The 54755-nt window shown below is 60.8% G+C and carries 59 protein-coding genes, 2 tRNA genes and 1 pseudogene (1 of these 62 running past the window's edge); 36 read left to right on the top strand and 26 right to left on the bottom strand.

Annotated features, from left to right (window positions below):
- On the bottom strand, nucleotides 1-1059 hold the 5' portion of the coding sequence (locus AC1DON_RS19715) for a Ppx/GppA phosphatase family protein (protein WP_476936527.1). Its footprint begins 177 nt before the window's first position; the window shows 1059 of its 1236 coding nt (coding positions 1-1059); the start codon lies at nucleotides 1057-1059; its stop codon lies beyond the left edge, outside the window.
- A 280-nt stretch (nucleotides 1060-1339) separates the two neighbouring features.
- Between AC1DON_RS19715 and hspQ the strand changes: the two genes are divergently transcribed.
- On the top strand, nucleotides 1340-1672 hold the full coding sequence (gene hspQ, locus AC1DON_RS19710) for a heat shock protein HspQ (RefSeq protein WP_192621681.1): 333 nt from the start codon (nucleotides 1340-1342) through the stop codon (nucleotides 1670-1672).
- Between the two features lie 95 nt (nucleotides 1673-1767).
- Here the strand turns inward: hspQ and AC1DON_RS19705 are convergent.
- Nucleotides 1768-1844: transfer RNA gene (locus AC1DON_RS19705), tRNA-Lys, on the bottom strand.
- A 268-nt stretch (nucleotides 1845-2112) separates the two neighbouring features.
- Between AC1DON_RS19705 and AC1DON_RS19700 the strand changes: the two genes are divergently transcribed.
- Nucleotides 2113-2751, top strand: a complete 639-nt coding sequence (locus tag AC1DON_RS19700) for a hypothetical protein (RefSeq protein ID WP_476936526.1) — start codon at nucleotides 2113-2115, stop codon at nucleotides 2749-2751.
- A 33-nt stretch (nucleotides 2752-2784) separates the two neighbouring features.
- Here AC1DON_RS19700 and tgt read toward each other — a convergent pair whose 3' ends face one another.
- Nucleotides 2785-3900, bottom strand: coding sequence for a tRNA guanosine(34) transglycosylase Tgt (gene tgt / locus AC1DON_RS19695; protein ID WP_476936525.1), 1116 nt, complete (start codon nucleotides 3898-3900; stop codon nucleotides 2785-2787).
- A gap of 93 nt (nucleotides 3901-3993) precedes the next feature.
- Between tgt and AC1DON_RS19690 the strand changes: the two genes are divergently transcribed.
- The 4 genes from AC1DON_RS19690 (at nucleotide 3994) to AC1DON_RS19675 (ending at nucleotide 6417) form a co-directional block, all read left to right on the top strand.
- Entirely contained in the window at nucleotides 3994-4314 is a 321-nt protein-coding gene (locus AC1DON_RS19690) for an ArsR/SmtB family transcription factor (protein WP_476936524.1), read from the top strand.
- Between the two features lie 4 nt (nucleotides 4315-4318).
- Nucleotides 4319-4813, top strand: a complete 495-nt coding sequence (locus tag AC1DON_RS19685; protein ID WP_476936523.1) for an SRPBCC family protein — start codon at nucleotides 4319-4321, stop codon at nucleotides 4811-4813.
- Entirely contained in the window at nucleotides 4813-5166 is a 354-nt protein-coding gene (locus tag AC1DON_RS19680) for an iron chaperone (RefSeq protein WP_476936522.1), read from the top strand. The genes AC1DON_RS19685 and AC1DON_RS19680 overlap by 1 nt, the downstream gene beginning before the upstream one ends.
- Nucleotides 5167-5292: 126 nt before the next feature.
- Nucleotides 5293-6417 (top strand): pyridoxal phosphate-dependent aminotransferase, encoded by a 1125-nt coding sequence (locus AC1DON_RS19675; RefSeq protein ID WP_476936521.1) that lies wholly within the window; start codon nucleotides 5293-5295, stop codon nucleotides 6415-6417.
- A 259-nt stretch (nucleotides 6418-6676) separates the two neighbouring features.
- On the opposite strand, the gene queA is transcribed toward AC1DON_RS19675, so the two are convergent.
- From queA to AC1DON_RS19650, 5 genes are all read right to left on the bottom strand, one after another.
- Nucleotides 6677-7747 carry a tRNA preQ1(34) S-adenosylmethionine ribosyltransferase-isomerase QueA gene (gene queA / locus AC1DON_RS19670; protein WP_476936520.1) on the bottom strand — a complete coding sequence of 357 codons (1071 nt, stop codon included), beginning with the start codon at nucleotides 7745-7747 and terminating at the stop codon, nucleotides 6677-6679.
- A gap of 44 nt (nucleotides 7748-7791) precedes the next feature.
- A complete protein-coding gene (locus tag AC1DON_RS19665) occupies nucleotides 7792-8178 on the bottom strand; it encodes a hypothetical protein (RefSeq protein ID WP_476936519.1) in 387 nt (128 codons plus the stop codon).
- A gap of 6 nt (nucleotides 8179-8184) precedes the next feature.
- Nucleotides 8185-8607 carry a hypothetical protein gene (locus AC1DON_RS19660; protein ID WP_476936518.1) on the bottom strand — a complete coding sequence of 141 codons (423 nt, stop codon included), beginning with the start codon at nucleotides 8605-8607 and terminating at the stop codon, nucleotides 8185-8187.
- Between the two features lie 184 nt (nucleotides 8608-8791).
- The gene (locus tag AC1DON_RS19655; RefSeq protein ID WP_476936517.1) at nucleotides 8792-9262 is read right to left on the bottom strand and encodes a peptidylprolyl isomerase; all 471 of its coding nucleotides are present in this window, start codon (nucleotides 9260-9262) and stop codon (nucleotides 8792-8794) included.
- Between the two features lie 73 nt (nucleotides 9263-9335).
- On the bottom strand, nucleotides 9336-9725 hold the full coding sequence (locus tag AC1DON_RS19650) for a hypothetical protein (RefSeq protein ID WP_476936516.1): 390 nt from the start codon (nucleotides 9723-9725) through the stop codon (nucleotides 9336-9338).
- 107 nt (nucleotides 9726-9832) lie between these two features.
- On the opposite strand from AC1DON_RS19650, the gene AC1DON_RS19645 reads away from it, so the two are divergent.
- The 7 genes from AC1DON_RS19645 to AC1DON_RS19615 all read left to right on the top strand — a co-directional run bounded on the left by AC1DON_RS19645 (nucleotide 9833) and on the right by AC1DON_RS19615 (nucleotide 18463).
- Complete coding sequence (locus tag AC1DON_RS19645; RefSeq protein ID WP_476936515.1) at nucleotides 9833-10549, top strand: RlmE family RNA methyltransferase; 717 nt, start codon at nucleotides 9833-9835, stop codon at nucleotides 10547-10549.
- Nucleotides 10550-10582: 33 nt separating this feature from the next.
- Nucleotides 10583-11743 carry a 2OG-Fe(II) oxygenase family protein gene (locus AC1DON_RS19640; protein ID WP_476936514.1) on the top strand — a complete coding sequence of 387 codons (1161 nt, stop codon included), beginning with the start codon at nucleotides 10583-10585 and terminating at the stop codon, nucleotides 11741-11743.
- A gap of 106 nt (nucleotides 11744-11849) precedes the next feature.
- Nucleotides 11850-13307, top strand: a complete 1458-nt coding sequence (gene guaB / locus AC1DON_RS19635) for an IMP dehydrogenase (RefSeq protein WP_476936513.1) — start codon at nucleotides 11850-11852, stop codon at nucleotides 13305-13307.
- A 2-nt stretch (nucleotides 13308-13309) separates the two neighbouring features.
- Nucleotides 13310-13708, top strand: coding sequence for an MAPEG family protein (locus AC1DON_RS19630; RefSeq protein ID WP_476936512.1), 399 nt, complete (start codon nucleotides 13310-13312; stop codon nucleotides 13706-13708).
- A 1-nt stretch (nucleotide 13709) separates the two neighbouring features.
- Nucleotides 13710-15053 carry an RsmB/NOP family class I SAM-dependent RNA methyltransferase gene (locus AC1DON_RS19625; RefSeq protein WP_476936511.1) on the top strand — a complete coding sequence of 448 codons (1344 nt, stop codon included), beginning with the start codon at nucleotides 13710-13712 and terminating at the stop codon, nucleotides 15051-15053.
- On the top strand, nucleotides 15050-16597 hold the full coding sequence (gene guaA / locus AC1DON_RS19620; RefSeq protein ID WP_476936510.1) for a glutamine-hydrolyzing GMP synthase: 1548 nt from the start codon (nucleotides 15050-15052) through the stop codon (nucleotides 16595-16597). Before AC1DON_RS19625 ends, guaA begins: the two co-directional genes overlap by 4 nt.
- Before the next feature lie 240 nt (nucleotides 16598-16837).
- A complete protein-coding gene (locus AC1DON_RS19615; protein ID WP_476936509.1) occupies nucleotides 16838-18463 on the top strand; it encodes an ABC-F family ATP-binding cassette domain-containing protein in 1626 nt (541 codons plus the stop codon).
- 18 nt (nucleotides 18464-18481) lie between these two features.
- Here the strand turns inward: AC1DON_RS19615 and AC1DON_RS19610 are convergent, their stop codons facing one another.
- Both AC1DON_RS19610 and AC1DON_RS19605 read right to left on the bottom strand, forming a co-directional pair.
- Nucleotides 18482-19453, bottom strand: a complete 972-nt coding sequence (locus AC1DON_RS19610; RefSeq protein ID WP_476936508.1) for a TIR domain-containing protein — start codon at nucleotides 19451-19453, stop codon at nucleotides 18482-18484.
- 57 nt (nucleotides 19454-19510) lie between these two features.
- Nucleotides 19511-20065, bottom strand: a complete 555-nt coding sequence (locus AC1DON_RS19605; RefSeq protein WP_476936507.1) for a methylated-DNA--[protein]-cysteine S-methyltransferase — start codon at nucleotides 20063-20065, stop codon at nucleotides 19511-19513.
- Between the two features lie 66 nt (nucleotides 20066-20131).
- Here AC1DON_RS19605 and AC1DON_RS19600 point away from each other — a divergent pair, with 66 nt between their 5' ends.
- The gene (locus tag AC1DON_RS19600) at nucleotides 20132-20599 is read left to right on the top strand and encodes a group II truncated hemoglobin (RefSeq protein ID WP_476936506.1); all 468 of its coding nucleotides are present in this window, start codon (nucleotides 20132-20134) and stop codon (nucleotides 20597-20599) included.
- On the opposite strand, the gene AC1DON_RS19595 is transcribed toward AC1DON_RS19600, so the two are convergent.
- Entirely contained in the window at nucleotides 20596-21651 is a 1056-nt protein-coding gene (locus AC1DON_RS19595; RefSeq protein WP_476936505.1) for a serine hydrolase domain-containing protein, read from the bottom strand. The genes AC1DON_RS19600 and AC1DON_RS19595 overlap by 4 nt on opposite strands.
- A gap of 75 nt (nucleotides 21652-21726) precedes the next feature.
- Here AC1DON_RS19595 and AC1DON_RS19590 point away from each other — a divergent pair, with 75 nt between their 5' ends.
- The 4 genes from AC1DON_RS19590 (at nucleotide 21727) to AC1DON_RS19575 (ending at nucleotide 24147) form a co-directional block, all read left to right on the top strand.
- The gene (locus AC1DON_RS19590) at nucleotides 21727-22440 is read left to right on the top strand and encodes a LytTR family DNA-binding domain-containing protein (RefSeq protein WP_476936504.1); all 714 of its coding nucleotides are present in this window, start codon (nucleotides 21727-21729) and stop codon (nucleotides 22438-22440) included.
- A 67-nt stretch (nucleotides 22441-22507) separates the two neighbouring features.
- A complete protein-coding gene (locus tag AC1DON_RS19585) occupies nucleotides 22508-22957 on the top strand; it encodes a GFA family protein (protein ID WP_476936503.1) in 450 nt (149 codons plus the stop codon).
- A 6-nt stretch (nucleotides 22958-22963) separates the two neighbouring features.
- Nucleotides 22964-23251, top strand: coding sequence for a hypothetical protein (locus AC1DON_RS19580; RefSeq protein WP_476936502.1), 288 nt, complete (start codon nucleotides 22964-22966; stop codon nucleotides 23249-23251).
- Nucleotides 23248-24147, top strand: coding sequence for a CE1 family esterase (locus AC1DON_RS19575; protein ID WP_476936501.1), 900 nt, complete (start codon nucleotides 23248-23250; stop codon nucleotides 24145-24147). Before AC1DON_RS19580 ends, AC1DON_RS19575 begins: the two co-directional genes overlap by 4 nt.
- 2 nt (nucleotides 24148-24149) lie before the next feature.
- Here the strand turns inward: AC1DON_RS19575 and AC1DON_RS19570 are convergent, their stop codons facing one another.
- The gene (locus AC1DON_RS19570) at nucleotides 24150-24740 is read right to left on the bottom strand and encodes a DNA-3-methyladenine glycosylase I (RefSeq protein WP_476936500.1); all 591 of its coding nucleotides are present in this window, start codon (nucleotides 24738-24740) and stop codon (nucleotides 24150-24152) included.
- 169 nt (nucleotides 24741-24909) lie between these two features.
- Between AC1DON_RS19570 and AC1DON_RS19565 the strand changes: the two genes are divergently transcribed.
- From AC1DON_RS19565 to AC1DON_RS19555, 3 genes are all read left to right on the top strand, one after another.
- Nucleotides 24910-25329 carry a VOC family protein gene (locus AC1DON_RS19565; RefSeq protein WP_476936499.1) on the top strand — a complete coding sequence of 140 codons (420 nt, stop codon included), beginning with the start codon at nucleotides 24910-24912 and terminating at the stop codon, nucleotides 25327-25329.
- A 139-nt stretch (nucleotides 25330-25468) separates the two neighbouring features.
- Nucleotides 25469-26800, top strand: a complete 1332-nt coding sequence (locus AC1DON_RS19560) for a M20 metallopeptidase family protein (RefSeq protein ID WP_476936498.1) — start codon at nucleotides 25469-25471, stop codon at nucleotides 26798-26800.
- 237 nt (nucleotides 26801-27037) lie between these two features.
- Complete coding sequence (locus AC1DON_RS19555) at nucleotides 27038-27829, top strand: alpha/beta fold hydrolase (protein ID WP_476936497.1); 792 nt, start codon at nucleotides 27038-27040, stop codon at nucleotides 27827-27829.
- Between the two features lie 77 nt (nucleotides 27830-27906).
- Here AC1DON_RS19555 and AC1DON_RS19550 read toward each other — a convergent pair whose 3' ends face one another.
- Nucleotides 27907-28068 carry a DUF6496 domain-containing protein gene (locus tag AC1DON_RS19550; RefSeq protein WP_476936496.1) on the bottom strand — a complete coding sequence of 54 codons (162 nt, stop codon included), beginning with the start codon at nucleotides 28066-28068 and terminating at the stop codon, nucleotides 27907-27909.
- A gap of 108 nt (nucleotides 28069-28176) precedes the next feature.
- On the opposite strand from AC1DON_RS19550, the gene AC1DON_RS19545 reads away from it, so the two are divergent.
- Complete coding sequence (locus AC1DON_RS19545; RefSeq protein ID WP_476936495.1) at nucleotides 28177-28548, top strand: arsenate reductase; 372 nt, start codon at nucleotides 28177-28179, stop codon at nucleotides 28546-28548.
- Here AC1DON_RS19545 and AC1DON_RS19540 read toward each other — a convergent pair.
- Entirely contained in the window at nucleotides 28535-28906 is a 372-nt protein-coding gene (locus AC1DON_RS19540) for a siderophore-interacting protein (RefSeq protein WP_476936494.1), read from the bottom strand. The two genes, AC1DON_RS19545 and AC1DON_RS19540, sit on opposite strands and share 14 nt — an antisense overlap.
- Nucleotides 28907-28920: 14 nt before the next feature.
- Nucleotides 28921-29520: a PadR family transcriptional regulator gene (locus AC1DON_RS19535; RefSeq protein ID WP_476936493.1), complete on the bottom strand. Its 600-nt coding sequence runs from the start codon at nucleotides 29518-29520 to the stop codon at nucleotides 28921-28923.
- A 230-nt stretch (nucleotides 29521-29750) separates the two neighbouring features.
- Between AC1DON_RS19535 and AC1DON_RS19530 the strand changes: the two genes are divergently transcribed.
- From AC1DON_RS19530 to AC1DON_RS19505, 6 genes are all read left to right on the top strand, one after another.
- Nucleotides 29751-30137: a DUF6249 domain-containing protein gene (locus AC1DON_RS19530; RefSeq protein ID WP_476936492.1), complete on the top strand. Its 387-nt coding sequence runs from the start codon at nucleotides 29751-29753 to the stop codon at nucleotides 30135-30137.
- A gap of 41 nt (nucleotides 30138-30178) precedes the next feature.
- Nucleotides 30179-30781 carry an RNA polymerase sigma factor gene (locus AC1DON_RS19525; RefSeq protein ID WP_476936491.1) on the top strand — a complete coding sequence of 201 codons (603 nt, stop codon included), beginning with the start codon at nucleotides 30179-30181 and terminating at the stop codon, nucleotides 30779-30781.
- Nucleotides 30778-31218: a hypothetical protein gene (locus tag AC1DON_RS19520; RefSeq protein WP_476936490.1), complete on the top strand. Its 441-nt coding sequence runs from the start codon at nucleotides 30778-30780 to the stop codon at nucleotides 31216-31218. The genes AC1DON_RS19525 and AC1DON_RS19520 overlap by 4 nt, the downstream gene beginning before the upstream one ends.
- Nucleotides 31219-31276: 58 nt before the next feature.
- On the top strand, nucleotides 31277-32098 hold the full coding sequence (panB, locus tag AC1DON_RS19515) for a 3-methyl-2-oxobutanoate hydroxymethyltransferase (protein WP_476936489.1): 822 nt from the start codon (nucleotides 31277-31279) through the stop codon (nucleotides 32096-32098).
- A 163-nt stretch (nucleotides 32099-32261) separates the two neighbouring features.
- A complete protein-coding gene (locus AC1DON_RS19510; RefSeq protein ID WP_476936488.1) occupies nucleotides 32262-32996 on the top strand; it encodes a tetratricopeptide repeat protein in 735 nt (244 codons plus the stop codon).
- 79 nt (nucleotides 32997-33075) lie between these two features.
- A complete protein-coding gene (locus tag AC1DON_RS19505; protein WP_476936487.1) occupies nucleotides 33076-34470 on the top strand; it encodes a PQQ-binding-like beta-propeller repeat protein in 1395 nt (464 codons plus the stop codon).
- Nucleotides 34471-34646: 176 nt separating this feature from the next.
- Here the strand turns inward: AC1DON_RS19505 and AC1DON_RS19500 are convergent, their stop codons facing one another.
- On the bottom strand, nucleotides 34647-35444 hold the full coding sequence (locus AC1DON_RS19500; protein ID WP_476936486.1) for a 3-keto-disaccharide hydrolase: 798 nt from the start codon (nucleotides 35442-35444) through the stop codon (nucleotides 34647-34649).
- 126 nt (nucleotides 35445-35570) lie between these two features.
- Nucleotides 35571-36380: a DnaJ C-terminal domain-containing protein gene (locus tag AC1DON_RS19495; RefSeq protein WP_476936485.1), complete on the bottom strand. Its 810-nt coding sequence runs from the start codon at nucleotides 36378-36380 to the stop codon at nucleotides 35571-35573.
- An 83-nt stretch (nucleotides 36381-36463) separates the two neighbouring features.
- Here AC1DON_RS19495 and pdxH point away from each other — a divergent pair, with 83 nt between their 5' ends.
- Nucleotides 36464-37126 (top strand): pyridoxamine 5'-phosphate oxidase, encoded by a 663-nt coding sequence (gene pdxH, locus AC1DON_RS19490; RefSeq protein WP_476936484.1) that lies wholly within the window; start codon nucleotides 36464-36466, stop codon nucleotides 37124-37126.
- Here pdxH and AC1DON_RS19485 read toward each other — a convergent pair.
- Nucleotides 37123-37746 carry an HAD family hydrolase gene (locus tag AC1DON_RS19485; protein ID WP_476936483.1) on the bottom strand — a complete coding sequence of 208 codons (624 nt, stop codon included), beginning with the start codon at nucleotides 37744-37746 and terminating at the stop codon, nucleotides 37123-37125. The two genes, pdxH and AC1DON_RS19485, sit on opposite strands and share 4 nt — an antisense overlap.
- Before the next feature lie 78 nt (nucleotides 37747-37824).
- On the opposite strand from AC1DON_RS19485, the gene AC1DON_RS19480 reads away from it, so the two are divergent.
- The 5 genes from AC1DON_RS19480 (at nucleotide 37825) to AC1DON_RS19460 (ending at nucleotide 45620) form a co-directional block, all read left to right on the top strand.
- Nucleotides 37825-39219 (top strand): bifunctional aminoglycoside phosphotransferase/ATP-binding protein, encoded by a 1395-nt coding sequence (locus AC1DON_RS19480; RefSeq protein WP_476936482.1) that lies wholly within the window; start codon nucleotides 37825-37827, stop codon nucleotides 39217-39219.
- Between the two features lie 156 nt (nucleotides 39220-39375).
- A complete protein-coding gene (locus AC1DON_RS19475) occupies nucleotides 39376-40143 on the top strand; it encodes a DUF1499 domain-containing protein (protein ID WP_476936481.1) in 768 nt (255 codons plus the stop codon).
- Between the two features lie 66 nt (nucleotides 40144-40209).
- Nucleotides 40210-40359 (top strand): hypothetical protein, encoded by a 150-nt coding sequence (locus AC1DON_RS19470; RefSeq protein WP_476936480.1) that lies wholly within the window; start codon nucleotides 40210-40212, stop codon nucleotides 40357-40359.
- Nucleotides 40360-40841: 482 nt separating this feature from the next.
- Complete coding sequence (locus tag AC1DON_RS19465; protein WP_476936479.1) at nucleotides 40842-44090, top strand: TonB-dependent receptor; 3249 nt, start codon at nucleotides 40842-40844, stop codon at nucleotides 44088-44090.
- Between the two features lie 72 nt (nucleotides 44091-44162).
- Entirely contained in the window at nucleotides 44163-45620 is a 1458-nt protein-coding gene (locus tag AC1DON_RS19460) for a tetratricopeptide repeat-containing sulfotransferase family protein (RefSeq protein WP_476936478.1), read from the top strand.
- 53 nt (nucleotides 45621-45673) lie between these two features.
- On the opposite strand, the gene sppA is transcribed toward AC1DON_RS19460, so the two are convergent.
- The 4 genes from sppA to AC1DON_RS19440 form a co-directional block, all read right to left on the bottom strand.
- Nucleotides 45674-47455 (bottom strand): signal peptide peptidase SppA, encoded by a 1782-nt coding sequence (sppA, locus tag AC1DON_RS19455; RefSeq protein ID WP_476936477.1) that lies wholly within the window; start codon nucleotides 47453-47455, stop codon nucleotides 45674-45676.
- A 195-nt stretch (nucleotides 47456-47650) separates the two neighbouring features.
- Entirely contained in the window at nucleotides 47651-48514 is an 864-nt protein-coding gene (gene trhO / locus AC1DON_RS19450) for an oxygen-dependent tRNA uridine(34) hydroxylase TrhO (RefSeq protein WP_476936476.1), read from the bottom strand.
- Nucleotides 48515-48566: 52 nt separating this feature from the next.
- Nucleotides 48567-49037, bottom strand: coding sequence for an MEKHLA domain-containing protein (locus AC1DON_RS19445; RefSeq protein WP_476936475.1), 471 nt, complete (start codon nucleotides 49035-49037; stop codon nucleotides 48567-48569).
- Entirely contained in the window at nucleotides 49034-49735 is a 702-nt protein-coding gene (locus tag AC1DON_RS19440; protein ID WP_476936474.1) for an alpha/beta fold hydrolase, read from the bottom strand. Before AC1DON_RS19440 ends, AC1DON_RS19445 begins: the two co-directional genes overlap by 4 nt.
- A 137-nt stretch (nucleotides 49736-49872) precedes the next feature.
- On the opposite strand from AC1DON_RS19440, the gene AC1DON_RS19435 reads away from it, so the two are divergent.
- Nucleotides 49873-49946 (top strand) — tRNA-Gln (locus tag AC1DON_RS19435).
- Nucleotides 49947-49954: 8 nt separating this feature from the next.
- Here AC1DON_RS19435 and AC1DON_RS19430 read toward each other — a convergent pair.
- The 3 genes from AC1DON_RS19430 to AC1DON_RS19420 are packed head-to-tail and all read right to left on the bottom strand — an operon-like array spanning nucleotide 49955 to nucleotide 53201.
- Nucleotides 49955-50500 (bottom strand): hypothetical protein, encoded by a 546-nt coding sequence (locus AC1DON_RS19430; RefSeq protein ID WP_476936473.1) that lies wholly within the window; start codon nucleotides 50498-50500, stop codon nucleotides 49955-49957.
- A gap of 20 nt (nucleotides 50501-50520) precedes the next feature.
- Complete coding sequence (locus AC1DON_RS19425) at nucleotides 50521-51060, bottom strand: N-acetyltransferase family protein (protein ID WP_476936472.1); 540 nt, start codon at nucleotides 51058-51060, stop codon at nucleotides 50521-50523.
- Nucleotides 51051-53201 carry a S9 family peptidase gene (locus AC1DON_RS19420; protein ID WP_476936671.1) on the bottom strand — a complete coding sequence of 717 codons (2151 nt, stop codon included), beginning with the start codon at nucleotides 53199-53201 and terminating at the stop codon, nucleotides 51051-51053. The genes AC1DON_RS19425 and AC1DON_RS19420 overlap by 10 nt, the downstream gene beginning before the upstream one ends.
- Nucleotides 53202-53465: 264 nt before the next feature.
- Here AC1DON_RS19420 and AC1DON_RS19415 point away from each other — a divergent pair, with 264 nt between their 5' ends.
- Nucleotides 53466-54362 carry a trypsin-like serine peptidase gene (locus tag AC1DON_RS19415; protein ID WP_476936471.1) on the top strand — a complete coding sequence of 299 codons (897 nt, stop codon included), beginning with the start codon at nucleotides 53466-53468 and terminating at the stop codon, nucleotides 54360-54362.
- Nucleotides 54363-54557: 195 nt separating this feature from the next.
- Here the strand turns inward: AC1DON_RS19415 and AC1DON_RS19410 are convergent.
- Nucleotides 54558-54755 (bottom strand): annotated as a pseudogene (locus AC1DON_RS19410) (IS481-like element ISRm20 family transposase); the annotation flags it as partial.

Here is a 54755-nt window from a genome sequence, read left to right as displayed (position 1 = left end):
GAGGATGGCGGCGCCGGCCAGAACCAGATCGGCGCGGTCGCGGCCGATGCACGGTTCCAGTTCCCGGCCCGACCGGCCGAGGTCGAGCAGGCGGGTAATGACGTCCTGGCACTGGCTCTGCTGCATCCACAGACCGTCGACGCGCGACCGGTCGTAGCGCTCGAGGCGCAGATGCATGCCGGCGAGCGATGTGATGGCGCCCGAGGTCCCGACGATATAGGCCTCGCCGCAATCGAAGGCGCCGCGGAACGAGTCAGCGTCAGTGAAGTCCTTGAGACGCCCGGCGACGTCGGCGATCATGTTTTCAAACCAGGCGCGGGTATCGCCGCTTTCGGGCTCGGGGAAACGCTCGGCCAGGCTGACGACACCGACAGGCAGAGATATCCAGAAGCGCGGGCGCGGCATGACGCGTGACGCCTTGAGATCGGTGCGCTTGCCGGACGTGGCCGCCAGTTCGACCCAGCTCAGTTCGGTGGAACCGCCGCCGACGTCCATAACCAAAGCCGCGCGGGGTTTGGGCGACAGGCCTTCGCCATCGAGCAGGGAGGCGCAGCCCATGACCGACAGCCGGGCTTCTTCTTCCGGCGAAATGATGGTCAGGCGCAGGCCGGTTTCCTTTTCGACCCGGGCGATAAAGTCGCGGCCATTGTGCGCCATGCGGCAGGCCTGGGTGGCGACGGCGCGGATACGTGTGACGCCGCGCTTTTCGATCTTTTCGGCACAGATTTTCAGCGCGCGCAGGGCGCGGTCCATGGCCCGGTCATCCAGCCGGCCGGATGCCGACAGGCCTTCACCCAGGCGCACTATGCGCGAAAAGGCTTCGACGATCTTGAATTGCGAATTGTGCAGGGTGGCGATCATCAGCCGGCAATTATTGGTGCCGAGATCGAGCGCCGCGTAAAGGACCTGACCTTCTCCGGTCGGCTGCGGGCGGCCGCGGGACGGCGGAAAACGGCGCCCCTTGGAACGCTCATCAGGCGTCCCTGTGCCAGAAGAGGGGCCCGCGCCGGAAGAATGGCCCGCCGGTCCGAAGCGGCGCGCTTTTGAGGGAGCCTGCATGGCTCATACCCCTTATATTTTGTACGCACCGATGCGCGTCTTCCCGAGTACTGTAGGACGGGGAAGGGGCAATGCCAACTGGTAATTCTCCTTGGACGGTCAAAGCCTTACACGGTGCGCTACAGGCGTTATCTGAAAAGGCCTTTCGCCCGCCGGGATTAACCATAAAGCGCCTTGAATGAAAAACACGGTTCACTGACAACCGCAGGGAGAAGGCGCTGAAAGCCTGGGGGCGATGGGGTTACAAACGTCAGGTCCAACAAGGTATGGGAATCACGCGATGCCGGAGCACAGATCTGCGAAGTTCGACATTGGACAGGTCGTGAAGCACAGCCTGTTCGAATTCCGTGGCGTCGTTTTCGACGTCGATCCCGAGTTTTCCAATACCGAAGAGTGGTGGCAGGCCATCCCGGAAAAGGTGCGGCCAGTCAAGAACCAGCCTTTCTATCACCTGCTGGCGGTGAGCGGCGATGCGCACTACGTCGCCTATGCTTCCGAAGAAAACCTGTGCGTCGATACCACGGGCCAGCCGCTGCAGCATCCGCAGGCCAAGCTGCTGTTCGAGCGCTTTGAGAACGGCCGCTATCTGCCTAAAAGCCGCATGGCGAACTGAGGCCACGATGCCGGTCCGGCCCCGGCATTACAAAAAACAGACATGAGTGAGAAAGAAGTGTCACCAAGATATGTCACTGGATTGGCGACATATCTTGGTGAGCCCGCTGGGACTCGAACCCAGGACCCTCTGATTAAAAGTCAGATGCTCTAGCCGGCTGAGCTACGGGCTCACGTCAAGACGTTAGGCTTGACCCCGGCCGCAAAAGGGTGGATCAAACGTGGGGACTTCATAGAGGGGAGTTCGCTTTTTCGCAAGCGTGTCTGCTTGTTTTTATGTATTGTTTTTTTACGGTCGCAGCGGCCATCAAAATGACGAACGCGGGGCGTAGCATGATAACAAGCTTGTGGCCTTGTAACCCATCGGGGAGGACCATGAAGCCGGAGCGTACAGGGGGAAATACCATTCGAGTTTTAGCTGTCGTACTGTGCGCGAGCCTTGTGCTCGGCGCCTGTTCCTCCAAGCGTCCCGAGTACGATGTCGCCAATGGCGCGCGCGGCCCTGACGAGCGGCCTGAAAAGATGCGTCAGTCCACCGAAGACAATAATGACTGGGGCGATGCGGTTACCGCGCCGCTCGAAGACCTGAATCTCAAGCGCACCAACATCCCGCAAGTCCTGCTCGACGCCATGTCGCGGCCTTACGATCTGGCGGGCCTCGACCGCTGCGAAGCGATCTCCGACGAGGTGCGCAAGCTGGATGCCCTGCTGGGGCCGGATCTCGATGAGCCGCCACCTCCGGCCGATGATTCGTCAATGCGCGAGAAGAGCGGACGGATGGCCAACAGGGCCGCTGTCGGTGCTGTGCGGGGTGCGACCCGCAGCATCATTCCGTTCCGCGGCCTGATCCGTCAGATGACGGGCGCCGAAAAGCATCAGAAGCTGGTCGACGAAGCCATCCAGGCCGGCAAATCGCGCCGCGCCTATCTCAAGGGCGTGGGCATGAACAAGAATTGCGCCCCGCCGGCGGCGCCGTCGTGGTTCAAACCGCGCGTCTATATCGACACCTACGAAAAGGCGCCTCAGCAGACGACCGCCAAAAAGAAGCGGCCGACCAGCCGCCGGGGTGGCAGGAAATAAGATAAAAGGCCCGGGTTTTGCCCGGGCCTTTTCTTATTCTTTCATCCAGCGGCTGAGCAAATCGCGCCGCAGTGTCTGGAAAGTGCCGTCGGCGATCGCTGCGCGCATCCGGATCATCAGCGCCTGGAAAAACGCGATATTGTGCCAGGACAACAGGACCTGTGCCAGGATTTCCTCGGCGCGGACCAGGTGGTGCAGATAGGCCTTGGAATAGTCGCGGCTGGCCGGGCAGTCACTCGTCGCATCAAGCGGGTTATCGTCCTCGGCAAAGCGGGCGTTTTTCATGTTGATCGGCCCGTCCCAGGTCCACACCTGACCGTGGCGGCCGGAACGCGTCGGCAGGACGCAGTCGAACATGTCGATGCCGCGCGCCACGCCTTCCAGCAGGTCGATCGGTTTGCCGACGCCCATCAGGTAGCGCGGCCGTTCCCACGGCAGGAGCGGGGCACAGAAATCGAGTGTGTCGCACATGGCCTGATGGCCTTCGCCGACCGCCAGCCCGCCGATGGCATAGCCGTCAAAGCCGATATCGAGCAGACGCTCAGTCGATTCGCGGCGCAGGTGTTCGAATGTCGAGCCTTGCTGGATGCCGAACAAGGCCTGGCTGTCGCGCGTACCAAAGGCGTCCTTCGAGCGCTGGCCCCAGCGTGCCGACAACTGCAAGGCCTTTTGCGCCCGCGCTTCTTCGGCCGGATAGGAGACGCATTCGTCGAGTTGCATGACGATATCGGAACCCAGCAGGTCGGCCTGGATTTCGATCGAACGTTCCGGCGACAGGACGTGTTTCGATCCGTCGATATGGCTGGCGAAGGTGACGGCGTCTTCCTTGACCTTGGAAATGTTCGACAGGCTCATGACCTGGAAGCCGCCGGAATCGGTCAGGATCGGCCCGTCCCAGCCCATGAATTTGTGCAGGCCGCCCAGGCGCTTGACGCGTTCGGGCCCCGGCCGCAGCATCAGGTGGTAGGTGTTGCCCAGAATAATCTTGGCGTGGGCCTGGCGCACCATGTCGAGCGTCAGCGCCTTGACCGTTGCCGCCGTGCCGACCGGCATGAAGATGGGGGTAGGGATGTCGCCGCGCGGCGTTTTCAGCACGCCGGTGCGCGCCTGGCCGTCATGGGCATGGATTTCAAAGGGAAAAGCACTCATGGCCGGCTCAATAGCGGCAACCGCGCGGCCCGTAAAGGCGGGGTCTATTTTATATTCCTTGACGAGAATATTCCTTTATGGGAATATATATCTATGATCGAGACCTTTACTGCCCTTTCCGAACCCAACCGCCTGCGCATCGTTGAGTTGCTGCGCGATGGCCCGCAGGCCGTAGGCGCCATTGCCGACACCTTGGGGCTCAACCAGCCTCAGGTGTCCAAGCATCTGAATAGGTTGAAAAAGGCGCGGTTGGTTGAGGTCGAGGCGAGGGCGCAGCAACGGCTTTACCGGCTGGATGCGCAGGGGCTGCAACGGATCGACCAGTGGCTTGATCGTTACCGCCGCATCTGGACCGATCGCCTGGATCAACTGGACGACGTCATTGCCGATATGACGCGTAAACGTGAGGAATGATGAGATGAACACGACCACGATGGAAATGAACGGCGACGACACGATCGTCATTTCGCGCACCTTCAATGCGAGACCGGGCATCGTTTTCGAAGCCTGGACGCAGGCCGACTTCGTCAAGAAATGGTGGGCGCCGAAGGCATTGGGCGCGCAGATGGTGTCGGTTGAGGCCGATGTTCGCGAAGGCGGCGGCTATCGCTATGTGCTGCAATCGGGCGATCAGCCGCCTTTTGCTTTTTCCGGCAAGTATATCGAGGTCGTGATGCCGTCGCGGCTGGTCTACACACAGGCGTTCGAGCCGATGGCCGATGCCGGCTACGCCACCATCACGGTGACGTTCGAAGCGGTTGGCACCAACCAGACGCGGATGGTGTCGCATGAGCGCTATCCGACGCCTGAGGTACGCGAAATGGTGCTGGCGACGGGCATGGAAAAGGGCATGCGCATCACCATGGATCAACTGGACGAACTGGTGGTCGAGCTTCAGGCGGCAGGGCAATAATGCCGGCCGCCAGCGTCGACGCCTATATCGATGGCCTGCCCGGGCCAGTTGCGGCGCGGGTAAGCGCCTTGCGCGACACGATCTACAAGGCTGCACCGGCTGTCACAGAGACGATCAAGTACGGGATGCCGGCGTTTCGCATGGGTGACACCTATCTGGTCTATCTTGGGGCGTGGAAAAAGCACATTGCGCTGTATCCGATCGCGCGCGGAGATGCGGCGTTCGAGGCGAAGCTTGCACCATATCGCGCGGAGAAGGACACGGTGCGGTTTGAGCATAAGGACGATCTGCCGCTCGATGTGGTGGCAATGATTGTCGAGGCGCGGCTGAAGGTTCTGAAAGATAAGGCTTAACCACGGACGGGCACGAAAAGGCGCTGCGCGCCGACACGGAAAAGGCACGGAAATCAGAGATTGAGTGAGCGCGTCGTACTGGTTAAACCTTCTGGCCCTGGCCACGCAATCGACTATAAGGCGCGCATGACCGCACAGATTGCTCCGTTTTACGCCATTGAGATCAGCCGCCTGGCCCACGCCCTGAAAGCGCAGGGGCGGTCGATCATTCATATGGAGTTTGGCCAGCCGTCGACCGGCGCGCCCAAGGCCGCGATTGCCGAAGCGCACCGGATTCTCGACAGCGATGGCATGGGCTATTGGGAAAGCACGGCGCTGAAAGAGCGTCTGGCGAAGCTCTATCGCGATAATTACGGCGTCACAGTCGCTCCCGAGCGCTTTATCCTGACTTGTGGCGCGTCGCCGGCCCTGGTCCTGGCCCTAACGACCAGTTTCGCGCCCGGTGCACGCGTGGCCCTGGCGCGGCCGGGCTATGTCGCTTATCGCAATAATCTCAAAGCCTTGCATATGCAGGCGGTCGAGATCCCGTGCGGTGCCGATGTCGGGTTTCAATTGACCGCGAAGGCGCTTGCGGCGCTTGATCCCGCGCCCGACGGTGTGATTATCGCCAGCCCGGCCAATCCGACCGGCACTTTGATCGCGCCGGAAGAGCTCAAAGCGATCGCCGAGGTCTGCCAAGCGCGCAGTATTCGCATCATTTCCGACGAGATCTATCACGGCCTGGCCTACGATCAGCCGGCGCGTTCGATGCTGGAATATGCCCCGGACGCGATCGTCGTCAGCAGTTTCTCCAAATATTTCAGCATGGTTGGCTGGCGCCTGGGCTGGCTGCTGGTGCCGGAAGCGCAGTTGGCAACCGCGCGCGCCTATGTCGGCAACCTCTTCCTGACCGCACCTTCGCTCAGCCAGCACGCCGGGCTGGTGGCGCTCGACAGCCGCGATGAGCTGGAAGGCCATGTCGAGACCTATCGCCGGAACCGGCAATTGCTGCTTGATGCCTTGCCGGGCCTGGGTTTGAATCGCATCGCGCCGCCGGATGGTGCCTTTTATATCTATGCCGATATTGGCCATCTGACCGACGACAGTTTGGCTTTCTGCAAGGCATTGCTTGAGGAAACCGGCGTGGCGACGGCGCCTGGGATCGACTTTGATCCGGTCGAAGGCCACCGCTTTATCCGCTTCAGTTTTGCGGTGTCTACGCCGGAGGTCGAAGAGGCGATCCGGCGAATTAAGCCGGTGTTCCGGAGGTGAGATTTATCTATACCTCCCTGGCTATGCCGGGGAGGTCGGGTGAGCGTAGTCGGGATATAATCCCGGCAAGCGCAAGACGAGTGAGCCATCGGTAGATGGCGAACGAGATGTGGTGGTGGGGTTTCTTGCTTTCTGGCGGTAGTCCAACTCAAACTTGGTTTTGGTAAGTAAGAAACCCCACCACCACACCTCGCCGATGCAAGCATCGTCTCGTGCGGTCCCCCTCCCCAACAAGTTGGGGAGGTATAGAAAAGCGCGATTACCCGCGCGACGCGTTCGTAAGCAGGCAGGCGTCGCCATACGAAAAGAAGCGGTACTGATCTGCGACCGCGTGGTCATAGGCCGCCTTCATAGCCTCTGTGCCGGCAAAGGCGCAGACCAGCATGAACAGGGTCGATTTCGGCAGGTGAAAGTTTGTCAGCAGCATGTCGGCTGAACGCACCACCACGCCCGGTGTAATGAAAATCGCGGTTTCTGCTGAAAATGGATGGATGGCGCCTTGCAAGTCACAAGCGCTTTCCAGTAGGCGCAGCGAGGTCGTGCCGACGCAGACGATCCGGCCGCCAGCGGCACGCACGGCGTTTATACGGGCGGCGGATGCTTCGGTCACCACACCGAATTCGGCGTGCATGACGTGGTCCTTTGTGTCCTCGACCTTGACCGGCAGGAAGGTGCCTGCACCGACGTGCAGAGTGATGCGCTCGACACCAACGCCTTTGTCTTCAAGGATTTTTAACAGGTTTGGCGTGAAATGAAGGCCTGCCGTGGGGGCTGCGACCGAGCCTTCCTCGCGGGCGAATACCGTCTGGTAGTCGCGCTTGTCCTGATCGTCTTCTTTTCGCTTGGAGCGGATATAGGGCGGCAGGGGCATGGCGCCGACGCAATGCAAGTGACTGATCATGTCTTGCGGTTCGCAAGTGAACTGAAGCGTGTAGATGCCGTCTTCGCCCTTGGTCAGCACGTCGGCTTGCAGTTTGAAATCGGGAATTTCACTGCTTGTGAATTGCAATTTATCGCCCGGCTTGACGCGCCGTCCGGGCTTCAGGAACGCCTGCCAGCCTGTGCGGCCAAGCGGTTTAATCAATGTGGCTTCGACTTGCACTTCGCCATCGATCCGCGTGCGTGTACCATGGAGCTGCACCGGCAGAACGCGGGTGTCATTTACGACCAGCAGGTCGCCGGCCTTCAGGAAATCCGGAATGTCACGGACGTGGGCGTCACTCCACTGGCCGTCCTCGACGCGCAGCAGACGGGCGCTTTCACGCGGTTCGGCGGGGCGCAGCGCAATACGGTCTTCGGGCAGGTCGAAATCGAAATCGGAAATAAGCATGGCGTCTCAAACGCTGAAACCTGCATCAGGTCAAGCGGGCAGGCTTAGCTGCGCCGCGTTTTCAGCCAATCCAGCGCTTCATCGAACGTATTGAAGATATCGATTTCGCGTTCAGGAAACTGTTCGCGGTAAAACGACACGCGGGCGCGGAAGAGGGGATCGGTGCTGACGATGGCCGTGCGCGTACCGGCATCGCGGCCGGCGGCGGCTTCGCGCCAGGTCTGGCCAAAGGCGGCCAGTTCGCTGCTCATCGAGGCGCCGTCGAAACGTCTGAGGTCGAGCAGGTGGTCGTAGCTAAAGGCCTCGGGCATCTCCAGGATGGCCGTCAGGCTGGTGACGCCGATCTCGGTGCCTGACAATTCGCCCTTGGGACGCACCAGGATATGGCGTTCGTACGGAAAAATCGAGATATTCAGGTGCGAATGCGCCATGTCCGGCTATGCGACCGGCTCTGTCGGGTCGCTGGATTTGGCTGCGGCGCGTTGCGACAGGATCCACTCAACGCCTTCTTCCATGCGCGCAAAGCCCTTGAGAACGCGTTGCGGGAAGGCGGCCTGGCTGAGGCTCAGCCGGGCATGGACGAGAGAATCTTCGCTGACGACGGCGATCAGCCGGCCGGCATCGCGGCCCTGGGCGAACTGGCTCCAACGTTGGCCCAGTTCCTCGATTTCGGCGGTCAGGATGGTGCCTTCATGGCGGCGCTGATCGACGATGGTGTCGTATTCCCACGGCGCGGTCATTTGCGCCAGTTGGTGCAGGACGCTTTCATTGACTTCGTCGCCATCGATGCTGCCGATATAACGCAGCGTGAAAATCTTGTTGGCTTCGTCGACCGAAAGGGTCATGCGCGAGCGGGTCATGAGTGGGTCCGTTTTAATTCGGAACGTCTATCAAACTTAGGGTTTAGCAGCAACGACTTAAGGCTTTATTGCGTAACATCGATATTGTAGCACTGAGCGTTACGGAACGCAAAAACGCGCCGGATTAGTGAAAATCCAGCGCGTTTTTCTGTATCAAAATACCTGATGATCAGGCTTCGCGTATTTACGCTTCGACGTCGGCGGCGACGCGCATGGTGACGATCTTGCCAGGCTCGCGCGGCGGCTCACCCTTCGGCAGGGCGTCGACATTGTCCATGCCTTCGGTGACTTCGCCCCAGACGGTGTACTGGTTGTCGAGGAAGCGGGCGTCGGCGAAGCAGATGAAGAACTGGCTGTCGCCCGAATCCGGGTTTTGCGAACGCGCCATCGAGCAGACGCCGCGCGTGTGCGGCGCATCGGAGAATTCCGCCTTCAGCTTCTTGCCCGAACCGCCGTAGCCCTGACCCAGCGGGTCGCCGCCCTGGGCCATGAAGCCCGGGATGACGCGGTGGAAGACGATGCCGTCATAGAAGCCTTCGCGCGCCAGCTCCTTGATGCGGGCGACGTGGCCGGGCGCCAGGTCGGGGCGCAGGCGGATGGTCACCACGCCGGTGTCGAGCGTCAGGATGAGTGTGTTTTCGAGATCGTCGGCCATGATGGCTCCTCAAGTCTTGGCAGAATTTGCCCCCACATAGGCCAGGCTGTCCGTCATTTCAAATAAAAGTACACTAGGCCGTGCATTCCTTCGGTTTCGGCTGCGACGTGTCCTTGTCCCACATGGCGCAAGACCGGTCGATCTCGTCCTGGATCATCTGGCATGTATTGGCGGCGTTGCAGGGCGGATGCGTCGCCGGGCTGACCATGCGGCAGCGATCGGCCATCTTTTGCGCGGCCGGCTCGCCGATCTCGGCGCGGCACTGGCCTGAAGCGGATGTGGCGCTCACGGCGGTGGCGGCACCGGTGGCAGAGGTCGCCGGGACGGCCGGCTTCAGGCCTGGATCTGACGCGGACGCGACGACCGCTGCCGCTTCAGAAGCGGTCGCTGTCGATTGCGGAGGCGGCGAGCAGGCGGCAAGCCCCAGGATCACGATCAGGCCGGAGGTGGCGAAAAGGCGCATGGAACAGGTCCTCGAATTGTCTGTCTGGGCGTTTATTGCCGGGATTTATGCCGGGAGGTAAGCAAAATTCGATGTGGTTTCAGATAAAACCCGTTTATAGACGGCGCATGAACGATACCCCCGAAGAACCCGAACGCCGCCGCATGGTGAAGCCGCCGACCGCCGGCAAAGACACCGGCCGCGGCATAGGCCACACCAAGCTGAAGACGGCTTTCGGCCGCACGACGTCGCAGCAGAAGTGGCTGGAGCGGCAATTGAACGACCCTTACGTCGTCCAGGCCAAGGCCGAGGGCTGGCGGTCGCGCGCCGCCTTTAAGTTGATGGAGATCGACGACCGCTTTCACCTGATCAAGCGCGGCGTACGCGTGGTCGACCTGGGCTGCGCGCCCGGCGGCTGGGTGCAGGTGGCGATGAAGCGCGGCGCGGCCTTCGTAGCGGGCGTGGACCTGCTGCCGGTCGATCCTATCCCAGGCGCCGAACTGCTCGAGGCCGATTTTACCGATCCGGCGGTCAGCACGCAACTGATGGAGATGATGAACGGCAAGCCTGACATCGTCCTGTCCGATCTGGCGCACAATACGGTCGGCCACAAGCAGACGGATCACCTGAAGATCATGGGTTTGCTGGAACTGGCCTCGGAATTCGCCATGAACAACCTGAAGACCGGCGGCGCCTACGTCGCCAAGGCGTTTCAGGGCGGCGAGACCGAAGTTCTGCTGCGGACGCTCAAGGTCCGCTTTGGCAACGTGAAACACTTCAAGCCGAAGTCGAGCCGCGCGGATTCGTCTGAAATCTACATTGTTGCGACGGGGTTTAAAGGGTAGTCTGTGCACGCACAGGATGGGGCGTAAGATCAGATGACGGCAAAGGTTCAACCACTCAGCGCGGCGCAGTATGTCAATCTCGGCCCCGGTGACGCCGCGCCGTGGTTTCATCAAAAAACAGCGGTTAATCCTAACTACGCCTTCCATTCCGTAGGCGGGCGTTACATCGTGCTGGGTTTCATCCAGACGACTTCGGATCAGGCCGGGAAGGCTGCCTACGACGCGGTGCTGGCCAATTCGGACCTGTTTGACGATGCCAAGGCCTGCTTCTTCGGCGTAAGCGTCGATCCGGCCGACGAGACGCAGATGATCGACGCCACTGTCGGTATCCGTTTCTTCCGCGACTACGATGGCCGCGCGTCGCGGCTGTACGGCGCCTTGCCCCGCGACCCGGGTGCTACGCAACAACAGCAGTTGCGCCGTTTCTGGTTGCTGCTCGATCCGACCTTGCGCGTCATGGGGCTCTATCCCATGATTGGCGATGGCAAGATCAATACCGAGATTTTCGACGTCCTGCGCCGCCTGCCGCCGCCGGGCCAGTTCGCCGGCGTCGAGTTGCAGGCGCCGATCCTGTACCTGCCGAACGTCTTTGAGCCGCAGCTGTGCCAGGAGCTGATCAGCCTCTATGACACCCATGGCGGCGATTTCTCAGGCTTCATGCGTGAACAGGACGGCATCACCATCGGCGTCCGCGACCCCAGCTTCAAGAGCCGCAGCGACTATACCTTGACTGACAAGGACAAGGACATGATGGCGCGGACCCAGGCCGCCATAGTCCGCAGCATTGTGCCCGAGATCAAGAAGGTCCATCAGTTCGCTGTAACACGCATGGAGCGCTATATCGTCGGCTGCTACACGGCCGAAGACGGCGGCCATTTTCGCGCCCACCGCGACAATACGACGGCGGGTACGGCCCACCGGCGCTTTGCCGTGTCGATCAACCTGAATGACGATTTCGACGGCGGCACGCTCAGCTTCCCCGAATACGGCCAGCGCCAGTTCAAGCCGCCCGCCGGCGCGGCGGTGGTCTTCTCGTGCTCCCTGCTGCATGCGGTGGCGCCGGTGACGCGCGGCAAGCGCTACGCCTTCCTGCCCTTCCTCTATGACGATGCGGCGGCCAACCTGCGCCAAGCTAACCTGCATAAGCTGTCGACCGACGCGCCCTTGGACCTCCGCGCCAAGCCGGTTGAGTAACAGGACGCTCTGAGAATAAGGAAATCCGTAACAATAATTTGCCCGGAAGGCCTTTACCTCCCGGGCCAATTGGCATATGCACGGCCCGCAAAATGGAGAGTTCCTTATGGACATACGCGAAGGCCTAACCTTCGACGACGTTTTGCTCGAACCCGGTCCGTCCGACGTGATGCCGACCCAGGTCGATACAAAAACGAAGTTTACCCGCGACATCAGTCTCAATATTCCGCTCGTCTCGTCCGCCATGGACACGGTGACCGAAGCGAAGCTGGCCGTCGCCATGGCCCAGGCCGGCGGCATGGGCATCGTCCACCGCAACCTGACCAACGAACAGCAGGCCGACGAGATTCGCGCCGTGAAGCGCTTTGAATCGGGCATGGTCATCAACCCGATCACCATACATCCGGATACCCAGCTCAACGAAATCCGCGCTATCATCGCGCGCCGTTCGATCTCGGGCTTCCCGGTCGTCGAGCCGGAAACCAACAAGCTGGTCGGCATCCTGACCAACCGCGACATCCGGTTTGAGAGCGATGGCTCCAAGACCGCCGCCGAGCTGATGACCCGCGAGGGCCTGATCACCGTCACCGAAGGCGTTGATCAGTCCAAGGCGCGCGACCTCATGGCGCTGCACCGCATCGAGCGCATCATCGTCGTCGACGAAGGCTATCACGCCGTTGGCCTGATCACCGTTAAGGATATGGAAAAGTCCCAGGCGCACCCGCACGCCGCCAAGGACGCCGCCGGTCGCCTGCTGGTCGGTGGGGCCTCGACGGTCGGCGATGCCGGCTATGAGCGCTCTCAGGCCCTGATCGAAGCCGGTGCGGACGTTGTCGTCATCGACACGGCCCACGGCCATTCCAGCCTGGTCAGCGAAGCCGTTCGCCGCATCAAGCGTGAATACAACCACGTCCAGATCGTCGCCGGCAATATCGCCACCTATGACGGTACGCGCGCCCTGATCGATGCCGGCGCTGACGCCGTCAAGGTCGGGATCGGCCCTGGCTCGATCTGCACCACGCGCATGGTCGCCGGTGTCGGCGTCCCGCAACTGACCGCCATCATCGACAGCGCCCGCGCGGCGCGCGACAGCGGCGTGCCGGTTATCGCCGACGGCGGCATCAAGCTGTCGGGCGACCTGGCCAAGGCCATCGCTGCCGGTGCTTCCAGCGCCATGCTGGGTTCGATGTTCGCCGGCACCGAAGAAGCGCCGGGCGAAGTCATCCTGTATCAGGGCCGGTCGTACAAGTCGTACCGCGGCATGGGCTCTGTCGGCGCCATGACGTCGGGTTCGGCGGACCGCTACTTCCAAAAGGAAGTGCGCGATTCGATGAAGCTGGTGCCGGAAGGCATCGAAGGCCAGGTGCCGTTCAAGGGGCCGATCAGCCCGGTGATCCACCAACTGGTCGGTGGCCTGCGTGCCGCCATGGGCTATGTCGGCGCTCCTGATATCGCCGAGTTCCAGACGCGGGCGCGGTTTGTGCGCATCACCAATGCGGGCCTGCGCGAAAGCCATGTCCACGACGTGATGATCACGCGTGAGGCCCCCAACTACAGGCAATAACAATGACCCAGGAACTGACGGTTCTGGTGTGGGCGGCGGTGCTGGGACTGGTTATGGTCCTGTTGCCGCCGGTGGTCGACGGCGCCACGGCCGGCCGGCGCTACTTCAACTGGAATGCCGGGGCGCGCGACAAGCCGTTCGAGGTCAATCCGGTTGCGGATCGCCTGAGGCGCACTTTCAGCAATTTCATGGAAACATTTGTTTTATTTGCGGTCATCGTCATTGCCCTGGCGTTCGCGGATAAATCGTCCGCCCACTCCGTCAATGGTGCCTGGATCTATCTCGGCGCCCGCATCCTGTACGTGCCGTGTTACGCCTTCGGCATCAAATACGTCCGTTCCATCGTGTGGGCCGTTTCACTCGCCGGTATTCTCATGTGCCTTTACACGCTTCTGACCTGACATGACCCCAGCCGCCCGACTTCAAGCCTCCGCTGATATTCTCGACCAGATGGCCGGGACGCGTGCGGCGGCCGAAACGGTTTTGAAAACCTGGGGGCAGGGCCACCGCTTTGCCGGTTCCAAGGACCGCCGCGCCATCGCCGATCGCGTCTATGGCTGTCTGCGCGCCAAGGCTCGGCTGTTGTGGGCCATGCAGGCCGATGAAAAGAAACCCGGCGCGGGGCGCGCCATGGTCCTGGCGTCGCTGGCCCTGGTTGATGGCCTGGCCTTGCCCGAGATCGAAGAATTGTTTTCCGGCGCCGGCTACGGCCCAACCCCTCTGACCGATGCCGAGCGCGAGCGTCTCTCGGCCGGTGAGGGCGAGGCGCCGCAGTGGGTGACGACCGGCCTGCCGGAATTCGTCGTCAGCCGTTTCCAGCAGCAATTCGGCGATGACTGGGCCGCTGAGGCGACCGAACTGATGACGCCACGCGCGCCGATCGACCTGCGCGTCAACGGTTCCAAGACCACACGCGACGAGATGATCCAATCTCTCAAGGATGAGGGGTTGAGGCCTGAAGAGGCTCCATTTTCTCTTTTTGGCATCAGGTTGCCATCCGAGCCGCCGCCTAATCTGGCGAAGCTCGACATCTATCAGTCCGGCCGTATCGAAATCCAGGACGAGGGCTCGCAACTGGCGGCCTTTATCGCCGGGGCGGGGCTTCTGCCCGGCGCGCCGAAGGTTGTCGATTTCTGCGCTGGCGGTGGCGGCAAGACGCTGGCGCTCGTCCAGATGATGGATGGCGTTGGTGAAGTCTATGCCTGCGACGTCGTTGAAAAGCGCCTTAAGGCCATTGAGCCGCGCCTGCAACGCGCCGGCGCCACAGCGCACCTGATCCATTTCTTCGACCCGGAAGACGAAGCTCAGCTTGAGATCCTCAAGGGCGCCGACCTCGTGCTGGTCGACGCGCCCTGTTCGGGCTCGGGTACCTGGCGCCGCCACCCGGAAGAGGCCCACCGCCTCAATGAGGCGGAGGTCGAGCGCCTGCACAGCCTGCAAACCCATATCCTCAATCGCGCTGCCATGTGCGTTAAGCCCGGCGGACGGCTGGTCTACGTCACCTGCTCGGTGCTGGACGACGAAAACGCCGCGACGGCCGATGCCTTCGAAGCGGCTAATCCCAGCTTTGACGCCTTGCCGATCCACGACCTGATCGCGGCGGGCAAGGGGCTCTATATCGATACAAAAGGCGCGGCGGGCCTTGTGAAACACGCCAAAACGGGCCACAGGCTGCGCCTGACCCCGCATACCACGCAAACCGACGGCTTCTTCATCGCCGCCTACACGAGGACGCAAATTACGTGAGTGTAAAGCCCCACGAAACTCTTCTGATTATCGACTTCGGTTCCCAGGTCACGCAGCTGATCGCCCGCCGGGTGCGCGAATGCGGCGTCTATTGCGAGATCCACCCGTTCACCAAGGCGGCCGAAGCGCTGGCGAACCTCAAGCCCAAGGCTGTCATCCTGTCGGGTTCACCGCACAGCGTCATCGATGCTGGACCGCGGATCGATGCGTCTCTGTTTGCGTTGAATATTCCTGTCTTCGGAATATGTTACGGCGAACAGCTCATGTGTGAGTTGCTGGGCGGCAAGGTCGAAAGCGGCCGTCACCGCGAATTTGGCCGCGCCGAAATAGAGGTCGTCAAGGAAAGCCCGATCTTCAAGGGGCTGGACCGTCACGAAACCGTCTGGATGAGCCACGGCGACCGCGTCACCGCCATCCCGAAAGGTTTCGAAGTCATCGCCGTCTCCGAAGGCGCGCCCTATGCCGCCATCGCCGACGAAACGCGCAAGTTCTACGCCGTTCAGTTCCATCCGGAAGTCGTGCACACCGTGCGCGGCACCGACATGATCCGCAACTTCCTGTTCGAAATCGCCGGCTTTACAGGCGACTGGTCGATGGCCTCGTTCCGCCAGGAAATGGTCGCGAAGATCAAGGCGCAGGTCGGTACTGGCAAGGTGATCTGCGGCCTGTCGGGCGGGGTCGATTCCTCGGTCGCCGCCGTCCTGATCCACGAAGCGATCGGCGAACAGCTGACCTGCGTCTTTGTCGACACCGGTCTGCTGCGCAAGAACGAAGGCGAACAGGTCGTTTCCCTGTTCAGAGATCACTATAACATTCCGCTGATACATGTTCAGGCACAAGAGCTTTTCCTTGGTGCGCTGAAAGGCGTGGCGGACCCGGAAACCAAGCGTAAGACGATCGGCAAGCTGTTCATCGACGTCTTCGATGCCGAAGCCAACAAGATCGACGGCGCCGAATTCCTGGCCCAGGGCACGCTTTATCCCGACGTGGTCGAAAGCGTGTCGCCGTCGGGTGGCCCGTCGGCAGTCATCAAGTCGCACCACAATGTTGGTGGTCTGCCCGACTATATGAAGCTGAAACTGGTCGAGCCGCTGCGCGAACTGTTCAAGGACGAGGTCCGTGCCCTTGGCCGCGAACTGGGCCTCGATGCCGCCTTTGTCGGCCGCCATCCGTTCCCTGGACCGGGCCTGGCCATCCGCATTCCGGGCGAAGTGACGCCGGAAAAGGTCAAGACACTCCAGGACGCCGACGCCATCTATCTCGAGGAAATCCGCAAGGCGGGTCTCTACGACCAGATCTGGCAGGCCTTTGCCGTACTTCTGCCGGTCAAGACGGTGGGCGTCATGGGCGATGCCCGTACCTATGAAGATGTCCTGGCCCTGCGCGCGGTGACGTCGAGCGACGGCATGACGGCGGACTTTTACGAGTTCCCATGGCCGGTGCTGGGCCGCTGCGCCACGCGCATCGTCAACGAGGTCCGCGGCGTTAATCGCGTCGTCTATGACGTCACCTCGAAGCCCCCCGGCACCATCGAATGGGAGTGAAATCGCGGTCTTTGGCCGACCGAAGCGATATGGCGAAAAGTGTCAGCGGTTTTCGCCTTGAATATCGCGACAAAACAAAAACTTAGCGTCAGCTTCGCTTGCAGGTACCTCTAGTACCTGCTGCGCTCGCTTCCTGCCACTCGACTCAAATCTCACGATTTCAGCCCCGCCTGCCGTTTAAAAGTTCAGTTTTGACGCCATCCTTTTCGGGGATGGCGTCCGTTTTTTGATAAGTGACCCATGATCCGCCTCGACAATATCAGCAAGCAGAACGGCCACCAGATCCTGTTCATCGACGCCTCAATGGGCATCCAGAAGGGCGAGAAGGTTGGCCTTGTTGGACCCAATGGCGCTGGTAAGACGACCTTGTTCCGCATGATCACCAGTCAGGAACAGCCCGATGACGGCCAGGTCGCCATCGATGCCGGCATGACCATCGGCTATTTCAGCCAGGAAGTCGGCGAAATGTCGGGCCAGAGCGCCGTCGCGGCCGTGATGGATGGCGTCGGCCCCGTCAGCGCGCTGGCGACCGAAATGGCCAAGCTTGAGGCCGCCATGGTCGACCCGGACCAGGCCGACGAACTGGACGCCATCATTGAGCGCTACGGCGACGTCCAGGCGCGGTTTGAGGAACTGGACGGCTATGCGCTCGACGCCCGTGCACGCGAAGTGCTGGCGGGCCTGAGCTTCAGCCAGGAACGCATGGACGGCGATGTTGGGCTGCTGTCCGGTGGCTGGAAGATGCGCGTGGCGCTGGCCCGTATCCTGTTGATGCGTCCCGACGGCATGCTGCTCGACGAACCGTCGAACCACCTGGATCTCGAAAGCCTGATCTGGCTGGAAGGTTTCCTGAAAGACTATGACGGCGCGCTTCTGATGACCTCGCACGACCGCGCCTTCCTCAACCGCATCATCGGCAAGGTCGTGGAAATCGACGGCGGCACGCTGATCACCTATTCGGGCGATCTCGATTTCTACGACCAGCAGCGGGCGCTTACCGAAAAGCAGCGCCAGGCGCAGTACGAACGCCAGCAGGCCATGCTGGCCAAGGAAATCAAGTTCATCGAACGCTTCAAGGCGCGCGCCAGCCATGCCGCTCAGGTTCAGAGCCGCGTGAAGAAGCTCGACAAGATCGAAAAGGTCGAGGCACCGCGCCGTCGCCAAAACGTCGAGTTCGAGTTCCGCTCGCCCCCCCGCTCAGGCGAAGACGTGCTGAACCTGAAGGGTGTGCATAAAGGTTATGGCAGCCATTCAATCTATCAGGACCTCGATTTCCTGGTCCGCCGCAAGGAGCGCTGGTGCGTGCTGGGCGCCAACGGGGCCGGCAAGTCGACCCTGCTGAAACTGGTCGCCGGCGCAACCACGCCCGACAAGGGGACTGTGTCGGTCGGCGCCAGCGTCAAGATGGGCTATTTCGCCCAGCACTCGATGGACCTGCTCGACGGCGAAGAAACGATCTTCGAATCGCTTGACGGTTCGTTCCCGCAGGCGGGGCAGGGCGCTTTGCGGACCCTGGCCGGCTGTTTCGGCTTCTCGGGCGACGATGTGGAGAAGCCATGCCGCGTGCTGTCGGGTGGTGAAAAGGCGCGTCTGGTCATGGCCAAGATGCTGTTCGATCCGCCCAACCTGCTGGTGCTGGACGAACCGACCAACCACCTGGATATGGTCACCAAGGAAATGCTGGTCGCGGCTCTGGCCGATTTCGAAGGCACCATGCTCTTCGTTTCGCACGACCGCCACTTCCTGGCGGCGCTGTCGAACCGCGTGCTGGAACTGACGCCGGAAGGTGTGCATCAGTATGGTGGGGGGTATATCGAATACGTGGCGCGCACAGGGCAAGAAGCTCCCGGCCTCCACCCAGGTTGAAGTCGGTGTCTATCTACATTACCTTAAGTCGCTATAACGACTCTTAGCGAGGTCGTAAAAAATTTGAGCGCTTTCTGTACTTAAATGTATCCCGCCAAGAAATGCGGCAGGAGTCTCCTCTTCTTCTATTAGTTTGAAGATATCTTGAGGATGCTCCGAAAATAAATGTAGGGCAAAGAGCAATTCGGGTGCTTCCTCCTCTACGTCGGTCTGACCTTTCAAATCGTCATCTTTCTTGTCTCGCCAATTAATAGACCAAAGGCCACACCCAACCCAAGACGTGGGCACGTTAAACCTGCATACCTCCACCAAGCCTCTACCTTTCAAGTCATCCAAAGCATCGTTCTTAGCAAAAAAAATCAATGGTTCTCCGGATTCGCGCTTCCAGTAAAATTCATGTCCTATCCAATTAAGAATTTCGCCGCCAATAAGTTTAAAGCTGGATTTTATTGTTTCTATTGAGGTGTATATCCTGTCGTATTCGAGTAGTCCCTGTTCTCTTTCCTTGATCATTTTTAGCGCGCGCATATATGCGGCGGAGCTATCAATCTCATAGCCTGGCTCGCCCAGTTTTTTTATTAAAGCATCCGCAACCCGAATATGCTCATCTGGAAGCACACTTAGATATCCGATGCCGTTTGATAATCCAGGAACATCATCCGAAAACCCACTGAGCCTAATTGGAAGCACGACATCTTGCCCATGCTCTGTAGCCATCCTATCTATTATTTGACGCCTTTCAAATACTGGCCACATTTTTGTTAGATAGGATGACGTTAAAATTATAACGCAGTAGCGACATTCTTTGGTGTATACTTCACGAAGTGCTTCATGGAGATTTTTTCCCCAAAGCTCATGCTCTTCATAACGATCGTAGAAGACCTTAATGCTACTAGCTTGAAGAGTTTCGGCTAGTTTCTCAGCAAATGCTCGATCATCTCCTGAAAATGATAGGGCAACTGAATATTTTTTCTGTATCGCCGCTTCCATAAAATGCTCGTTATAATTTCATAGACACTACCAGTGCGATTAGTGGCAGTTCCGCTGTCAGAAATCAAACGCCTGCTGTGCCGGAGGCTGCGGGGCAAGATTGTGGCCTTCCAGTTCCAGCATTTTCAGCTTGGTGTCCGATCCGCCGGGCGCGGAAAATCCGCCCAGCTTGCCGCGGGCGGCCAGGCAGCGATGGCAAGGGATGATCAAGGCGACCGGATTGCGGCCCATGGCGACGCCGACATCGCGGGCGGCTTCAGGACCGGCGCCCAACTGTTTGGCCAAGGCGCCATAGGTTGTGGTCTGGCCCCAGCCGACCTGGCGCAAAGCCGCATAGATCGATTTGAAAAACGTATCCTGGCCGGTGAGGTCGACCGGCACCTCCGTGAAATCGACGGTGTCTCCGGCGAAGTATCGCTTTACGGCTTCGATAGTCGCGGCGATCTGGGGCGGCGGCTCATCGGGCTGTATGTCGGGATGACGGCGTTTCAGCAGACGTTCGGTCTCCTCACGGCTTTGACCAGGCAGTTGAAAGCGCACGACGCCATCATTCGTCCATGCCAGGCCGCAAAAACCGGCCTGCGTACCAAACAGTGCGTAGCGAGGAATCATATCGCGACCCTATATAGATGAAGCCCTGAAATTGGCAGCATGGCCCTGAAAAGCAAGGAGCGCAGCATGAGTAACGAGGTTCCAAGCCTGGCCGAATGGGCCGGTGGGCAGCCGGCTTTCGAAAAGCTGACTGCGCTGTTCTACGCCAAGGTGCCGCAGAACCCGATTTTGGCGCCGGTTTTTGCCGGCATGAACCCGGCCCATGCCAAACATGTCGCGGCCTTTCTGACCGAGGTGTTCGGCGGACCCCGGGCCTATAGCGAGATCGGTGGATCGCATGCGGGCATGGTGGCGCATCATTTTAACCGCTCTCTGACCGAAGAGCAGCGCCGTGCCTGGGTCAATCTGATGCTGGATACCGCCGATGAAGCCGGCTTGCCCGACGATCCGGAATTCCGTGCCGCGTTCGTCGGCTATATCGAATGGGGCACGCGGCTGGCGAAGCTGAACTCGCAGCCCGGAGCGACCTCCGATCCGGACGCCCCCGTGCCGCAATGGAACTGGGGACCGCCGGGCGGGCCGTGGCTGGGCTAAAACGCTTCGGCGATTTCGCGAGCAGTGGTTTCCAAATTGGGGCCGTCGATATTGCCGGTAATCGCGACCGAAATGCGGGGCTCGATGAGGACCAAAAGATAGCTGCGGCCGCCGGGGGCACCGCCGCTCAAGGCATAAGCGGTGGCGGGCTTACCACCGTGGTCGAGTTTACGCACCCCGCCGCCATAGACGACGCCCGACACCTCCGACCACGGCTTGAGTGCTCCGGCGAGCTTCGGCTTCGGGATGATTTTTCCTTCGGCCAGGTGCGCGCCGGTTTCGGCAAGTTGCCGCGACGTGGCGATCAGCCCGCCGCCGCCGAACTTGCACCGGGCGCTGGCGATGGGCAGGGGGACGATACCTTCGGCGTTTGCGGCACGGGGCAACTGATTGGCCTTGAGATAGGCGATGGATTTCACGGCCTTAGGGCTGTCGAGTTCGTACCGGGCGCCAAGTGTGTGGTTGACGGATGTCGCGAAGTCTTCACCCGTTACCCGCGTCAGCAGGTGGCTCACCAACACAAACGCGAAGCTTGAATAATGTTCGGCCGTGCCGGGCGGGTTGACCAGGGCGTCGTTCTGAAAATAGGGCAGGGCATCGGCCGGCGTCGCGCATCGCTTTTGCGCAAAGGCCAACCAGTCCTTCTGCGACGTGTAGTGCCGGATGCCGCTGGTGTGCGACAGGATGTGTTTGAGCTGGATGTCGTGCAGCGTCGCCGGCAGTTCGGGCGCGATATCTCCGGCCCTGGCATCGAGGCTGATCCGCCTCTGATCGATGAGCCGCGCAAAGGCCAGGCCGGTGACTGCCTTGCTGGTTGAATAGATGTTGAAGCGGGTGTCGGCCGTGACTGGCATCTGTCTGTCGATATCGGCGTAACCGGTGGTGCCCGTCCACGCTACCTTGCCCTTGACGAAGACGGTGGCACTGAGGCCTGGATAATCGGGTGCGATTTTCGCCAAAGCGGTTTGGGCGCGCTCGGCAGGCGTGGCGGCCATGGCCGGCGCGGATGACAGGCAGAATAATAACAGGCATATAGATTGCAGTTTGGGCATGGGCAGGCTTTGCTTTTTAAAGGGAGGCGCGGCGGAATTCATGCCTGTCGGGAGGCGTTTGTCGCGGTGGTTTTCATGAACGGTCGGTTCGATTCACCAACGGTCACGGGGAAAAGCGGGTCGCTGGCCGCCATGGTGACGGCCTGCGCGCTGGTCCTGGCGCTGGCCGGGCCGTTCGGTCAGGCGGATCGGTTCCTGCCCAGCCACCGTATCGGCCTGTGGCTGCTCTATCTGGTGATCGGCCTACCGGTACTGAGCCTTGTCCTCACGGTTTTGCGGCGTTGGCTACGCCCGGCGGCGCTGGTGGTTGCGTCCGCAGTCTTCGCCAGCCTGCCGATCCTGCTTGGTGTCGAAACCATCGGCCTGATCGAAGGCCGTCCCTTGCCTGAGACGGCGTTCGACTGGTCGCGTTCTGCGGCCGAAGTGGCGGTCTTATGCGTACCGTTCGCCATCCTTCTGGAACGCTTTCTGCGGCCGCCGGCCAAACTTGCTGTTCGCGCCCTGCATATTGCCGGCGACGTCTACGCCGTCTGCGCCGAAGGCCATTACACGCGCATCTTTACCCCGCGCGGCGAACAGTTCCTCGACCATTCCTTTTCAGAGGTTCTGGGTGCCCTGGCCGATCGCGACGGCTGTCAGGTCCATCGCTCATGGTGGGTGGCGCGCGGGGCGGTCAAAGGCCTGCAGCGCAAGGGTTCGTCCGCCGAGTTGAAGATCACGGGCGGCCTGAATGTCCCCGTCGCTCGCCGGCGCCTGACAGCGCTGCGCGGCGAAGGCTGGCCGGTTTAACGATCAGCCTATCGTGAGTGTACGCGGGCGCGCGCTATCGGTATCGTGTCACCCACAGGAGGACGCCATGCTTCAGACCCGTCACGGCGGCTGCCATTGCGGCGCTGTCAGCTTCGCATGCGAGATTGACCTGGCGCCCGAAGGCCAGAGGTCACCGCAGATTCGCCCTGGCCCGTGGTACGCATCGACCTTTCGCTGCAACTGCTCGTTCTGCGGCAAGACGCGGATGTGGAAGGGGTTTGTACTCTCAGAGGCGTTTCGGGTGCTCAAGGGCGCGGATAATCTGACCCATTATCGCTTCGCTGAAGGCGAGATCGACCACACCTTTTGCAAGAGCTGTGGCGTCTATCCCTTTGTTTTCTCTCATCTTGAGGCCATGGGCGGCGATTTTTTCTGCATCAATGTCGCCTGCCTGGAAGACGTGACGCCGGAAGAACTGGCGGCGGTGCCGATCCGCTACGAAGACGGCGCCAATGACGACTGGGACCATGCGCCCGCCGTGACATCCTATTTGTGAGGCCGCATGGATATCGACCACGATCTCGAAAGTCTCGACCGCGAAGCCTTGATTGCCGAGGTGCGGCGGTTGCGCGCCGGCATTCGCGAACACCGGGATTCAAGCGGCCACGAACTGTGCTGGCATCATCCGAAGCTGTGGGAGTTGCTGCCGGAACCGGCAAAACCGAATATTCTGGTTCCGGAGTGGCCGCAATTCATGCGCGGCTGTATTGCCTATCGTCAATCCTTGGATAAACAGGCGCCGGACGCGCCGCGTGCTGCCATCGATCATCACCCGCAAGAGGATACATGAACCGGATTTGGGGAACATTATGCGCATTGGCGCTTGTCTGTTTTGGCGGCGCAGTGCAGGCGGCGGACTGCGGTGTGGCAGGCAAGGCGCAAACGATCGCCATCGGCCAGACAGGGCGATCAATGTTGATCCACTTGCCGCAAGGCTTTGATCCGGCCAGGCCTGCACCGCTGGTTTTTCTATTGCATGGTTCCGGCGGTACCGGCGCGGGGATGCTGAAGAATTCGAAGCTGGCCGAAGCGGCCGACCGTCACGGCTTTATCGTCGCCGCCCCCGACGCCGGTATCCCGCATGAAAAAGGCTTTGTCTGGAATATTCCGGGCGTACCGACTGTGGCGGGCACTGTCCCTGGGCCCAATGATCCCGACGACGTCGCCTACATCCAGGCGGCCATCGACTGGCTGGCGGGCCAAGGGTGCGTCGATCCTGCGCGCGTCTATGCCACCGGACTGTCAGGCGGTGGACGGATGACCTCGTGGCTGGGCTGTGTGGCGGCTGACCGCTTCGCAGCGATTGCGCCGGTGGTGGGCCTGCGCGCTGGCAATCCGTCGAAGGACGACCCGACGACGCCGGACCCTGAGACGTGCCAACCGTCAAAGCCGCTGCCCGTCATCGCCTTTGCCGGCGACAAGGATACGACCAATCCTATCGAAGGCGGCGGCGCGGGCTATTGGCAATACACCATGCACGCCGCCGAACAGCGCTGGGCTCAGATCAATGATTGCAAGGCTGCGCCGGTGACGCAGTGGGTGGCGCCGGGCGTCTATGAGGAGCGTTATTCCGGTTGCCGCGACGGCGCCGATGTCGCCGGCCGTATCACCGTTGGTGGCGGCCACACCTGGGTCGCTGATAACGACGCCATGTGGAGATTTTTCTCAGGATTTCGGCGTAACTGATCTTATTTACGGGCTTTTTCGGCTTCGACGCGGGTGACGCAGCCTTCGGCGTGATCGTTGATCAGCCCCATTGCCTGCATGAAGGCAAAGACCGTTGTCGGGCCGACAAACTTCCAGCCGCGCTTTTTGAGGTCCTTCGACAGCGCGATGGAAGCTGGCGACGTCGACTGCGTCTGCGGAGGCTTCAACTCGTCGGGCTTGGGCTCATAGCGCCAGACATAGGCAGCGAGGGAACCTTCCTTGCGTACCAGGTCCTGGGCGCAGCGGGCATTGTTGATGACGGCTTCGATCTTGCCGCGGTGGCGGACGATACCGGCATCGCCCAGCAGGCGCGCGACATCGGCATCATCGAACGTAGCGATCTTATCGACATCGAAATTCGAAAAGGCAGCGCGGAAGTTCTCGCGCTTCATCAGGATAGTCCGCCAGCTCAGGCCGGACTGGAATCCTTCCAGGCAGAGCTTTTCGAACAGGCGGCGGTCATCGCGCACGGGGAAGCCCCATTCCGTGTCGTGGTAGGCCAGGTATTCGGGCGTGCCGACGCACCAGCGGCAGCGGGGATGGCCGTCGGGGCCGGGCAGGGTCTGGATCACGACATGTCCTTGTGAAGGTGAGATGTGCGTTCTGCCACTACAGATGCCAGATTCTGTCCGTAGCTTCGCCGGAGAAATAAATTTTCGCGCAATGTCGATTCCAGCCCAACTCCGTTCGTAGTGCCTGTGTAAGAGGAATTGTCCTCGGCTTGTCACAGGAGATAACGCCATGACCAAGATGATTTTCGTCAATCTGCCCGTTACCGACCTGAAGGCCTCGATCGCCTTCTACAAGGCCATCGGCTGTGAGCAGAACCTACAGTTCAGCGACGACAATGCCGCATCGATGATGTGGTCGGAGACGATCGTCTTCATGATCCTGACGCGCGACTACTACCAGACCTTTACGCCCAAGCCACTGGGCGACCCGAAGACCAATACCCTGGCGCTGATTTCCCTGTCGTTCGACAGCCGCGAAGCCGTCGACGCCATAGTCGCGGCTGCCGCGGCCAATGGCGGCAAGGCCGATCCAAGCGAGGTCCAGGACCTGGGCTTCATGTATGGCCGCAGCTTCGAAGATCCGGACGGCCACGGCTTTGGGCCGGTCTATATGGATATGTCGGCCCTGCCGAACGGCGACCCGCACTAAGTCTGGTTCCCGCGCGCCGCCGGGAGACTTAGCTGTCTGGGTGACGGGCTATTGCGCAATGGTTGAGCATTGCCCTGCGCCCCTCTTGACCGCGCCTTCGAATTGGCGTCCCTTTCATCTGAAACGAGAAGGATCGGGCATGGGACTGTCGAACGGACTTAAAGTGTTTCTGCCGGCTCTGGCGCTGGTCGCGGCGGTGCCTGCCATGGCGCAGCCGGACTATGCGGCCGCCATCAAGGCCGATTACGACAAGGACCTGGGCGCGCTGTGGGACTGGTTCCATCGCAATCCTGAGCTCAGCCATGTCGAGGTCAAGACCGCCGCGCGCATGGCCAGGGAACTGCGCGCGACAGGGGCCGAGGTCACCGAAAAGGTAGGGGGCACGGGCGTCGTCGCCATCCTGCGCAATGGTCCCGGTCCGGTCGTGCTGGTCCGCGCCGACATGGACGGCCTGCCGGTCAAGGAGGCTTCGGGCCTGCCGAACATGTCGGTGGCGCGTCAGGTTGGCATTGACGGCGTCGACAACCCGGTCATGCACGCCTGCGGTCACGACACCCATATCGTCGGGCTGATCGCCACCGCGCGCCGCCTGGCCGCCATGAAGGACCGCTGGTCGGGCACGGTGGTCATGATCGTACAGCCGGCCGAAGAGCGCATTGCCGGCGCCAAGGCCATGCTGGCGGACGGGCTTTACACGCGCTTCCCCAAGCCGGACTACGCCCTGGCCTGGCATGTCAATTCGATGCAGCCGACGGGCACCGTGGCGGCATCCGAGGACATCCAGTACTCCTCGTCGGACTCGCTCGACATCACGGTACCAGGCGTCGGCGCCCACGGCGCGGCCCCGCACGCCGGCAAGGACCCGGTCTATATGGCCAGCCAGCTTGTCATCGCGCTGCAGGGCATTATCAGCCGCGAGAAGCCGCCGCTTAGTCCTGGGGTGATTACCGTCGGCTCATTCCATGCCGGGACCAAGCACAACATCATCTCTGACCATGCCGACCTTCAGGTAACGGTGCGCGCCAATGACGAAGCGACGCGCGCCATGCTGATTGCCGCTGTCCGGCGCGTTTCCGCCAATGTCGGCCGGCTGAACGGCATGTCCGAAGACAAGCTGCCGGTCGTCAAGGTGATCGAGGGTACGCCAGTGACCAAGAACGACGCTGCTTTGGCGCGTAGGCTTAACGGCGTGATGGTTCAGACCCTGGGTTCAGCCGCCGTCATACCTTTCGAGCAAAAAACCATGGGTGCCGAGGACTTCGCGTATTTTATTCAAGCGGATTATAAGGTGCCGGGCTATTATTTCAGCGTCGGCGGCACGTCAAAGGCGGCGCTCGAAGCCGCCGAAGCAGGCGGCCCGCCGGTGCCGTCTCACCATTCGCCTCTGTTCAGGATCGAACCTGAACCGGCGATCGTGACGGGCGCGACCGCCATGACCGCGGCGGTGCTGGACCTGATGAGGAAGCCATAAGCGCATCCCAAAAAGTGCGCAGCGGTGACCAGCAACAGCCCCGCCTTATCTCAAATTTACAGACATCAAGGCGTCGCGCGTCGAAACCTTAGTCCGGAATAGCTACCTACTCGGTCATCCTGGGGCGGGCAGGAGCATTCCATGTCGACTCATGTGTTGAACCGGCGCCTGGTTCTCGGGACCCTGACGGGCGCGCTCCTTTCCACGACAGTACGCGCAGCCGCAAAGGAGACGCCAATGGGTAAGGTCACTTCGAAAGACGGGACGCATATCGCCTTCGACCGGGCGGGCACTGGCCCGGCGCTGATCCTTGTCGGTGGGGCCTTGAGCGACCGGTCGGGCGGCGCGCCCCTGGCCAAGGTGCTGGCGCCGCATTTCACCATCTATAGCTATGACCGGCGGGGCAGGGGCGACAGCACCGACAAGGCGCCCTATGCCGTCGCGCGTGAGATCGACGATATCGACGCATTGATCGATGAGGCCGGAGGTACTGCGTTTGTCCATGGTCATTCCTCGGGCGCGGTTCTGGCGCTGGAAGCGGCCAGGACTTTGCCAGCTAAGATCACCAGGCTTTCGCTGTACGAGCCGCCGTTCATCATTGATGATAGCCGGCCCTTGCCGCCGAAAAATTACGACAGTCATATCAGTCAGCTTATCGGTGGCAACAAGCGCGGGGAGGCCGTGGAATACTTCCTGACTCAGGTGGTCGGCATGCCCGCGCAGGCCGTGGCCGGAATGCGGAACAGCCCGATGTGGGCGGCTTCGGAAAAGCTGGCCCATACCCTGCCGTACGATATTGCCGTGCTGGACGGTGGGATGGAAGGCAAGCCATTAAAAGCTGAGCGCTGGGCGGCTGCGACCGTACCGACGCTTGTGTTGTCTGGCGGCGCCAGCCCGGAATGGATACGCAATTCCGCACGGACATTGGCCGGGGTATTGCCGAACGCGCAGCAGAAGATACTGGATGGGCAGGCGCACAATGCGGCGCCAGATGTTTTGGCGCCGGAGTTGGAAAAATTTTTTAGCTAGATACTGAAAATCATTGATTTAATTTACTATATCTCCCCGCAATTGGGGGGTATCAGGAAGGATGGCCGTGCCCGGGCCTAATCCTTCTTCGTCTTCGACATGCCCGCCTCGCTCATGGCGATCGCCACGGCCTGCTTACGGCTCTTGACCTTGTCGCCGCTGCTCGACTTCAGGTCGCCTTCCTTGAACTCGTGCATGACTTTTCCAACCTTGCGCTTCTGGGTTTCGGTTTCTGGCATTATCGGCTCCTGTGGAGAACTGTGCCCCGTCAACGCCGCCACACTGGACCCCGCGCGGTAAAGATGCCATGTGCGGCCATCATCCCCAGCCTAAAACTGCAAGACATCATGACGGTCAAGATCTACGGCATCCCCAACTGCGACACCATGAAGAAGGCGTTCGACTTCATGAAGGCCAACGGCGTCGCCTACGACTTCCATGACTACAAGACGCAAGGTATAGATGTGGCACGCTTGAAAAGCTGGGCGAAATCAATTGGCTGGGAAAAAGTGCTCAACAAGGGCTCGACGACCTTCAAGGACCTGCCCGTTGAGGCCAAGGCCGATCTCGATGAAGCCAAGGCGATCAAGCTGATGGCCGCGCAGCCATCGATGATCAAGCGGCCGATCTGGGAAATTGGTGGCGATCTCTACGCCGGATTCAAGCCCAACAGCGCTGAGCGTGCCGCCCTGGAAACAAATCTGCTCAAAACGCGCTAACGAAGATGTGCTGCGGCGCCACGCCGTGGTCGTCGATTAACTGTTCGCGTATCAGCCCGCATTGCTCGCGGCCACAGGATATCCAGGCCTGCAAGCGGCTCTGTGGCAGGAACAGGCCTTTCAGTACGTCATTGAGCGCGCGCGTCGCCCAGGGGCGGTCACGATAGACCCAGTGCACCGTCAGATCGTCCGGCCCATGGAGGGCCGGGCGGTCATCGGGTGTGGCGGCTTCGGCAACGACGATCGCTGTCGCGTGGCGCGGCAGGGTTTCAAGCCGCCACGCCAATGACGGCAGGGCTGCTTCGTCGCCGATCAGCAGGTGCGGCACGGCCGGAATAGGCACGACGGGGCCTCTCATACACCCGTCGGTCATCACGAACGCTCTATCTTCTTGGCGAGGTCGTCGATCAGGTCGACGATCGCATTGATTTCAGTCTGGTTGAGGGGGCGCATGCCGCGCATCTTGACCGCGGCGCCGAGGTTCTGCATGGCGCGGAACAGCGGGCCGTAGTCGCCATGACCGCCGCGTTCGTCGTTCATGCGATCAAAGAGGCGCTCGACGTCCTCGGCCTTGTCAGCCAGGAAGGCCTTGCCGGCTTCAGTGATGCTGGCCTGCTTGCGGCCGTCTTCGCCAGTGGCGATGGTGATGTAGCCTTCGTCTTCGAGCCAGCTCAATGTCGGATAGACGACGCCGGGCGAGGGGCTGTAGCCGCCTTTGAAGCGCTCTTCGATGTCTTTAATCAATTCATAGCCGTGGCTTGGCTTATCGCTGATCAGCTTGAGCAGAACCAGGCGCAGGCCGCCATGCCCGAAACCCCGGCCTTCGCGTTCGCGTCCCCCGAAGCCTTCACCGCGTCCGCCACCAAAGAAGCCGCGCCCGCCGAAGCCACCAAAGCCACGGCCAGAGCCGTCGCGGTGGCCCATGTGACGGCCAACATGACAGCCGCCTTGTCTGAAGAAATGTCCTCTCATAAACATACCTTTCTAATGAGAGTGTATCCAGATATATCGAAATTGAAAATGCGATCGCTTGCGCCGCATCTCTATCTCGATGCGATCTAGATATATCTAAATCGTGTCGAATTCAAGAGAGATTGTCTATTACGAAACTTTAATCCGAATCCGTGCATCCAAAATGCCTGGCCAAAGGCTCATGTCATCAATAGGGCCGTAACAGGCTCGCAGATTTAAGGAGATTCACTATGGATGCAGGATTACTCGTTCCAATCGTCGCGATCGTAATGACCTTCGGTACGCCGATCGCTATCGTCGCCATTGTCTCGATTAACAAAGCGCGTGCCAATGCAGAGCTGCAAAAGACCCTGCGGATGTCGATTGAAAAGGGGCAGCCTCTGCCGACCGAGTTCGTAGAAAGCATGTCGCGCACGATTCCCAAGGCCAAGAACCCCATGAATGATGTCCGCGCCGGCATTATACTGATCGCCATTGCGCTGGGTTTGCTGGTCGCCAGCTATATCGACAACGACTTTGGCATTCATAACGTTTCAGGCTTTGCCGCCATTCCGGGTTTGATCGGTGTCGCCCTGTTGATCCTGGGTATCATCGGTCTGAACCGTAAGGCTGACTGAAGAACGATCGCCTTAAACACCGTCCCTGGCTCTCCAACACCATGGCTCTCTCAAGCGACAAACCCGAGATGACGCGTCAGTCCGACGTTGACCTCGTGCGGCTGGCCAGAACCGGCGCGCGCGATGCCTTCGCCGAGCTTGTCCGGCGGCACGGCTCGGTATTGCGAACGCACCTGCGGCGCATGGGCGCGCAAGCGTCGGATGCCGACGATATGGCGCAGGAAGCCTTCATGGTCGCTTATGAGCACCTGGCGGAGTACCGGTTCGACGGACCGTTCACAGCCTGGCTGAAGAAGATCGCCTCACGGCGCTATCTGAAGAAGGTCCGCAAGGATACCCGCTATGTCCTCAGCGAGGACATGAGCGCCTATGAGACCGGGTCGGCGCCTAACGATGCCGGTCTCGACGGCGATTTTCGCGCGCACAATCTCGATGCGGCGCTGGGGCGGCTGAAACCCGTCGAGCGCGTGTGCGTGACGCTCAACTTCTCAGGCGACCTGTCGCATCAGGATATCGCCGACGAGCTCAAGATCCCGCTGGGGACGGTCAAGAGCCATATCCGCCGCGCGCTGGACCACCTCAAAACGCTTCTGGGTCCCGCACGAACCGAAATGAAGCCTGCCATGATGGAAACAGGATCATGAAAGCCGAAAAACCCCCGGAACACGATCTGACCGATCGGGACCTGGCCGACATGTTCGCCACTCCGGTCCAGTATGATGATGCCGATGTCTTCGCGATGCGCGTGACGCGCAAGCTGCAAATGCGCATGTGGCTGCGTCAGGTACTGGTGGTGCTGGCTGGCTTTATCGGCGGCGTCTATGCCCTAGCGCAGTTCGTGCGCATGCCGGACTGGAAGCTGGACGGCCAGATGTTGTCGCGCGCCACCGCCGACACCGACCAGACGCTGCGCGCCGGTGTCGAGCTTGTCGGTGGCGCCAGTCGCGACATGATGCGCATGGCCGATTCCGGCGGCGCCTTGAGCTTCATGCAGACGCCGATGTTCTTTGCCCTGAGTTTTGTGCTTTGCGTGATGATTCTGGGCCTGTATTACGCCTACTCACAGGAAGAGGCGCTCTGAGGACTGGTGCGCCGACCTATGGCGCACCAAATATCGGTGTGCTTTTATGGAGTACATCGTGAGCAGCCAGACCCAAGTCGCCGTCAAACGCCTGACCGCCCCTGAAATCCGCGCCCGCAAGGGCCAGACCCCGCTGGTCGTGCTGACCGCCTATTCGGCGCCCATGGCAGAGATCATGGACGAGCACTGCGACATCCTGCTGGTCGGCGACAGCGTCGGCATGGTTGTCCACGGCCTGCCCAACACCATCGGCGTGACGCTCGAAATGATGAGTCTGCACGGCCAGGCGGTCATGCGCCGCGCCCGCAAGGCCTTTGTCGTCATCGACATGCCGTTCGGCTCTTACGAAGGTGGGCCTGAGCAGGCCTTTGCCAACGCCGTGCGCCTGCTGAAAGAAACCGGCGCCCAGGCGGTCAAGGTCGAGAGCGGGCCTACGGTCGCCGATACCATACGCTATCTGGTTCAGCGCGGCATCCCGGTCATGGGCCATGTCGGCCTGCGCCCCCAGGCGGTCAATGTCGAAGGCGGCTTCAAGGCCAAGGGCCGCACGCAGGATGAGCGCGAGCGCGTGATTGCCGAGGCCCTGGCCAGCGACGAGGCTGGCGCTTTTGCCATCGTCGTCGAAGGCGTGGCCGAGGACCTGGCCGCCGAGATCACCACGAAAGTCGCCGCGCCGACGATCGGAATCGGCGCCTCCAAGGCCTGTGACGGCCAGGTCCTGGTGACCGACGATATGCTGGGCCTGTTCGACTGGACGCCGAAATTCGTCCGCCATTATGCCGACCTGCGCAATCAGATCAGCGCCGCGGTTCAGGCCTACGCCAAAGATGTCAGGGAGCGTAGCTTTCCCGCCCCAGAAGAGACATATTTTTCGAAATAATTCAGGGCGAATCTGGAATTCGGGGGGCACGCTCATCAGTCGTCTGGGGCGCGTTCAGTAATCCGGTTGCGTAAAGCCTTTCCAAAGGCTAGGTTCCCGCCGAATTGCCCGGTGCGGACCCTGCGCCGGCACCCTGAAGACCATACGCCCAAGAGGATGCGCAGTGAGCGATATTTTTGACGAAACCGAAGAGACTCAGCGCGCCGAGAAGTGGGAAACGATCGTCAAGAAGGGCGCGCCGTGGGCCGGTGCCGTCCTGGCTGGCGCCCTGGCCATTGCCTTAGGCGTCTGGGGCTGGCAGTCGTGGCAGGACAATAGCGCCGCCAAGGCATCGGAAACCTATCAGGCCGCCATCGACGCAACCGCCAAGAACGACCTCGGCATGGCGCGCACCAAGTTCGAGGAAGCCGCCAAGTCCGGCACTCCGGCCTACAAGGCCCTGGCCCTGATGCAACTGGCCGGCATGGACGTCAAGGACGGCAAGACGGACGAAGCCATCAAGGGCTTCGACAAGGCCGCCCAGACCGCCCCTAGCCCGATCATCGGCGATGCCGCAGCCCTCAAGGCGGCTTATCTGGCCATGGACAAGGCCTCGTTCGAAGACATCAAGAAGCGCCTTGAGCCGCTGGCCAAGGACAAGCGCCCCTATGCGCCGCTGGCCAAGGAAGCCCTGGCCATGGCCAAGCTGCAGAATGGCGATCTGAAGGGGGCGCGCGCCGACCTGCAGGTGCTGGCCCTGACGCTGGGCACGCCAGAAGGCGTCAAGCAGCGCGCCCAGGAATTCACCCTGGCCATCGACAGCGGCGCCATCTCGACGGCCCAGGCGGCGCTCAGGCTGCCCGAGGCCAAGGCGCCCGCGACGCCGCAGATGCCGGGCCTGCCCGAAATGCCGCAATAATAATACCCGAATACGCATTCGCACGTTCACAGGAAAAGCCAGAATGATCGCTTACAGGACGACCGCTTTCAGGAGAGGGATGAAGGGCGCCAGCCTGTTGGCCATGGGTGTGGCCTGCGTCGCTTTGGGCGCATGTTCCAACATTCCGCTTTTGAACCGCATCGGTGGCGGTGGCGATAAGGACGACGGCGCGGTTGCCTCGCAAGGCCAGCGCCTGTCGATCGTCGCCTTCGAGCAAAAGGTCGAGCCGGCCAAGAGCCTCAAGGGCGTCGGTTACTATATTCCGCCGGTCCAGCCGGTAGCAGACTGGCGCATGGCCGGTGGCCCGCAGGACGCCGTCATCCAGAACGCCGACGCCGCCAAGAGCTTCCGCGTCGCCTGGACCAAGTCGATCGGCGCGGGCGGCAAGGGCGAAGGCCAGGTCCTGGCCCAGCCAGTGTCGGACGGCCGCCTCATCTATACGCTGGATGGCGAAGCGCGCGTCTCGGCGTTCGACGTCAATTCGGGCGCGCAGGCGTGGTCGGTCGATCTCAACCCCAAGAACAAGCGCGACAAGCTCGGCTTCGGCGGCGGTCTGGCCCTGAGCCAGGACGGCAAGCTGTATGTCACTTCGGGCTTCCGCTTTATTGCAGCGCTTGATGCCTCGACCGGGGCGACCGTGTGGCAGAAGTCGGTTGATACCCAGTTGCACGCCGCGCCCGTCGTCAACGAAAAGTACGTCATGGCGACCGACGTCGATAACCAGATCTTCGCCTTCAACCGTGAAACCGGCGATATGGACTGGACCTACCAGGCCATCGCCGAGCCCGCGCGCCTGCTGAAGACCGCGTCGCCGATCCTGTCGGGCGAAACCGTCTATGCGCCGTTTTCGTCGGGCGAACTGGTGGCCCTGAACACCACCAACGGTCAGCAGGTCTGGACCCAGGTGCTGGCGAAATCGACGCGCACCAATGCGATCTCGGAAATTCGCGACATTTCGGGCCGCCCGGTCCTCTATAACGGCACCATCTTCGCTGCCAGCCATTCCGGTATCTTTCAGGCGATGAATGCCCGCACCGGTGAGCCGGTGTGGTCTATCGCCGCCGACAGCACCAATTCGCCGTGGGTGGCGGGTGATGTTGTCTTCCTGCTGACCGTTCAGGGCGAGCTTCTGACCGCCAACCGCGACAACGGCCTGGTCTACTGGCTCAAGGAACTGAACGACGGCAAGGGTGGCAAGGACAGCAAGGGCTTTTTCGGCATCGGCAAGGGCAAGAAGGATTCACGCAAGCTGCCGCAATGGGCCGGACCGGTCATCGCCAACAGCCGCCTGGTTCTGGTCAATTCGGAAGGGCAGGCGGTCGCCTTCGACCCGCAGACCGGTGACCAGGTCGAATCCATCAACATCGGCGGCGCTGCCTACATTGCCCCCATCGCTGTCGGCGACAAGCTGTTCGTCGTTACCGAGAACGGCAAGCTGGTGGCGATCCACTAAGCCGCCTTTAGAGCGATATGGCGAAAAGTGTCAGCGGTTTCACCTATATATCGCGACAAAACAAAACTTAGATATCTCAGACAGAAAAAGCGCCGGTCATGTCGACCGGCGCTTTTTTATGACATCGACAGGGGGCTCGCCCGTCTTCGCGGGCAGGCTCGACAATCCGGCACCGGTTAATTTGCCGGCGGCGTCAGCTTCCTGATCTGTATGTTGCGGTAATAGACCTCGGCATATTCGGCCTGGAGCGCGATCTTGCCGTGGTCGAGACGAACCCAGGACTGGCTGGCGGTGTCGAAGGATTTGAGGTCGCTGACCCGCATATTGACAACGCCATTGACCATGTAAACCGCGCTGTCGCCGCGCACGATCAGGTCGATTGTGTTCCAGCCCGGCTTTTCCAGGTTCAGCGCGGCGTGCCCGACGCGTTTGTAATCGTCATAGCCGCCCATTGTCACGGGAGTCCCACCGTCTTCAGGCGCGGCATACACGCCCGTTTTCGGGTCGGCCGTGCTGGTGAAGCGCGTGGATATGGCCCACAGATCGCCCGTGTCGCCTTCCTGAATCTGTAACTCGGCGCTGCGCGGCCAGTTGTCGGGCACGGCGTCATATAGGTGATAGAGCAGGCCGGCATCGCGGACCTGGTCGACGCGCGGCGGGAACCTCTTCTCGCCCCAACGGTATTCAAGCCGCAGGTGATAATCGCTGTAGTCGCTGACGGTCTCGATATAGGCCTGGCTTTGGGCCGAACCGACGACATCTTTGGCATAGGTATGTATGACGCCATCCTCGACTTCAAAAAGAGCGGACGCCGGGCGGCTGTCCACGGCCTTGTTGGAATAGACGGCAGTCCAGCCATCGAGACTTTTTCCGTTGAACAGGGGCGTCCAGGTCTCGGCCCCGCCGTCGGGTTGCGCCAACGCGGCGCCGCCGGAAAACAGGATCAGGGCGGCTAGGGTGCAGGCTATGCGCATGAAAGGCTCCGGTTCCGCAAAGCCGCCATCCGGGCGACCTGCCAAGGTTGACGCTGGGATAACTCCGTTACCCGTATACGCTATGGCACCGGCGGTCAATCTCAGCGGCTTCCTGAGCTGGCTGGACTAGCTAGCCCACTTGCGGCGGAAATCGACCATGGCGTCGCTCCAGGCGCGGTTGGACACCGTCGAGGCTTCGAGGCCTACGTGCAGGTCGCCGCAGCCGCGTTTGCCGGTGGCCGGCAGGCCGAGGCCCTTCAAGGTCAGGTGGCTGTCACCGCGCGGGATGTGGACTTCGCGTGGGCCGTGCGGCGTGTCGATGACGGCCGGGCCACCGCCGAACAGCAGGCGGCCGTCGATCCTGGCGACGACATGGATGTCATCGCCGTCGATGCGCGTGCCGTTTTCCGTGACGATATGGATGCGGAAAAGCTGTTCGGGACGTGGGGCGCCTTCGGTCGTCAGGCGCAGCTTGTCGCCTTCGCGCAGGCCGGAGGGCAGGGTGATGCGCAGGGTCTTCATCTGGCTGAGCGAAGTGACTTCTTCGTGCGCCGGCGAGATTTCGAGCGCGTGCACGTCCTGAACGGCCTCGCCACCATAGATGGCTTGTTCCAACGTGATGTTGAGCAGCTGGGCGCCGTCACTGTCGGCGCCGCCCTCGGCCAGGTCCTTGAGCCAGCGGGCATTTTGAGCGCCGTTGCGGTTTTCGTTCATTAACAGGTCGCGCGCCAGAATGATACGGCGCAGCGCGACGTCGGAGCCGCCGGTCAGATCCGGGTGGCTTTCTTTCAGGCGCGCACGGAAGGCCTTGCGGATAATCTCATCGCTTGATCCCTGCGCCAGGCCCAGCTCGGACAGGGCCGCGCGGCGGGCATCGCTGTCCCGGCCATTCAGGCTGTGGCGATCGACGATTTCATTGTGGCTCTGGCTGGACATGGCGGGCGGAACATCTTTACGTTGGCTGTCGAAAAAGGTTATGGCCTGCCGACCGTTTGCAAAGTCTTAAAGGGCCGCTAACCATGTCTGACAGCCTGATCCCCGCCAGCCCCAGCGCCGATGACTACGCTTCCGCGCACGCCGCGCACGAAGCTGAAATCGCCAGTGGTGAGCCGTTCGTCCTGTTCGGCGAATGGCTGAAGGACGCAGGCGCAAAGGAGCCCAATGACGCCAATGCCATGGCGCTGTCGACCGTCGACGCCGACGGCATGCCCGATGTGCGCATGGTTTTGCTCAAGGATTTCGATGAGCAGGGTTTTGTCTTCTACACCAACACGACCAGCGCCAAGGGCCGGCAGTTGCTAGGCAGCCGCAAGGCCGCATTGCTGTTTCACTGGAAGTCGCTGCGCCGCCAGGTCCGCATCCGGGGCGAGGTGTCGATCGTGTCGGACGCCGAGGCCGACGCCTATTTCCAGAGCCGTGCCCGCCAGAGCCAGATCGGCGCCTGGGCCTCGGACCAGTCGCAGCCCCTGCCAGACCGATTCGCCTTGGAAAAGCGCGTTGCGGAATTCGGTTTGAAGTTCGGCCTGGGGACAATTGCGCGGCCACCGCACTGGACGGGTTTTCGGGTGGCGCCCTTGCAGATGGAATTCTGGCGCGACCGGGCTTTCCGCCTGCACGACCGCGTGCAATTCAGTCGCGCAAACGTGACGGACGGCTGGTCGCGTGCGAAGCTGTATCCCTAAACTACTTCCCAAACCGCCGGGTCGCTGGTGTAGTAGGAGCGGATATCAGTGCAGGCCATGCCCGCGCGGCGGGCCGCTTCGATGCCTTCGTTGCTGTCTTCGAAGACGTGACAGAGTTCTGGCGCGACGCCCAACCGCTCGGCGGCCTTGAGGAACAGGTCCGGGGCCGGCTTGCCAATGCCGGTGTCTTCAATCGTGACGACCGTCTCGAAAAATCCGTTCAGGCCGATGGCGTCGAGCGACGCGCTTACGATCCGGCGCACGCCCGCCGAAGCCACGGCCAGTTTCAGCCTGCCATGGTGCCGCCGGACGAGGTCTTCGGAAAAGGGCACGGCCGTCACGGCGCCGATATGATCGTGAAAGATCGACTGGCTACGCATCGCAATGTCCGCATCGTCAAATGCCACGCCCGTTTCTGCCTGCAGTTCCGCCAGTAATTGCCGCCGCGACAGTCCCAGCCGTGCGGCATAGAAGGCCGTCGTGAATTCCACCTTGTAGGGTTCAAGCGTCGATTTGAAAGTGCGGTAATGCGCGGCGAAGGTGTCGGCGAGCGTGCCGTCACAGTCGAAGATAAGCGCCTCAACGTCGGGTGAAATCGTGGGAGGAGGGGGGAGGGCCATGCCCGTCTTTGACAGTCTGCGTTTTGGCGGTCAAGCGGCTGTTGCCAAAGCCAGCAAAAGGGCTTAGCGGCGTGGACCATGTCCTTGCCCAACGCGTTAAAGTCCCTGTCCCAGGGCGCCGATCAGGTGATCGAAACCTCATGCGCCACCGTCATCCTCAAGGGTGATGTCGCCTATAAGCTCAAGAAGAGTGTCGATTTCGGCTTTCTCGACTTTACCTCGGTGGACAAGCGGCGCGACGCCCTGAAACGCGAGCTGGATTTCAACCGCCGCACAGCCGCTGACATATATAGAGATGTGGCCGAGATCGACGGCGAGGCCGTGCTGGTCATGCGCCGCTTCGACACCCGGGCAGTGCTGGCCGAACAGAGCGCGCAGCCGGGCTGGGCGCCCAACCTCGACCTGATGCAGGATCTGGGGGAAAGCATCGCCGCCTTCCACGCTGGCGCCGAGGTCTGTCGCGATGCGCAGCACATCGACAATATCAAGTACGTCATCGACTCGAATGACGCCAATATCGGCCGGTTCAGCGAGGCCCTGGGGGCAACCGACATTGCCGCCTACAGCCGCGAGGTCAACGCCGTCTATAATGACGTCGCTGAACTGGTGCGGCGCAGGTTTGCCGATGGCCACGTGCGGCGCTGCCACGGCGACCTTCATCTCGGCAATATCCTGATCGAGGCCGGGCGCCCGGTGCTGTTCGACTGTATCGAATTCAACGAGCGCCTGAGCTGGATCGATGTGCTCTACGATCTCGGCTTCCTGCTAATGGACCTGTGGGTGCGGGGGCTCGAGGCCGCCGCCAACCGCGTCATGAATGCCTGGCTGGACCGCGCCGCCCGTGAAGACGGCGAGGCCGGGCTCTATGAGGGGCTGGCGCTGCTGCCTTTGTTCATGTCTGTGCGTGCCGGCGTGCGCTGCCACGTCAGCGCCAATAATGGCGAGATGGACCAGGCGCGGACATACCTCGCCGCCGCGCGCCGCTTTCTTGCGCCCGCCACGGTCACCGTCACGGCGGTCGGCGGCCTGTCGGGTTCCGGCAAGAGCACCCACGCCCGCGCCGTGGCGGCCGCCAAAGGCCGGGCACCTGGCGCGGTCATCCTGCGCAGCGACGAACTGCGCAAGCGCCTGTGGAACTGGCCGTCCCTCGAACGCCTGCCGCGTGAAGCCTATGGGCCCGAGCAGAGCGAGAGGACCTACCACCATCTGTTTGCGCTTGGGCAAACGGTCGCCAGGGCCGGACAGTCGGTTATTCTCGACGCCACCTTTCGCGAAGCGCACTGGCGCGGCCAGGCCGAAGCCACGGCGGCAGCGGCCTTTGACGGTGTCTGGCTGGAGGTCGATAGTGAAACGCGCAAGCATAGGGTGAGCGAACGCACGCGGGACGTTTCCGACGCGACGCCGGACGTTGCCCTGTCGCAAGAAGCCGTTGAACCTGCGGCGATTTCGTGGCAAATTCTTAATCAAGCATAGGGGCCGGGGTGATGATGGGCATAATCTGATCATATTTGGATCGTGATTGTGCCGATGCCAATCGTTTCTATGACAACAATAATCCGGCGCTCGTGATGCAAACACGTGCCGTCGCAAGTATCAGTAAAGTTATAGCGTGCGGGACGCAGTAACACCTTGACCCAAGACTCCAAAGCTCGGAAGGGCCTTGCCTTCGCGCATCTGGCCGTTACCGTGGCCGTTCTGGCCTGGCTCTATCTCCTTGTCGTCCTGTTCGCCACCCGGCTGGGCTATATCGACACTGACCTCGGCTTTCGCACCCTGACGCTTGGCGTTGGCCCAAAGGTGGCCCTGGCCGCGGTCGCCGTCGCGGTGCTGTCCATGCTGATCTCAATATTCAAATGCCCCGGACGGATGGCGTTCTGGGCGCTGGCCGCTGTCATCCTGTCGGGCACCCTGGTTGCCGGCTTTTTCGGCTATCAGAAGGCACTGAAGGCCTTCCCGCCGATCGCCGACGTCGCCACCGACTGGGACAATCCGATTGTCTTCTCCGACAAGCTGGTCCGGGCACGCGGCGCGGAGTCGTTGCGCGTCGAGGACCTGCCGCGCGTGCCGCGTAACGAATCGATGGCCTGGGGCGGCAAGACCGTCGCCGACATCAATCAGTTGACCTGCGCCGCCGCCAAGCCCGTCTTCAACAAGGAGGTGACCGCAAGCCAGATCACTGCCATGCTGAAGGCCGAGCATTATAAGATCGTCAGCGAGACCGCCGAACAGGTCGAGGCGACTCATACCGACAACGTCTACGGCTTTCGTTCGGACGTTGCAGTGCGCCTGGGGAATCACCGTGTCGATATCCGCTCGGTCGGCCGCTACGACATGCCCGATCTTGGCAGCAACTGCCGGCGGGTCGCCAGCCTGGTCAAGTTGGTCCGCGCCCTCTGATCGCGATGCCGTTGCCTGGCACGTGACTTGCTCTTCGCCGCCAAGTCAGTGGCAGGAGTTGGCGAAATGGCGTCCGGTATACTTGTTTTCGTTTCAAAACGTTCGCAGCGCATCGTCGCCGCCGTCTTAAGTCTTGTCCTGATACACGTCATCATGGCCAGCTGTACGCCTGAGCCCGTATCGCCTCTGGCTGCAGCCCGGATAGTGGTCGAGTAGCTGCTCGAACTGTGTGCGCCGCACAAGATAATTTGTGATCACTGAAAAATTGGTGCTTTTTTAAGGCGAGTTCCGGCGACGGATTGGTTGAAATTATCCCTAAATGCGCGCTTTTTCGGGATAATTTTTTAAAAACCCTCAGACATGATTTTCAGGATTTCCGGCATAAAGGGGTCAAATTTACCTGACCTCGCGAACGCCGGTATTTAAAATAGTAATCGGATTTTTATTATTTTTTTATAAGAGTGACCACCCGTATAGCTGATGATTTTCAGGGAATAATCAGCCCCTTAAATTATCAGATTTCCGTTAGGGAAGGTTGCTTCTGTGACTTTATTGAAACACGTTTCAATTGATATAGACAAATCCGTGACACGCGATTGACGGAATTGCGACAGCACGATTTAACTTCATTAACAGCGTGTAATGCTGGACTGCGGCGGGTGCGCCTACACCCTCTAATGTAACCCGGAGAAACAAGAGTGAAAAAACTTACTTTGCGAAGTGGCCTGATGGCTACGACGACGATCTGCAGCGCAGTATTGTCGACAATGGTTGTGCCTGCCCTGGTTGCGACCGTTGCGACTGCGCTGCTGCCGTCGAATGCCCTCGCCCAGGACTACACGAGCGGTACCATGTTCGGCACCGTCAAGGATGCTAACGGCAACCCGGTTGCCGGCGCCAAGGTCGTCGCGACCTCCAATGAACAAGGTATCTCCCGCGAGACCACCACGGCTGCGGACGGTTCGTTCCAGTTCCCGCTGATCCCGATCGGCGGCTATTCGGTCACCGTTTCGGCGGCTGGATTCAACACTGCGACCGACGATAGCGTCGCGGTTGCCCTGGGCTCTAAGTCGGGCTTCGACTTTGCCCTGCAGCCGGCTGAAGCTGGCGTTGTGGTCATTAAGGGCAAGGCGCGTGCGCGCCTCGACTTCGCCCAGACGACGACCGGCGTTGTTGTCAATGTCGACACGCTGGTCAAGCAAACCCCGATCGCCCGCAACGTCACCGCCCTGACCATGCTGGCGCCGTCGGCCGTTCCGGGCGATTCGTCGTTCGGCGCCGGTGCGACCGCCCAGGGCCTGACCCAGGCTTCGCTTTCGGGTTCGTCGGTTGGTGAAAACGTCTTCTACATCAACGGTCTGAACATCACCAACTTCGTCAACGGTATCGGCGCTGCCGGCGTTCCGTTCGACTTCTACAAGACCATCGAAGTCAAGACCGGCGGCTTCCAGGCAGAATACGGCCGTTCGACCGGCGGCGTTATCAACGCTGTTACCAAGTCGGGCACCAACGAGTGGAACTTCGCCCTGCACGGCAACTTCCAGCCGTCCAGCATGCGTTCGCATACGCCGGACACCTTCTCCGGTAACGTCGGTGGCGCTGTTGGCAGCCGTGTTACTCAAGAGCTGAACGAGTACGTCGTCGAAGCCGGTGGTCCGCTGATCAAGGACAAGCTGTTCTTCTACGGCTTGTATCAAGCGCCGAACTTCCGCTCGACCACTGCGACGTCGCAAGGTGCGACCTATCAGGAAACAACCTATGACGATCCGTCGTGGGGCATCAAGCTGGATGGTTATATCACCAGCAAGCACCACCTCGAATTTACGATGTTCGACACGTACCAGGAACGTGCTCAAAAGCAGTTCGACTATGGTAAGCCGGCCTATGCCGACATCAATCAGACCGGTGGCAATGCCCTGACCGGCTGCGCCGCTGACACGATCTGTAACTATAAGATCGACGCCTATCAGCGCTTCGGCGGCAAGAGCTGGGTTGGCCGCTACACCGGCAACATCACCAACTGGCTGACGATTTCCGCGGCCTATGGTGACACCACCTTCGACCAGTCGAACACCGACAGCCTGCCGCTTGAGCCCCTGGTTCAGGACACGCGTTCGGGTGCGACCCGCACGATCAGCCGTCAGACGACCTCGGCAGCCAACACGCCGTCGGAAGCTAACCGCAAGTTCTACCGCGCTGACGCTGACGTCTATTTCGACTTCCTTGGCAAGCACCACGTTCGCGTCGGTCTGGACCACGAAGAAGTTTCCTTCAACAACATCTCCTACCGCTTCGGCGCCCCGGGTCCTCTGGGCGGTGCCAACTGGACTTACCGCAAGGTCACGACCTCGGCGAACGCCACGTCGACCGGCCTTCCACTCGGCCAGGAATACATTTCGCTGCGGACCTTCAACGGCGGCGGCATCTTTGAAGGCATCAATGAAGCCCAGTACATTCAAGACAGCTGGGATATCAACGACCGCCTGAACCTGAACATCGGCTATCGTAACGACGATTTCACCATGAACGATTCGGCCGGTCAGGCCTTCTCGGTCCTGGAAGGCAACAAGGCCTGGCGTGTCGGCTTCAACTTCGACCCCTCGGGCGAGAAGAAGGACCGTATCTTCGGCTACTATGGCCGTTACTACCTGCCGGTTGCCGCCAATACGGCCTATCGCGCTGCCTCGAACAACCTTGACGTCACGCAGAACTTCCTGCCTGTCGGTGGCGGCCTGACCTTCGGTGCACTCGATCCCGTCACCGGCAAGCCGGTCGCCGGCCTTGGCAACATCCTGATCCGTGGCGTCAACTCGTCGATCGGTGCTCTCGGTGCCTGCCGCCAAGTTTACCTTGATCGCGGCATCGTTGCGACCCCGGTCAACCAGCTGTCGTGTCAGGTCGGTTCGTCCGGCGCGGTTCCGCCGCCTGAGTCGATCTCGGCACTCAACGTTCAGGCCACGGCTGACGACGAGTTCATCCTGGGCTGGGAACGCCGCGTCAACAGCCTGTGGAAGGTCGGCGCAACCCTTACCTACCGTCAGCTGGTTACGGCCGCCGACGATCTCGCGATCGACGACGCCGTTGTGGCCTACTGCCAGGCCAACGGTTATGCTCTGACCAACGGCACCAGCACGGGCTGTAAGGACATCTGGTCGGGAACCCACCAGTACCTGATTTCGAACCCGGGCCAGGAAGTGGTCGCTGTTCTGTCGGACCCGCTGCCGGGCGAAACCACCCTGAAGACCCTGACCCTGAAGGCTGAAGACCTCGGCTATCCGGCTCTGGAACGCACCTACAAGGCTCTGGAACTCACCTTCCAGCGCGCGTTCGACGGCAAGTGGGGCCTGCAAGGCTCTTACGTCATCTCGGAATCGAAGGGTAACTTCGAAGGCGCCGTTAAGTCCGACACCGGTCAGGCCGACGCCGGCATAACCTCAGACAACGACATCATCGGTTTCACCGATGGCGCCTATGGTCTGCTGCCGAACCACCACGCTCACCAGCTCAAGGTTTGGGGTTCGTACCAGGTCACCGAAAACTTCCTGGCGGGCTTCAACTACTCGGGCATCTCGGGCCGCCGCTATGGCTGTAACGGTATCGTTCCTGCCTCGCGCGACCCGGATCGTATCTCGACCTTCTACACCACCCCGGCCGCGCACTACTGCGGTGGCGTGCTGAAACCACGCGGTGAGTCGTTCCAGACCGAGTTCGTTCACCGCCTCGACGTCTCGGCCCGTTATCAGGTTCCGTCGCAATACGTGACGCTGATCAATGGTGCCAATCTGGTGCTGCGCGCCGACGTCTTCAACCTCTTCGACATGCATGGCGTGACCGAAGCTGTTGAAACCGGCGAACTGCCGAGCGGCGCGGTCAACCTGACCTACATGAAGCCGGTCAGCTATCAGACGCCGCGCTTCGTGCGTCTGGGCTTCGACCTGACTTTCTAATTTCGATTGAAAGTTGGAAGAAGAGCGGGGAGAAATCCCCGCTCTTTTTTTATTATCGACTGGAGTCCCTGCATGACCGTCGCGATGCCTGCGAACAATCGGATCCTTGGCGCGATCGAACGGCTAAAGGTGTGTGACCGGCAAGGCGCCGTCGATTTGTTGCGGACGGAACTGGAAGAGGGAGTCGAGACCGGCGACCGCTGGGCCAGCTTTGCGCAGCTCTGCTTCAAGATTGGTGAACTGGCGATGTCGCGCGAAGCCATGCGCAGATATGCCGCCACCGAACCGAGAACACTCAACCGTATTTTGAGCTACTGCGCCGACGTGGCGCGCGACGGCCTGACGCGAGACGCGATGGCGATGCTGGAAAGCTTGCAGGCCGAGTTGCAGGCGCATCCGGCGGTGATGCACCTCAAGGGGACGATCGCCACACAGACCGGAGATTTCACCAAGGCAGAAGCGATCTTCCGCCAGTCACTGGCGCAATTTCCCGCAGCGCCGCACAGCTGGTCGGCTCTGTCCGTCATCAAGTCGTTTACCCCCGGCGATCCGGATACGGCACGGATGGAAGCGTTGAAAGCCGAAGTCATGCAGGGGCCCGCCAGGCCCGCCGCGCAGTTCTGCTATGCGCTGGGTAAGGCCTACGACGATGCCGGCGATGCCGGACGCGCTTTCGCTGTGTATAGCGAAGGGGCCTTGATCATGCGGCGCGAAGAGGGGCAGGGCGACGGCGACAATTTCGCCGCGCGCATCGTCCGGGACTACACGCCCGGCATGCTCGAACGGTTGCGCCCTTCGCGATGCGACAGCCGGCGCATGATCTTCGTCAATGGCCTGCCACGTTCGGGGACGACCCTGGTGGAGCAGATCATTACGAGTCATTCCACTGTGCGCGATGGCGCCGAGCTGAATCTGCTCAAGCCGGCCCTGATTCCGGCCGGTGATCTGTCGCCGGCCGATGCGCTGAAATATCAGGCGCGCGACAATGCCGCAGACCCGTGGGGAGACCTGGCGCGCGATTACCTGCAGATGATCGACGAACGGTTCGGACCCGACGGCAGGATTGTCGACAAGACGCTCAACCAGTCGCAGATGATGGGCCTGGTGCTGCACATGCTGCCGCAGGCCAAGGTCATCTGGCTGACCCGCCGCTCGGAAGATTGCGCTTTGTCATGTTTCCGCACCTTTTTTACCGCAAGCGTGCCGTGGTCGTGGGCGCCGCAAGATATTGCCGAGCACTTTAAAGCCGAGGACGCACTGCACCGCCATTGGGCGGAAATCTTCCCTGATCGCATCCTGACCGTACCTTACGAAGAGCTGACGACCGATCCCCAGACCTGGATCCGGCGCATCCTGACGCATCTTGAGCTCAGTGAGGAACCGCAGGTGTTCGAGGCGCACAAGAGCGAGCGCTCGGTCACGACCGCCAGCGTCGCGCAGGTGCGCCAGCCGATTTCGACTGCGCGTATCGGAGCCGCCGATGCCTATGCCGATTTCACCGAAGCCTTCCGCCGCGCCTATTCGGCATAAAAAAAGCGCCCCGGACAGGGACGCCTTTTCATTTTGATTGGCATGCAGATTGATTAGCGCGTGCTGTTTTCGTAAGCTTTGGGGGCCAGGACGGTCGCGCCTTCTTCGCGCAGGCGCTGGTCGGCGACGCGGTCCATGACGGCTTCGGCCTTGGGATCGCTCATCGCCCAGCCCAGGAAGGAGAGGGTGCGCAGGCCGGACGCCGCCGATTCCAGGCTGGCGGTCATGCTGCCAGAAGCGCCTGCACGGCCCGACCCTGTATATTCTATGAGGCGGATATCGGCCGAACGGTCGATCTTGGCCAGGGCCTTGGCTTCGTCGACGGCGGTATAGAAGCCGCCCGTCTTGTCGATAAGGTGGATGCCCTTGGCCTGTTCGCCCGTCCAGACGCGGCCCTTGGCGATTTCCTGGACCTGTTCGACCGGAATCTTGCGGTTGGAGGCAACGTGGACGACGAAGCCGTTATAGATCTGGTCTATCCACGACGACAGCGCCGCGCGCTGGGCCGGGGTGAAGCCCTTGGCCTCGCTGAAGGCCGAGCTATAGTCGCCGCCGACGGCGATATCGCGGACATCTACACCGAACTTGGACAGCGCGTCACCAATGGCGAACTTGCCGCCGAAGACGCCGATCGAGCCCGTCAGGGTCGATGGATTGGCGACGATCGACGACGCGCCGGCCGAAACCCAGTAACCGCCCGAAGCCGCATATTCCCCCATGGAGACGACGACCGGCTTGCCGGCTTCCTTGGCCGACTGCATGGCCGTGGCAATCTGTTCTGAGGCCGTGTCGGAACCGCCCGGCGACGAGACGCGGAAAACGATGGCCTTGACCTTCTTGTCCTTGGCCGCCTTGAAGAAGGCTTCGGAAACTTCATCGGACATCATGCTCGGCTCGCTGCCAAAGCCGCCGGCCTTCTTGCCCGTCATGATGGCGCCTTCGCCGTCGATGACCGCGATGACCTCGCCCTTGGTGTCGGGCGAAAGGGTGCGCTGATACTCGCGCAAGTCCATTACCTTAGCGTTTTCACCGCGCTTCAGCGCTGCGCCTTGCGCATCGTTGACCTGGCCGAGGTGGCTGATCAGACCCAGTTGCTGGGCCTGTTCGGCGCCGTAAGGGCCGGCTTCGATGGTTTCTTTCAGCTTGGCGGCGTCCATGCGGCGGTCGTGGGCGATGGCGGCCAGCGAATTGTCATAGATGCTGCCCATCCACGATAGCTGGGCTTCGCGGTGCGCCGGCGTATAGTCGTCATAGAGGTAGGGGTTGACGGCGTTCTTGAATTCCGAGCGCTGCTCGTACTGGGCATTGACGCCGAACTTGTCGAAGGCGCGCTTGAGGAACATGGTCGATGTGGCGATGCCAGTGACCTGGAACGACGAGCGCGGCTGCATCCACAGCTCGCTGGCCGACGATCCGACCATGTAGGACGAGATCACCATGGTGTCGGGATAGAGGCCCTGGCTGTGGGCGATGACCGGCTTGGAGGCGCGGCGGACGTAGATGATGGCGTCGCGGATTTCTTCGGCCGCGGCCGGCGACATGCCGCCTTCGGGCAGGCGCACGAAGACCGCCTTGACGTGGACGTCGTCGGCGGCGCGGTGCAGAATCTGCACCGTCTCAAGCGTCGACATCGACTTTCCGGTCAGGAAATCAAAGGGTTGCGACCGCGTCTGGTCGGTCATCTTTTCGCGCAGGTCCAGCGACAGGACGATGTCACCGGTCGTTTGCGGCTTGGAGGCGCCGGCGACGACAGCAATAAGGACGATGGGCACGCCGACCAATACGATGATCAAGGCCGTGATCGCAGCGGTCAAGGTGATGAAAAACTGCTTCATGCGAACCCGGTGTCCCCTTAGTCTTTCTGCCTCGGTGAAAACCGCTGCACCCCCGTCACGCCGAAACGGCGCATCCGGTTAATACCATAATCGTTAATGCGCGAAGGTCAAATGAAGTCGCTGTCATTTAGGGTGAAAGCCCGTCAAAAACAGCGATTGTGACCGTGCTACACCACACCCTTTAGCATGGAGACGCTAAAACTTCGTGCGTCCGGGGAAAGCATGGCGTTTTGGCTGGTCGTGGGCGTGGTCTTCGCGGCCGAGACAGTGCGGGCAGGACTGGCCTTTGACATAGGCTGGGCTCTGCTGGTCCTCGGGCGTCAGCGCGTGGTCGCAGTATAGGCAAAGGACGGCGGTCTGCGACGGTTTCAGGTCGTGATCGACGGCGATTCGCTCATCAAACACAAAGCATTCGCCCTGCCACAGCGATTCGGACTTCGGCACGTCTTCGAGATATTGCAGGATACCGCCTTGCAGGTGGTAGACATCGTCATGACCGTTATCGATCAGCCACGAGGTAAACTTTTCGCAGCGGATGCCGCCGGTGCAGAAGGTAGCGATCTTTTTGCCGGCAAGGCTTTGCGCCTGTTCGCGCGTCCAGTCGGGCAGATGCTTGAAATTCGGAATCTGCGGGTCGATGGCGTTTTTGAACGTGCCGAGATTAACCTCGTAATCATTGCGCGTGTCGATAATGACGACGTCGTCGCGGCTGATGAGGGCGTTCCAGTCGGCTGGCTTCACATACTGGCCGAAGCGCTCCATCGACACCGGCTCACCCAGCGAAATCGTCTCTTTCTTCAGCCGCACCCGCGCCTTGCCGAACGGCTGGAACTCAGCAAAGGACTCTTTCCACTGGATCGGTCCGCCGACCACGTCGTCCTGCAAATAGGTCAGGAAGCTGTCGATGGCTTCACGCGTGCCGGAAATGGTCGAGTTGACGCCTTCGCGCGTGATCAGCAGCGAGCCCTTGATTTCCAGGGCTTTCAGGCGGTCGAGCAGCGGGGCCTGCATGGCCTCGAACTGCGGAAACGGGAAGAAGTGATAAAAGGCAGCAATCACAAATGGCTGCGCTTGGGAACCTTGCTCAAACATGGGCGGCAGATAGCATAAATCAGACGTAGCGCCAATCGCGGATAAAGGCCGCCTGGCCATGGCGTACGCCGTCTTGATCGACGACATTCCATAGCAACGTATTGCGGATTTCGAAGCGGCGGCCCTGGCTGCAAATTCGGATCGCGGAATAGCCGTCTACACAGCCGTTTTCGAGGACAGCCTTTAACGACCGGTCTCGGTCGGTTTGGATGCCGCTTTTGGGTTCGGCGCTGTGGCGCGAGGGCAGGCGGGTAAAGGCATCCCAGTCCATCTGCCACAGGTCGAGCGCCGCCGCATTTGCATAGCGGAAAATCGGTTCGGCTTCGGTGCCATGCGAGACGATGGCGACCGGCGCCCCGAACATGGCCTGCGCCAGATCCGTGGCGCCGAGGTTGCGGGCGTCTGGCACGATGTCTTCGCCGGTAAAGTGGTGAAAACTGAGCGCCATCAAGGCGTTATAGCTTTCGACATCTGACGTGAGATGCGTCATGTGCGCGCCTCAAGAAAGGGCAGGATGTGGTCGCGGACGGTCGCATCGACATCGTATTGCAGAACGAAATGCGGTGTTGCCACGCGTGCCAGGGTCACGTGTTTGCCGGTCCGAGCGACCAAAGCGCCGTGCGGAGCCGAGACCAGCCTGTCTTCTGTCCCTTGCAGATAAAGGATGGGCATGTCGAGCTGCGCCAGGGGCTTTTGAACGTCGCAGGTCGTCACCGCCTTGATGCGGTCGCGCAGAACGTCAGGATTAAGCTTCGACACGATCTGGAACATCTGCCAGGTCAACGCATGATCACCGGAACGCAGCAGCACTGCTTCCATGACCGGCAGAGCCTTGTCGTTGAGCAGGCCGGGCAGGGCGCTACCGAACATCTGGCCAAACAGCGGAAACGGATTGCGGGCAAAGCTGGCGGCGAGAATCAGCGCTTTTGGTTTCATTGCCGCCTGATAAGCCAGAAGAATCGCCAAAGGGCCTGCGAACGATTCGGCGATGATGACATAGTCGCCGTCAGGCATCTGGCGCAGGAGATGGTCCGCCAGCGCCGCGTAAGACTGCGGGCCGTGTTCGGGATAGGTGAGGACAAGCGTTTCAGCCTTGCCACGCAAGGCCTCCAGCAGGGGTGTAAAGAAAGTCCCGCTGCCATCGAGGCCGGGAAGGAGTACACATTTCGGCAGGGCAGGCGCAGGCATGAGGTCCGGTGCAAAAGGCTGTTGAAAAAGTTGCCGGAAAACACAATCAAGGGATTGCGTTGGCGGAAACCTTGCGCTATCTCACCGCCTCTCCCGGCGCAAGCCCTTGTGGTTCAGTCGGTGAGACCAGTTTTTGCTGGGGAATGGTGTAATGGTAACACTCCGGTTTTTGGTACCGTCATTCTAGGTTCGAGTCCTAGTTCCCCAGCCACTTCTCTTCTAATCTGCCTGGCCATGTGGTGACGTCGATATATTGACGTTTGCGCTCGTTCGTATTCCTGTTTCTGAAGTCTGGTGTTTAATAGACAGGACCGAACTTGCCTCGGCAATCAGAATAAATGAAGATACGAGAAAGCAAATGCCTGAGAATAAAAAACAAATAGCTCGCCATCTGGTTAGTGCGTTTACTGTTTTTATTTTCAACAGCTTATCCGAAAATGCATTTAAGCTTTCTAACTGGATTTCAGTCTGACGTCTAAAATCGTCTGGGATATCTTCTCTCGACAGTGTTTCGAGGAAAATATCACGTCCATTTTGTAGCCGTTCACGTTGGCGCATATCGTCGTTGAACGTCTGTATTATGATCTTTGAAACAAAAATGAATATCAGGCCAAGAAGGTATAACCACATCGGTAAGATGGGCAGTGAAAACTGCTCAAGTGGGACAATATCTGCAAATGCTGCCATTACGGCCAAAAGAGGCGTACCGTTTGCGGCAAAAAGCACAGCAGTGTCGTCTTCGATATGAATAAATTTGGTCTGCATAGCTCCCACTCTGTTTGTTGTCACCCCGCCCAGCCGTCGCCTTCGGGGCTGTCGGTCTGCGGCAGCAGGTCGCGCGTCATGAAGACGACGTCAAGCCAGCGGCCGAACTTGAAGCCGGCGCGCGGCAGGGTCCCGGTCTCGGTAAACCCACAAGCGCGGTGGACGCCGATGGACGCAGCGTTGTCGCGATCGCCGATGACCGCGATCATGGTATAAAGCCCGCGTGCTGTGCACAGCGCGATCAATTCTTTCAGCAAAGCCTTGCCGATGCCTTTGCCGGTATGGCCGGGCGCCAGGTACACGCTGTCCTCGACGCCATACCTGTAGGCGGGGCGGGGACGAAACTGCGACGCGTAGGCGTAACCCACCACCGTTTCGTTTTCCACGGCCACGAGATAGGGCAGGTGCAGGCCCTGGACTGAGCGCAGACCAGCCAGCATGTCGGCTTCCGAAGGCGGTTCCAGCGCAAAGGTGCCGGTGCCGTTCAGCACGTTCCAGGCGTAGATGGCGGTGATGGCGGCGATATCGGCTTCGGTTGCCGCGCGGATCGCTATTGCCATGACTTGTCCACCGCCCAGATGGCAAACGCGTAGTCAAAGGCGATTTCCTTAAGGAAATCAAAGCGACCCGATGCCCCGCCATGACCTGCGTCCATGTTGATTTTCAGCAGCATTGGCGCGCCCGAAGTCGACTTTTCGCGCAGCTTGGCGATCCACTTCATCGGTTCCCAGTAGGTGACGCGCGTATCGCTGAGGCCCCCGGTCGCCAGCACCGGCGGATAGGGTTGGGCAGCGATATTGTCATAGGGGCTGTAGGATTTGATGTAGTCGTAGGCCGCCTTGTCTTCGAGCGGATTGCCCCATTCTGGCCATTCCGGCGGGGTGAGGGGCAGCGACACGTCGCTCATCGTGTTCAGCACGTCGATGAACGGCACGGCGCCGATGACGCCCGCCCACAGTTCCGGACGCATATTAGCGACCGCGCCCATCAACATGCCGCCGGCCGATCCGCCATAGGCGACGATATTGCCTTTGGATCCGTATCCGGCCTCAGTCAAGGACTCAGCACAGGCGATGAAGTCCGTGAAGGTATTGGTCTTCTTGTCCTTGCGGCCATCGAGGAACCAGCCATAGCCTTTTTCCGATCCGCCGCGGATATGGGCGATGGCGTAGATCCAGCCGCGATTGACGAGGCTCAAGGATCGGATCGAGAAGCCGGGATCCATCGGCATGCCGTAGGAGCCGTAACCGTAAAGCAGCAGCGGCGCCTTGCCGTCGAGCGGGGTGCCGGCCTTCATCAGCACCGTCACCGGTACTTCTTCGCCGTCGGGCGCCGTGGCATAGAGGCGGCGCGCGACATAGTCGGCAGGGTTATGGCCCGACGGGATGATTTGGGTCTTGCGAAGCGCGCGCTCACGCGTCTCCATGTCGTAGTCAAACGTCTGGGCCGGTGTCGTCGGAGAGGTATAGCCGTAGCGCAGGATGTCGGTGTCATACTCATAACCACCCGACATCCCCAGGCTGTAGGCCTCTTCGTCGACAGCGATGATGTGTTCCGACATGTCAGACTTGCGCGTGATGACGAGGCGCGTATTGGCGTTCTGACGCTCGGAGCGGACCATGTGATGTTTGAAAACACCGGCACCGGTGATGTAGATGCCGGGACGGTAGGGCACCAGGTCGGTCCAGGTGGCGCGTGTCGGGCGATCAACCGTTGATTCCATTAGCTTGAAGTCGATGGCGTCGTCGGCATTGGTGCGGATGATGAAGCGGTCATCCCAGTGGTCGATATCGTACTGGATGCCTTCGGAGCGCGGCTCGACGCAGAACGGCGCTGAGGTTGGGTCGCGGGCGTCGATCAGCCAGGTCTCCGACGTTTCGTGGTTGCCGGTGCCGATCGAGATAAAGGCGTCCGACGACAGCGTGCCGATATGCAGGAAGAAGCCTTCGTCGGGTTCTTCATAGATTAGCACGTCTTCGCCGCCGCGCGCCGGCCGGCGGAAAATCTTGGCGGGGCGCGAGTTTTCATCGCGCCACACCCAGAAGATATATTGCGAGTCCGGTGAGAAGCTGAAGCCGCCATTGCTGCTCTGGATCGGGTCAGGAAGGATTTCGCCCGTCACCAGATCGCGGACGAAGATGGTGAAATATTCAGAGCCCTGCGTGTCCTCGCCCCAGGCGAACAGGGCGTGGTCGGGGCTGTGCTGGGCGTCCGACGTTTCATAGAAGTCGTTGCCCTGCGCCTTTGCGGCTTGCGCACGCGCTTCTTCATCGAGCAGAATCTGTTCCTGCGCAGCGGTTGCTTCGACGCTCGGCAGCGGGCTCAGGGGGCCGCCTTCGGTGCGGGGGCGTCTCGCGACGATCGGGTGCTGGGCGCCGATATTATAGCGGCTATAATATTCCCACGCGCCGTCGCGGCCGGGAACGCTTGAATCATCTTCCTTGATGCGGCCCTTCATCTCAGCAAAGATTTCGTCCTGCAGGGCCTTGGTGCCGTCGAGCAGCGCTGCCGAATAGGCGTTTTCCTCATCGAGCGTCGCCTTGATCTCAGGTCTGATCAGGCCGGGATCGCGCAGGACCGCCTGCCAGTTGTCGTCCTTCATCCAGCGATAATCATCGACGCGCTTTTCGCCGAGTTGTTCGATCTCGAACGGGATTTTGGCGGGGCGCGGGGCTTGGGGAAGGGTTTTGGTCAAGGCAATACTCGTTTGGGGGGACGTGTGGCGTTAAAACAAGACTCGACGGCAAACGCAAATGTTTGCCGCAAGGTGGCTTTTCAGATCAGCCGGGCTGGGTCACAGTGATTAACGAAACTGTTTGAACGGCGCGCGGAGGATTGACCCATTCGCGAAAGGGCGTCAAATAAGTTTCCGGAAATCCGTGCGTTTTCGCTGGGTGGCACCACATGGAGCCTTTAACGTGGCAATCCGCAGGGTAGTAATGGGTATCACGGGGGACCTTCGGGCATGATGGATGCTGACCTGACAGTGGCGCTGATCAAGGCTACGGTGCAGATCGACCAGCCGATCAACGAGGCCAAGCGCATGGTTGGCACGGGTTTCCTGGTGTCGGTGCCCATGCCGGGCGGCCAGACCCAGACGGTTCTGGTGACCGCTGCCCACGTCCTCGAAAAAATGCCGCAGAAAGACGTCCGCGTCGGCTGGCGCGTGCCGGGCGCCAATGGCAGCTGGTCCTATATGCCATCGACCCTCGCCATCCGGACCGCAGCGGGCGTTGCGACCTATACCCAGCATCCGGGCCAGGACATCGCCGTCATCCCCATCAAGATGCCGGACAGCATCAAGGACCAGGTCATCCCGTACAGCCTCCTGGCTGACGAAGGCACGTTCGAGGCCATGAAGGTCACGGCCGGCCAGGAGATGATGACCCTGGGCTATCCGCACGGTCTGTCGGCTAATGTGTCGGGCTTCCCCATCCTGCGCGCCGGACGGCTGGCGTCATACCCAGTGGCGCCGTCGGCGACCTATCCGACGTTTTTGATCGACCTGACGGCTGTGCCGGGCAATTCGGGCGGGCCGGTGTTCATGAAGTCCGCCGCCAGCAAGGCCGGCGGTTTCGTCGCAGGCGTGCTGATCAAGCAGGTCGAGGATGAGAATCAACGCCTGGAACTGGGCGTTGTGACCGAAGCCGTATTTGTCCGCCAGACGATCGACATCTTGTTGAAGGCCCAGGCGCGTGGTGTTTCGCCCGTGCCTTCGCTTAAAGTTTCTCCGCCGGTCGCCAAGGGTACTCCGGGCGGTGCGACGACCGATACGTCGGACATGATCGGCGCTGGCAATTCCGGCACCGCCGGCGCAGCGGCCAAGCCGACGACCGGCGAGGGCCTGGCCGAGACGCAGTGAGTGGCTTCTCTGGTTGGGAACCACGGATAGGCACGGAAAGGCGCTGCGCGCCGACACGGAAAAGGCACGGAAATCAGAGCGTGAGCGGCTTACAGTCTAGCGTGACTTCGATTTTCGCCCTCCCCATTTATGGGTATACGGACCGGAGACATGGGTGACACATGTTCGGAGACATAGGTTACACATTTGGTGAGCCTATGTTGATGTGAGGTCAATAGTCGCGATGCGTTTCGCTCCGAAGCAGATGTCATAGGTGTTCTGTCCGGTAGGCCTTACAGCGACGTGTTCTCCTCTGAAGGCTTTCGGTACGCGCCATTGCCTGTTCCTGAAACTGATAGCGCCAAGGTCTTTGGGGACTTTCCTGACGATGTCGGATTTCCTGACGATGTCGGA

It is taken from the genome of Asticcacaulis sp. P4_H10, assembly GCF_056400965.1.
The sequence above is the reverse complement of the archived record's forward strand: the minus strand, read 5'-3'. Positions and strand labels throughout refer to the sequence as shown.

Coding starts and splice junctions, on each gene's coding strand:
- hspQ (WP_192621681.1), top strand. CDS start 1,340: ATGCCGGAGCACAGATCTGCGAAGTTCGACATTGGACAGGTCGTGAAG.
- tgt (WP_476936525.1), bottom strand. CDS start 3,900: ATGAGTGCTTTTCCCTTTGAAATCCATGCCCATGACGGCCAGGCGCGC.
- AC1DON_RS19690 (WP_476936524.1), top strand. CDS start 3,994: ATGATCGAGACCTTTACTGCCCTTTCCGAACCCAACCGCCTGCGCATC.
- AC1DON_RS19685 (WP_476936523.1), top strand. CDS start 4,319: ATGAACACGACCACGATGGAAATGAACGGCGACGACACGATCGTCATT.
- AC1DON_RS19680 (WP_476936522.1), top strand. CDS start 4,813: ATGCCGGCCGCCAGCGTCGACGCCTATATCGATGGCCTGCCCGGGCCA.
- AC1DON_RS19675 (WP_476936521.1), top strand. CDS start 5,293: ATGACCGCACAGATTGCTCCGTTTTACGCCATTGAGATCAGCCGCCTG.
- queA (WP_476936520.1), bottom strand. CDS start 7,747: ATGCTTATTTCCGATTTCGATTTCGACCTGCCCGAAGACCGTATTGCG.
- AC1DON_RS19665 (WP_476936519.1), bottom strand. CDS start 8,178: ATGGCGCATTCGCACCTGAATATCTCGATTTTTCCGTACGAACGCCAT.
- AC1DON_RS19660 (WP_476936518.1), bottom strand. CDS start 8,607: ATGACCCGCTCGCGCATGACCCTTTCGGTCGACGAAGCCAACAAGATT.
- AC1DON_RS19655 (WP_476936517.1), bottom strand. CDS start 9,262: ATGGCCGACGATCTCGAAAACACACTCATCCTGACGCTCGACACCGGC.
- AC1DON_RS19650 (WP_476936516.1), bottom strand. CDS start 9,725: ATGCGCCTTTTCGCCACCTCCGGCCTGATCGTGATCCTGGGGCTTGCC.
- AC1DON_RS19645 (WP_476936515.1), top strand. CDS start 9,833: ATGAACGATACCCCCGAAGAACCCGAACGCCGCCGCATGGTGAAGCCG.
- AC1DON_RS19640 (WP_476936514.1), top strand. CDS start 10,583: ATGACGGCAAAGGTTCAACCACTCAGCGCGGCGCAGTATGTCAATCTC.
- guaB (WP_476936513.1), top strand. CDS start 11,850: ATGGACATACGCGAAGGCCTAACCTTCGACGACGTTTTGCTCGAACCC.
- AC1DON_RS19630 (WP_476936512.1), top strand. CDS start 13,310: ATGACCCAGGAACTGACGGTTCTGGTGTGGGCGGCGGTGCTGGGACTG.
- AC1DON_RS19625 (WP_476936511.1), top strand. CDS start 13,710: ATGACCCCAGCCGCCCGACTTCAAGCCTCCGCTGATATTCTCGACCAG.
- AC1DON_RS19615 (WP_476936509.1), top strand. CDS start 16,838: ATGATCCGCCTCGACAATATCAGCAAGCAGAACGGCCACCAGATCCTG.
- AC1DON_RS19610 (WP_476936508.1), bottom strand. CDS start 19,453: ATGGAAGCGGCGATACAGAAAAAATATTCAGTTGCCCTATCATTTTCA.
- AC1DON_RS19605 (WP_476936507.1), bottom strand. CDS start 20,065: ATGATTCCTCGCTACGCACTGTTTGGTACGCAGGCCGGTTTTTGCGGC.
- AC1DON_RS19600 (WP_476936506.1), top strand. CDS start 20,132: ATGAGTAACGAGGTTCCAAGCCTGGCCGAATGGGCCGGTGGGCAGCCG.
- AC1DON_RS19595 (WP_476936505.1), bottom strand. CDS start 21,651: ATGCCCAAACTGCAATCTATATGCCTGTTATTATTCTGCCTGTCATCC.
- AC1DON_RS19590 (WP_476936504.1), top strand. CDS start 21,727: ATGAACGGTCGGTTCGATTCACCAACGGTCACGGGGAAAAGCGGGTCG.
- AC1DON_RS19585 (WP_476936503.1), top strand. CDS start 22,508: ATGCTTCAGACCCGTCACGGCGGCTGCCATTGCGGCGCTGTCAGCTTC.
- AC1DON_RS19580 (WP_476936502.1), top strand. CDS start 22,964: ATGGATATCGACCACGATCTCGAAAGTCTCGACCGCGAAGCCTTGATT.
- AC1DON_RS19575 (WP_476936501.1), top strand. CDS start 23,248: ATGAACCGGATTTGGGGAACATTATGCGCATTGGCGCTTGTCTGTTTT.
- AC1DON_RS19565 (WP_476936499.1), top strand. CDS start 24,910: ATGACCAAGATGATTTTCGTCAATCTGCCCGTTACCGACCTGAAGGCC.
- AC1DON_RS19560 (WP_476936498.1), top strand. CDS start 25,469: ATGGGACTGTCGAACGGACTTAAAGTGTTTCTGCCGGCTCTGGCGCTG.
- AC1DON_RS19555 (WP_476936497.1), top strand. CDS start 27,038: ATGGGTAAGGTCACTTCGAAAGACGGGACGCATATCGCCTTCGACCGG.
- AC1DON_RS19550 (WP_476936496.1), bottom strand. CDS start 28,068: ATGCCAGAAACCGAAACCCAGAAGCGCAAGGTTGGAAAAGTCATGCAC.
- AC1DON_RS19545 (WP_476936495.1), top strand. CDS start 28,177: ATGACGGTCAAGATCTACGGCATCCCCAACTGCGACACCATGAAGAAG.
- AC1DON_RS19540 (WP_476936494.1), bottom strand. CDS start 28,906: ATGAGAGGCCCCGTCGTGCCTATTCCGGCCGTGCCGCACCTGCTGATC.
- AC1DON_RS19535 (WP_476936493.1), bottom strand. CDS start 29,520: ATGAGAGGACATTTCTTCAGACAAGGCGGCTGTCATGTTGGCCGTCAC.
- AC1DON_RS19530 (WP_476936492.1), top strand. CDS start 29,751: ATGGATGCAGGATTACTCGTTCCAATCGTCGCGATCGTAATGACCTTC.
- AC1DON_RS19525 (WP_476936491.1), top strand. CDS start 30,179: ATGGCTCTCTCAAGCGACAAACCCGAGATGACGCGTCAGTCCGACGTT.
- AC1DON_RS19520 (WP_476936490.1), top strand. CDS start 30,778: ATGAAAGCCGAAAAACCCCCGGAACACGATCTGACCGATCGGGACCTG.
- AC1DON_RS19505 (WP_476936487.1), top strand. CDS start 33,076: ATGAAGGGCGCCAGCCTGTTGGCCATGGGTGTGGCCTGCGTCGCTTTG.
- AC1DON_RS19500 (WP_476936486.1), bottom strand. CDS start 35,444: ATGCGCATAGCCTGCACCCTAGCCGCCCTGATCCTGTTTTCCGGCGGC.
- AC1DON_RS19495 (WP_476936485.1), bottom strand. CDS start 36,380: ATGTCCAGCCAGAGCCACAATGAAATCGTCGATCGCCACAGCCTGAAT.
- pdxH (WP_476936484.1), top strand. CDS start 36,464: ATGTCTGACAGCCTGATCCCCGCCAGCCCCAGCGCCGATGACTACGCT.
- AC1DON_RS19485 (WP_476936483.1), bottom strand. CDS start 37,746: ATGGCCCTCCCCCCTCCTCCCACGATTTCACCCGACGTTGAGGCGCTT.
- AC1DON_RS19480 (WP_476936482.1), top strand. CDS start 37,825: ATGTCCTTGCCCAACGCGTTAAAGTCCCTGTCCCAGGGCGCCGATCAG.
- AC1DON_RS19470 (WP_476936480.1), top strand. CDS start 40,210: ATGGCGTCCGGTATACTTGTTTTCGTTTCAAAACGTTCGCAGCGCATC.
- AC1DON_RS19460 (WP_476936478.1), top strand. CDS start 44,163: ATGACCGTCGCGATGCCTGCGAACAATCGGATCCTTGGCGCGATCGAA.
- sppA (WP_476936477.1), bottom strand. CDS start 47,455: ATGAAGCAGTTTTTCATCACCTTGACCGCTGCGATCACGGCCTTGATC.
- AC1DON_RS19445 (WP_476936475.1), bottom strand. CDS start 49,037: ATGACGCATCTCACGTCAGATGTCGAAAGCTATAACGCCTTGATGGCG.
- AC1DON_RS19440 (WP_476936474.1), bottom strand. CDS start 49,735: ATGCCTGCGCCTGCCCTGCCGAAATGTGTACTCCTTCCCGGCCTCGAT.
- AC1DON_RS19430 (WP_476936473.1), bottom strand. CDS start 50,500: ATGCAGACCAAATTTATTCATATCGAAGACGACACTGCTGTGCTTTTT.
- AC1DON_RS19425 (WP_476936472.1), bottom strand. CDS start 51,060: ATGGCAATAGCGATCCGCGCGGCAACCGAAGCCGATATCGCCGCCATC.
- AC1DON_RS19415 (WP_476936471.1), top strand. CDS start 53,466: ATGATGGATGCTGACCTGACAGTGGCGCTGATCAAGGCTACGGTGCAG.